This is a genomic window from Streptomyces sp. NPDC058470 (assembly GCF_042721055.1).
In the GTDB taxonomy this organism is placed as follows: domain Bacteria; phylum Actinomycetota; class Actinomycetes; order Streptomycetales; family Streptomycetaceae; genus Streptomyces.
In genome coordinates this window covers 1-54,911 of record NZ_JBHXMF010000046.1, presented here as the reverse complement: position 1 = coordinate 54,911, position 54,911 = coordinate 1, and the positions used below count along the sequence as shown (strand labels likewise).

The window sequence follows — 54,911 nt, the reverse complement described above, 5'->3', positions numbered from 1 at the left end:
CCGCGTCGTGGTGGCTCGTCGGCGCCGGGGCCCTTGTCCTCTTCAGCCCGCCGGGGCGGCTCGCGATCGCCGCGGGCGGTGCGCGGCTGCTGCTGCGGGGTGTGAAGGCGGGCCGTCATCCGCGCGGTGGCAGTGTGCATCTGCGGCTGTGGACGGCCGAGCGGCTGGTCGAGTTCAGTGGCGCGACCTCGCTGACCGGGTCCTGGCTGGAGCGGTACGCGCGTGCCCTGGGCGCCAGGATCGGCCCCGACGTGGATCTGCACTCGCTGCCGCCGGTGACCGGGATGCTCAAGCTGGGGCGGGGTGCCGCCGTCGAGTCCGAGGTGGACCTGTCGGGGCACTGGCTGGACGGTGACCGGCTGGAGATCGGCCCGGTCAAGGTGGGCGCGCACGCCGTGGTCGGCACGCGCAGCCTGCTCTTCCCCGGTGCGCGGGTGGGCAAGCGGGCCGAGGTGGCCCCCGGTTCCGCCGTGGCGGGGCACGTGCCGACCGGGCAGCGCTGGGCCGGAGCACCCGCCGTCAAGCTCGGCAGGGCGAAGCGGGCCTGGCCCAAGGAGCGGCCGGCGCGTGGCACGTACTGGCGCGTGATGTACGGCGCGACCGGCTTCGCGCTGACCGCACTGCCGCTGGTCGCGGGCCTTGCCGCGCTTCTCGTGGCCGATGTGTTCGTGAGCGCGGACGCCGGGCTCGGCGAGGCGCTGCGCGGCGCCGCGGTGGCCCTGGTACCGGCGACACTCGCCTTCGGACTCGCGTACGCGCTGCTGCTCCTGATCGCCGTACGGCTGCTCAGTCTGGGGATGCGCGCGGGCACGTATCCGACGCACAGCCGGATCGGCTGGCAGGCCTGGACGGTCACGCAGCTGATGGACCGCTCGCGGGACACGCTGTTCCCGCTGTACGCCGGACTGATCACGCCCGTGTGGCTGCGGCTGCTCGGCATGAAGATCGGGCGGGGCGCCGAGGTGTCCACCGTGCTGGCGCTGCCGAGTCTCACCACCGTCGGTGAGGGCGCCTTCCTCGCCGACGACACGCTCACCGCGCCGTATGAGCTCGGTGGTGGCTGGATGAAGATCGGGCGGGCCGAGATCGGGCGCCGGGCGTTCCTCGGCAACTCCGGGATGACCGCGCCGGGCCGCAGCGTGCCGGACGGCGGACTGGTCGGGGTGCTGTCGGCGACGCCGAAGAAGGCGAAGAAGGGCAGCTCCTATCTGGGGCTGCCGCCGATGAAGCTGCCGCGTGCCGCGCAGGGCGGCGATCAGAGCCGTACGTACGACCCGCCCGCGCATCTGCTGTGGGCGCGCGGTCTGGTGGAGCTGTGCCGGATCGTGCCGGTGTTCTGCTCGGCGGCCCTCGCCGTGCTGACCGTGGCCGCGCTGAGCGCGCTGGGCGCCTGGGCCTGGGCGTTCGCCGGGGTGGTCCTGCTCGGCGTGGGTGTGCTCGCCTGCGTGCTGTCCATCGTGGCCAAGTGGGTGCTGGTGGGGCGGCACCGGGCGGGCGAGCACCCGCTGTGGAGCAGCTTCGTGTGGCGCAACGAGCTGGCGGACACCTTCGTCGAGGTGGTGGCCGTGCCGTGGCTGGCCGGTTCCGTGCCGGGTACGCCGCTGATGACGGCGTGGCTGCGCGGGCTCGGTGCCCGGATCGGCAAGGGCGCCTGGGTGGAGAGCTACTGGCTGCCCGAGACGGACCTGGTGACGCTCGGCGACGCCTCCACGGTGAATCGGGGCTGCGTCCTGCAGACTCACCTCTTCCACGACCGGATCTTGCGGACGGATACTGTTGTCCTCCGTGAGGGCGCCACCCTGGGCCCGGGCGGAATCGTCCTGCCCGGCAGCACTGTCGGGGCCCGTTCCACACTGGGTCCCGCGTCGCTGGTGATGGCGGCGGAGTCCGTACCCGACGACACCCGCTGGCTGGGCAACCCGATTGAGTCATGGCGTTCATAGAAGAGATGGCCGGATCGGATACGAAGGGCGGTGTACCGGCATGTCGTACGAGCACAGGGCAGGGAGCAGACGCAGCAGTGAGCGTTCAGCAGACAGTGGGATCGGACCCGTACTTCCCGGCCAACGGTGATCCCCGCTACCGGGTGCACCGGTACGAACTCGCGCTGGACTACCGCCCCGGCCCGAACCGGCTCTCCGGCACCGCGCGGCTCAACGCCATAGCGGGCCGCTCCCCGCTCACCGAGTTCCAGCTGAACCTGGCCGACTTCCGGATCGGCCGGGTCCGGGTCGACGGCAAGGCGGCGCACTACACGCACCGCGGCGGCAGACTGCGCATCCGTCCCCCGAAGCCCGTCCGGGCCGGCGCGGCCTTCACCGTCGAGGTGCACTGGGCCGGCAATCCCAAGCCGGTGAACAGCCCCTGGGGCGGCATCGGTTGGGAGGAGCTGGAGGACGGGGCGCTGGTGGCGAGCCAGCCGATCGGCTCACCCTCCTGGTACCCGTGCAACGACCGCCCGGCCGACAAGGCCTCGTACCAGATCTCGGTCACCACGCCGTCCTCGTACTCCGTGGTGGCCGGCGGCCGACTGTTGACCCGTACGACGAGGGCTTCGACGACCACCTGGGTCTACGAGCAGTCGGCGCCGACGTCCAGCTATCTGGTCGGCCTGTCGATCGGGAAGTACCAGACGGTGCTGCTCGGCGACCCCGGCCTCGGCGGCGTGCCGCAGACCGGTCATCTGCCCGCGGACCTGCTCCCCGAGTTCTCCCGGGACTTCGCGCGGCAGCCGGCGATGATGGAGCTGTTCGAGACCCTCTTCGGGCTGTATCCGTTCGGCGAGTACGCCGTGGTGGTGACGGAGGAGGAGCTCGATGTCCCCGTCGAGGCACAGGGGTTGTCGCTGTTCGGCGCCAACCACGTGGACGGGAAGCGGGGTTCGGAGCGGCTGGTCGCGCACGAGCTGGCGCACCAGTGGTTCGGCAACAGCGTGTCCATCGCGGACTGGCGGCACATCTGGCTGAACGAGGGGTTCGCCAAGTACGCGGAGTGGCTGTGGTCGGAGCGCTCCGGGGGCCGCGGGGCGCATCAACTCGCCGCCGCCGCGCACCGGAAGCTGTCCTCGCTTCCGCAGGATCTGTGTCTGTCCGACCCGGGGCGCAAGCTGATGTTCGACGACCGGCTCTACGAGCGCGGTGGGCTCGTCCTGCACGCACTGCGCTGCGCGCTGGGCGACGACACCTTCTTCCGGATGCTGCGCGGCTGGGCCACCCAGCACCGGGGCGGCGCCGTCACGACGGCCCTCTTCACCGCGCATGTCACCCGCTTCGCGGCCGAACCCCTGGACGACCTGTTCGCGGCGTGGCTGTACAAGACGGCGCTCCCTCCGTTGCCCGCACCGGAGTCCCGGCTTCCGGCACGGCCCACGTATCCGCCGACCAACGCCGACTCGGCGTAGACGCAGAGAGTTTCGCGCAGCCATGACAGCCATGACAGCCACGCCCAGTCGTTCCTGCCCGTGCGGGCTGCCCCAGGCGTACGAGGGGTGCTGCGGGCGCTATCACTCCGGTGCCGCGGCCGCGCCGAGCGCCGAGGCGCTGATGCGGTCGCGGTACACCGCCTTCGTACGGCGGGACGAGAAGTATCTGCTGCGGACCTGGCACCCGCGCACACGGCCCTCTTCCGTCGACTTCGATCCCGGGATGCGGTGGACCGGGCTTGAGATCCTGGAGACGGGTGACGGGTCCGCTTTCCACTCGGTGGGGACCGTGACCTTCCGGGCCTCCTACCGAGGCGGCTCGCTGCATGAGCGCAGCCGTTTCGAACGGGTCGAGGGTGCGTGGGTGTACGTGGACGGCGACTTCGTCGGGTAGTCGAGGGTGGTTAGGGCGCGAGTACGTCCAGCTCCTGGAGCGCGCCGACCGTGATCTCGCGGGTGAGCGCCTCGGCGCGGGCGGCGTCGCCCTCGCGGACGGCCTCGGCGACCCGCACGTGCAGGGTGACGGCCGAGGGGTCGGGGTCCTCGAACATGACTTCGTGGTGGGTGCGGCCCGTCAGGACCTCGGCGACGACGTCGCCGAGCCGGGCGAACATCTCGTTGCCCGAGGCGTTGAGGATCACCCGGTGGAAGGCGACGTCGTGGACGAGATAGCCCTCCAGCCGGTGGCCGCGTGAGTTGGCGACCATGCCAAGGGCGCACTCGGTGAGCTCGGCGCACTGTGCGGCGGTGGCGTGCCTGGCGGCGAGGCCGGCGGCGATCGGTTCGACGGCGGAGCGCAGGACGGTGAGCGAACGCAGCTGGTGGGGGCGGTCGGAGCCGGCCAGCCGCCAGCGGATGACCTGAGGGTCGTACACGTTCCACTCGACCTTGGGGAGGACCGTCACGCCGACGCGGCGGCGGGACTCGACCAGGTGCATGGACTCCAGGACGCGCACCGCCTCGCGCATCACGGAACGCGAGACCTCGAAGCGCTGTGCGAGTTCGTCCGTGCGCAGGACGCTCCCGGGCGGGTACTCGCCCGCGGTGATCGCCGGCCCGAGGGTTCCCAGTACGTGTTCGTGCAGGCCCCGGCCCCGTGTGCTCATGGGGCCAGCGTACGAGCCCGGCGCTCGGAACAAAAAGTCAGACTTATATGTCACAGACCCTTGAATTTGTCGTACCTAATGGGTTTCAGTGTCGTCGGCATCGGATGCCTCAGGTTCTCCTCAGGTTCAGATGTCTCAGGTTCAGATGTCTCAGGTTCAGATGTCTCAGGTATCGACGAAGACGATGAGGACAGCGAGAGCACGATGGAGCTGACGCGTACCCCCCATGTCGTCGTGGTCATGGGCGTGGCAGGCACCGGGAAGACCACCATCGGTCCCCTGCTTGCGGCCCGGCTCGGCGTTCCGTACGCCGAGGGCGACGACTTCCACCCGCCGGCCAACATCGCCAGGATGACGGCCGGGACCCCGCTGACCGACGAGGACCGGTGGCCGTGGCTCGACGCCATCGGGCGCTGGGCTCAGGAGCGGGCGGGGCTCGGCGGGGTGGTCAGCAGTTCGGCGCTGAAGCGCGGCTACCGGGACCGGCTGCGGGCGGCCGCCCCGGAGGTGGTGTTCGTGCACCTCACCGGAGACCGTGCGCTCATCGAGGACCGGATGTCGCAGCGCCAGGGCCATTTCATGCCGGCGGCGCTCCTCGACTCCCAGTTCGCCACCCTCCAGCCGCTCCAGGCGGACGAGGCGGGCGTCGCCGTGGATGTCTCCGATGGCCCCGGGGAGATCACCGAGCGGGCCGTGGCCGCGCTCCGCGCCCTGCCTCAGCCCTCCCTCTGACCCCTCTTTTTTCTACCTTTCTCACGTAAGGGAACCACCGTGACCAGACTCAGCGTCGAGTCGCTGGCAGCGGACACCGTCGAGCCGATCACCTCGGCGGGCCATGCTCAGCTGGGCATCGCCGTGCTGGCGGGCATCGCCGTCATCGTCCTGCTCATCACCCAGTTCAAGCTGCACGCCTTCCTGGCCCTGACCATCGGCTCGCTCGCGCTCGGCGCGTTCGCCGGAGCACCGCTCGACAAGGCCATCGTCAGCTTCACGACCGGACTCGGCACCACCGTCGCCGGCGTAGGCGTCCTGATCGCCCTCGGCGCGATCCTCGGCAAGCTGCTCGCCGACTCCGGCGGCGCCGACCAGATCGTCGACACGATCCTCACCAAGGCCGGCGGCCGTGCGATGCCGTGGGCGATGGTCCTGATCGCCTCGGTGATCGGCCTGCCGCTGTTCTTCGAGGTCGGCATCGTGCTGCTGATCCCGGTCGTGCTGATGGTCGCCAAGCGCGGCAATTACTCCCTGATGCGCATCGGCATCCCGGCGCTGGCAGGCCTGTCCGTGATGCACGGTCTGATCCCGCCGCACCCCGGCCCGTTGGTCGCGATCGACGCGGTGGGCGCCAACCTCGGCCTCACCCTGGCTCTCGGCATCCTGGTCGCCATCCCCACGGTGATCATCGCGGGTCCGGTCTTCTCGAAGTACGCCGCCCGCTGGGTGGACGTCCCGGCTCCCGACCGCATGATCCCCGCCCGCGCCTCGGAGGACCTGGAGAAGCGCCCCGGCTTCGGCGCCACCATCGCCACCATGCTGCTCCCGGTGGTGCTGATGCTGGCCAAGGCTCTGGTGGACATCGTCGTGGACGACCCCACGCACAGGGTGCAGCGGGTCTTCGACGTCATCGGCTCGCCGTTGATCGCGCTGCTCGCGGCCGTGATCGTCGGCATGTTCACGCTGGGCCGCGCGGCCGGCTTCACCAAGGAACGGCTGTCGACGACCGTCGAGAAGTCCCTCGCCCCGATCGCGGGCATCCTGCTGATCGTCGGCGCGGGCGGCGGCTTCAAGCAGACGCTGATCGACTCCGGTGTCGGCCAGATGATCCTGGACATCTCCAAGGACTGGTCGATCCCCGCGCTGTTGCTGGCCTGGCTGATCGCCGTGGCGATCCGGCTCGCGACCGGTTCGGCGACCGTCGCCACCATCTCGGCGGCCGGCCTCGTCGCGCCCCTCGCGGCCGACATGTCCACCGCGCACGTCTCCCTCCTGGTGCTGGCGATCGGCGCGGGCTCGCTCTTCTTCAGCCATGTCAACGACGCGGGATTCTGGCTGGTCAAGGAGTACTTCGGGCTGAACGTCGGCCAGACCATCAAGACGTGGTCGGTCATGGAGACGATCATCTCGGTGGTTGCGGGCGGCCTCGTCCTGCTTCTGTCACTCGTGATCTAGCGGGGCCTACGGCGGGGCATTCAGCTCGTCACTCAGGGATACGGGTGTCAGTCATCCTCTGTTCGACATCGGCGGCCGTACGGCACTGGCCACCGGGTCCAGTCGCGGCGCCGGGTTCGCGCCGGAGCGAGGGCTGCCGGGCGGGACGGGTCGGCGTCAGGGCCGCCAAAGGCGGTGTTCCCGTTCCGCCCACTCGCGGCTGACGGAGCCGGTGCGCAGGCCGCGGCGGGCGTCGGGGTCGCCGAGGGCCATGCCGATGTGGCCCGCCAAGACGATGCCGATCGTGAGGGCGAGCCAGTCGTGGACGAAGGTCGCACTGGTGCGCCACATCAGCGGGGTGAGGTGGGTGAACCACATCAACAACCCCGTGCCGAGCATGACGAGGCTCGCACCGGCGATCCAGGCGGCGTAGGTCTTCTGACCGGCGTTGAACTTGGCGGCGGGACGGGACGAGGGGCGGGCATCGCGGCGCAGGACCGCGCGGAGCCACGTACGGTCGTGCGGCCCCCAGCGATTGAGGCGGCCCAGGTCCGCGCGGAAGGCGCGGGAAGCAAGGCCCGCCAGGACCGGCACCGGGAGCAGCAGGCCCGCCCACTCGTGGATACGGACCACCAGCTCGCGGCGGCCGACCAGCTCGGCGAACTGCGGCACGTACAAGCACGCCGCCGTCACCACGCACACGCCCATGAGCAGGGCCGTCACCCGGTGCACCCACCGCTCCGCGCGGCTGAAGCGCCGGACGCGGGAGGCCAGGGCCGGGGTCTCGTCAACTCGTAGGTGCATCGTCGCGTCCGTTCGAGCGGCCGACCCAGGCGTCCACGTCGTAGCCCCGGTCCTCCCAGTACCCGGGACGGACGTCCTCGGTGACCGTGATGCCGGAGAGCCACTTGGCGGACTTGTAGAAGTACATGGGGGCGACGTAGAGGCGGACCGGGCCGCCGTGGCTGTGGCCGAGGGCCTTGTCCTGCATGCGGTGGGCGACCAGGACGTCGGAGCGCCGGGCCTGTTCCAGGGTGAGGCTCTCCGTGTACATGCCGTCGAAGCAGGTGAAGCGGATCGCCCCGGCCGTGGAGCGCACTCCTGCGGCGTCCAGGAGGGCGGACAGGCGGACCCCCTCGAAGGGCGTGCCCGGCACCCGCCAGCCGGTGACGCACTGGACGTCGTGCACGAGCCGGGTCTGGGGCAGGGCCTTCAGATCGGCGAGGGTGTAAGAGGTCGGGTGGTCGACCAGGCCGTCGACGGTGAGGCGGTAGTCGGTGGCGTCCTTGTTCGGGACGGACGACGCCACCGAGTAGTAGCGGAAGCCGCCGCCGTTGGGGAGGAGGCCCGTCAGGCCGGTGGGGTCCTTGTCGGACGCGCCGGCGAGGAAGGATTCGAGGCCGCGCTGCAGTGTGGGTGCGGCGAGCACGCCCAGCGCGCCGAGTCCGAGCGTGCCGAGGAACACCCGGCGACCGACCGGCACGCCGCGCTCCTCGGGGTGTTCCGGCTCCCGCGCTTCGGGATGTTCAGAGTTCACCTATCGATTCGAGCACCCGCGACCCCCAAAGGGCCAGGGGCAACGGGTGCTCGTCAGAAATCGGTAACCACTTATTACGCACGGTTGCACAAACGCGCTGTCGAGCACACGCAGTACTCGCGACGCACGGGCCGCCGCCGGTCAGTTCACCGCCTTGGCCGCCGCCCGGCCCGCCGTACGCCCGGAGAACAGACAGCCGCCGAGGAACGTACCTTCGAGGGAGCGGTAGCCATGGACTCCGCCGCCGCCGAACCCGGCGGCCTCACCCGCCGCGTACACACCCTCCAGCGGTTCCCCGCCCTCGGTCAGCACGCGGGAGGAGAGGTCGGTCTCCAGGCCGCCGAGGGTCTTGCGGGTGAGGATGTTGAGGCGGACGGCGATCAGCGGGCCGGCCTTGGGGTCGAGGATGCGGTGCGGGGTCGCCGTACGGATCAGCTTGTCGCCGAGGTAGTTGCGGGCGCCGCGGATCGACATCACCTGGAGGTCCTTGGTGAAGGGGTTCGCGATCTCCCGGTCGCGCGCGACGATCTCGTTGCGCAGCGCGGCCTCGTCGATGAGCGGCTCCTTGGTGAGCGCGTTCATGCCGCGTACGAGCGCGCCCAGGTCCTTCTCGACGACGAAGTCCACGCCGTTGTCCATGAACGCCTTGACCGGACCGGGCACATCGGCGCGTGCCCGCCCGATCACGTCCCTGATGGACTTGCCGGTGAGGTCGGGGTTCTGTTCCGAGCCCGAGAGCGCGAACTCCTTGCCGATGATCTTCTGGTCGAGCACGAACCAGGTGTAGTCGTACCCGGTCTTCATGATGTGTTCGAGGGTGCCGAGGGTGTCGAAGCCGGGGAAGAGCGGCACCGGCAGCCGTTTGCCACGGGCGTCGAACCAGAGCGAGGACGGGCCGGGCAGGATGCGGATGCCGTGGTTCTCCCAGATCGGGTTCCAGTTCTGGATGCCCTCGGTGTAGTGCCACATGCGGTCGCGGTTGATGAGGTGGGCGCCCGTCTCCTCGGCGATGGCGAGCATCTTGCCGTCGACGTGCGCGGGTACCCCGGCGATCATCCGTTCCGGCGGACTGCCCAGCCGCTCCGGCCAGTTGGCGCGTACGAGGTCGTGGTCGCCGCCGATGCCGCCGGAGGTGACGATCACCGCCTGGGCCCTGAACTCGAAGGCGCCGCTGACAGTGCGGCTGCTCGGCTGGCCGCGCTCGATGCCGGACGGCTCCAGAATCTCGCCAGTGACCGTGTCGACGGCGCCCGCGCTGCGGGACAGACCGGTGACGCGGTGGCGGAACTTCAGCTGTACGAGACCACGGGCGACGCCGGCCCGCACGCGCCGCTCGAAGGGGGCGACCAGGCCGGGCCCCGTCCCCCAGGTGATGTGGAAGCGGGGCACCGAGTTCCCGTGCCCGTTGGCGTCATAACCGCCGCGCTCGGCCCAGCCGACCACCGGGAAGAAGCGGACGCCCTGCCCGTGCAGCCAGGAACGCTTCTCGCCGGCCGCGAAGTCGACATACGCCTCGGCCCACTTACGCGGCCAGTGGTCCTCCCTACGGTCGAAACCGGCCGTTCCCATCCAGTCCTGGAGGGCCAGCGCGTGGCTGTCCTTGATCCGCAGACGGCGCTGCTCGGGCGAGTTCACGAAGAAGAGCCCGCCGAAGGACCAGTGCGCCTGGCCGCCCAGGGACTGCTCCGGCTCCTGATCGAGGAGGATCACCTTGCGGCCTGCGTCGACGAGCTCCGCGGTCGCGGCGAGCCCCGCGAGGCCCGCTCCGATCACGATCACATCTGCGTCGTAGGCCATGGGGCCCGTCCTCTCGGCATTCCGACGGGTCGGACCGGTGGCGGCATGCAGTTCCCCATGAGGCTGGTCATGAAGTTCGTCACGAACCGATCGGCTTCGTCGCGGGTTGATGAGACATTGGTAGTACGGAATGCGGTGGTCGCCGATGGTGCTCGACCACTCGTTGTTACTGACCGGTCAGATCCTTCGGCAAGAAGAGTGACCGAGTCAACTGCCCGGATCCGGGTACTGTCGGGGCAGGCCCCGGCCCGTGGCACTAAGGTCGGCGCGATACGCACCCGTGGCCCGCACTGACTCCCGATGTATCGAGGTACACAGCGTGTCGGTTCTCGTTCTGGTCCTCTCTGTGAGCGCGGCCTGTTGCCTGGGCTTCGGGTTCGTGCTCCAGCAGAACGCCGCCTCGCAGGCCCCCCTGAGCGACTTCCTCTCCCCCCGCCTGCTGCTCGACCTCATCCGGGTGCCCCGGTGGCTGGGCGGCATCGGGCTCATGGCGTGCGGCATGATCCTCGGCGCAGTCGCCCTGGGCAAGGGCGAGATCTCCCTGGTGGAACCCCTCCTCGCGACGAACCTGCTCTTCGCGCTCGCCCTCTCCCGCCATCAGACCAAGCAGCCGCTGGGCCGACAGGGCTGGGCCGGGCTCCTACTGCTCGCGGGCGGGGTCAGCGCGTTCATCGTGGCCGGGCAGCCGGAGGGCGGAAACGCCGTCAGCGATCCCGTGCGGCACTGGCTGATCATCGGGATCATGGTCGGTCTCGCGCTCCTGCTCACCACCTACGCGAAGCGGTCCCTGCGCAGCTCCACGCCCGTGCTGCTCTCCCTGGCCGCGGGCCTGCTGTACGGCGTCCAGGACGCGCTCACCCGGATCAGCGGGCAGCGCTTCGGCGAGGGCGGCTGGTCCGAACTGATCACCGGCTGGCAACCGTACGGGGTTCTCGTCCTCGGTGTGACGGGCCTTGTGCTGGTGCAGAGCGCCTTCGAGACCGCGCCCCTGCGAATGTCATTGCCGGCCCTCACCGCGGCCCAGCCGCTGGCCGGGATCGTCTGCGGGGTCGGGTTCCTGGGGGACCGACTGCGCACGGATGCCGGGGCACTCGCCTGGGAGGCGGCGGGTCTCGCGGCCGTCGTGGTGGGGATCGTGCTGCTCGGGCTGCATCCTGCGATGCCGCGCGGGACGTCCAAGGCGAAGCCGACGCTGGATCTTCAGCCGCATTGAAGCCTCCGCATGGATGCCTCCGCATTCATGGCAGCCGGATTCCCGGCGCTGCCAGATTCACGCCTCATTCGGATTCACGCCTCATCCAGATTCACGCCTCATCCGGATTCCTCATCCGGATTGACAGCGGGCTGACCTGGGGCGGCCCGTCGGCGTGGCTCGGTCCTGCTTGGATGGGGGCATGAATGCCGCTGACGAAATCCTCGACATCGTGGACGAGAACGACCAGGTCATCGGGCAGTCCCCGCGCGGGGAGGTATACGCGCTCGGCCTGCGCCACCGGGCCGTGTTCATCCAGGCCCGGGACGCCGAGGGCCGGATCTTCGTCCACCGCCGGACACCCACGAAGCTCGTGTTCCCCTCGCTGTACGACATGTTCGTCGGCGGAGTCGTCGGCGCGGGCGAGACCTACGAGGACGCGGCCCTGCGGGAGGCCGAGGAGGAACTCGGCGTCTCCGGGCTCCCGCGTCCCGTTCCCCTCTTCAAGTTCCTGTACGACAACGGCGCCGGCCAGACCTGGTGGTCCTCCGTCTACGAGGTCCGCTGCGAGTTGCCGGTCGACCCGCAGGTCGAGGAGGTCGCCTGGTACGACTTCCTCCCCGAGGAAGAGGTGGAGCGGCACCTCGCCGACTGGACCTGGGTCCCGGACGGCCTGGTGGCGTACGAGCGGCTCAAGGGGCTCAAGGGCTACCGCGCGCAGGCCTGACCCACTCCCGACGCAGCCACACCAGCACCCGCTACGGACCCGCTCCCGGTGAGCGCGTCGGCCAGCGCCCGCACCTGGGCCGGGGTGCCGCCCAGGTCGAGGGGCAGGGTGCGCGGGCTGTACTGCCCGTCGCACACCCCGAGAGGGCTCGGCCCGACCGCGCCACCGCTCAGCGGGCTCTCGCCCTGCGTCGTCCACGTCGGGCCGTCCCAGAACGGGTGGTCGAGGAGCCGCTCGGCCACGCCTGGTGCCGCCCCCGCCGCCACCCCCACGGCGGTGAGCGCGCCGGATATCCGGGAGATCGCCTCGGCCACCGGCACATCCGCGTCACCGAACACGGGCAGCAGGAGGAGCAGCCGCAGCGCGGGGTCGCGTACGCCCTCGGCCCGCGCCGGGGCCGAGTCGGCGACGGCCACCAGCTCGGGCCAGGACAGCCCCGGGCCGCTGAAGTGACCCTCCAGCGATGCCAGGGGCGCGTCCCGGTCCCAGTCCGGGTGTGTGAGCAGGTAGTCCGTGCCGGGGTCGTCCGAGAAGTTGCGGTGGACGATCCAGAGCAGGTGCCCGCCGCTCAGGGGTATTCGGTAGGCCGGCCAGGCCTCGGGCGCGCTGTACAGCGCCTCGGTCGCTGCGTCGACGTCCGCCTCGTCGGCGCCGAAGAGCGCGGGCTCCTCCATGAACTCGTCCCAGGCCGGGAGAAAGTAGGCGGGCCAGAATCCGGCCAGCCCGAGCAGCTCCTCGGCGGGGGCGATGCCGTGGCCGGGCACGGCATACCGGGCCAGTGACATGGGAACGTCCATGCGCCGAACGGTAGCGAGCGGCACTGACAACGCTCCCGGTAGGGTCCAGGGCGTGATCCAAATCGTACGGAACGTCCAGCTGTGGTTCACGCCCCCGGACGCCGAAGCGGAGGGCAGCACGCCCGACTACCGCTTCTCCCTGGCGAACGAGCGGACCTTTCTGGCGTGGCTGCGCACCGCGCTGGCGCTGATCGGCGGCGGCTTCGCGGTGGATCAGTTCCTGCCGGGCCTGGGGTGGGGCTGGCGCGTCGGCCTCGCACTGGCCCTCCTGGCGGCGGGCGTGCTCTGCTCTCTGCGGGCCGTCAACCACTGGGTGCGGTGCGAGACGGCGATGCGGAAGGGCGAGGACCTGCCTGTGTCACGCTTTCCGGCCGTTCTGAGCATCGCGGTCGCGATCGTCGCCGTGGCCATGGTCGTCGTCGTACTCCTCGGCCGGGAATGATGACCATGCCCGCCCGGGAGGGGGAGCAGGGGCGTGACCCGGGCCTGCAACCGGAGCGCACGCGCCTCGCGTGGCGGCGTACGACCCTGTCCAGCACGGTGGCCACCGTGCTGGCGGTGAAGACGACACTGCACGGCGGCGGGTCGGTCACCGGGGTCGTGGTCTGTGCCCTGTGCTGCGCGCTCTGGCTGGGTTTTCTGGCCATCGCCCACCGCCGGATCCGGGTGCTCGCGGCGGTGTCCGGCTCGGACCGGCCGCCCGCACTGGCGCCCCGCCACGCGACAGCGGCGACGCTGTGCACGGTGGCACTGGCGGTGTGCGCCGCGGCGCTGGTGCTCTGAGTCCGAGAGGTCTCGTCCGCGCCTCAGCGAGATCGTCCCGTGTCTGATAGATCCCGCTCCTCGTCCGGGCGGCCTCCATCCGCGTCAGGGCGGTCGCCGTCCGGGTCCGAGAGGTCGCCGTCAGGGTCCGGGCGGTCGCCGTCCGGGTCCGGGCGGTCGCCGTCCGGGTCCGAGAGGTCTCAATCCGTCCAGTCGACGGTGACCACGATCTTCCCCCGCGTACGGCCCTCCGCGCTCAGACGTTGGGCTTCGGCTGCCCGGTCCAGGGGGAACGTCCGGGAGACATGGACCGAGATGACGCCCTGCTCGGCAAGGTCGGACAGGTGCTGGAGGTCGTCCGCGTCCGGGCGGACGAAGTAGTAACGGCCGCCGAAACCGACGACGTCCGGGTCGGCGAGCGACACCAGGCGGCCCTCCGGAGCGAGCAGGTCCGCCGAGAGCTTCATCGTGTCGCCGCCGATCGTGTCGAGAGCCGCGTCGACACCTTCCGGTGCGAGGGCCCGTACGCGCTCGGCGAGACCCTCGCCGTAGGTGACCGGCTCGCCGCCCAGGGACCGTACGAAATCGTGGTGGGACTCGCTCGCCGTGCCGATCACGCGGGCGCCGAGATGCCGGGCGAGCTGGACCGCGATCGAGCCGACGCCGCCCGCCGCCGCGTGGACGAGTACGGTCTCGCCGGCCCGCACATCGAGGACCTTGATCATCACCTGGTACGCGGTGAGCCCCACCAGGGGCAGGCCCGCCGCCTCCTCGAAGGAGAGGTTCAGCGGTTTGCGGGCGAGGGTGCGCACGGGGGCCGCCACGTACTCGGCGAAGGTGCCTCGGGAGAGAAAGTCCTCGCGGGCGTACCCGATGACCTCGTCGCCGACCTCGAACTCCGTGACCGACGCGCCGGGCTGGACCACCACACCGGAGACGTCCCAGCCGGGGATCACCGGGAAGACCGCGTCCAGGATCCCGTCGAGGTGGCCCTCGCGGCACTTCCCGTCGACCGGGTTCACGGACGCCGCGCGCACCTTCACCAGGACCGCGTCGGGACCGACCTTGGGGTCGCGTACCTCCCCGTACTCGAGGACGTCCGGCCCGCCGTACCGGCTGTAGCTGATGGCCTTCATGCCATCGACCCTCCGAGGTATGCAGGCGCCACGCAAGACGGAATGGGATGATTTGAGCCGCTTTTTGCCGCTAGCCTGAGCCATTGTTCCCCACGGCCCCACCCCCACCACCTCCGAAGGCGAGCACCATGACCACCCTCCACGCGGAGCACTCCGCACACGAGCACGCCCACGGCCCCACCTGCGGTCACACCGCGGTGCCGCACGGCGACCACGTCGACTACGCGCACGATGGGCATCTGCACCGCGAGCACTCCGGGCACTGGGACGAGTGCGAGCCGAGCGGCCACACCGCGCACGCCGAACACGGCCATCAGCACGGCGACGGCTGCGGGCACCCGGCGGTCGAGCACGGCGACCACGTCGACTACGTGCACGACGGACACCGGCACGCCGAGCACCAGGGGCACTGGGACGACCACTAGGACGGTTCGATCCCTGGGACTGTCCGGTCCACTGGGCGTCTCCCCCGCTTCCTTGGTTTCCTTGGTTTCCTTGGTTTCCTTGGCTCCCCCGCTTCCTTGGCTCCCTGGTTTCCTTGGCTGCGGGGGAGACGCCGATCACGTTTTGTTTCCGCGCTGGACGACATACCGACTGGTCGGCATCATGGTCATGTCCTGTTTCCCGCGCGTAGGAGCGACGATGTCCCCAGACCATCCGCCAGGTCTCGACCTCGACCGGCTGCGCGGCCTGCTCGACCGCGAGCGGCCCGGGCTGGTGAACGGCCCGATGACCGGCCGGCTGATCGAAGGCGGACGGTCGAACCTCACGTACACGGTCACGGACGGCGGGGCGAAGTGGGTCGTACGGCGGCCTCCGCTCGGGCATGTGCTGGCCACCGCGCACGACATGAAGCGTGAGCACCGGGTGATCAGCGCGCTGTACCCGACGGCGGTCCCGGTGCCGCGGCCTGTGCTGCTGTGCGAGGACGAGTCGGTGCTGGGATCACCGTTCTACGTCATGGAGTTCGTGGAGGGCACGCCGTACCGCACCGCGGAGCAGCTCGCCCCGCTCGGCCCGCAGCGCACCCGCGACGCGGTGCTCGGGCTGGTGAACACGCTGGTCGAGCTGCACGCAGTGGATCCGGCCGAGGTGGGACTCACGGACTTCGGGCGTCCGGAGGGTTTCCTCGAACGCCAACTGCGGCGCTGGGGCAAGCAGTTGGAAGCGTCCCGGAACCGCGAGCTGGCCGGGATCGACGAACTGCACGCGGCCCTGGGGCGCGCGCTCCCCGACTCCCCCGCACCGACCGTCGTGCACGGCGACTACCGGCTCGACAACGTACTGATCGGCGCCGACGACCGGATCAACGCGATCCTGGACTGGGAGATGTCCACGCTCGGCGATCCGCTGACGGATCTGGGGCTGCTGGTCATGTACAGCATCCCTCTCAAAACGGCCGACTCCCCCATCAGCACGACGGCTTCCGCTGTCGGGCACCCGGATCCGGCCGAGCTCGTCGAGCGATACGCCGCGCGCTCGGGGCGCGACGTGTCCGCCATCTCCTGGTACACGGCGTTCGCGTGGTTCAAGCTCGCCGTGATCCTGGAGGGCATCCACTACCGCTACACGCAGGGCCAGACGGTCGGCGCGGGATTCGACCGCATGGGCGAGCTGACCCCTGTCTTCATCGAGCACGGCCTGACCACCCTTCAGGAAGGCTGATCCGCCATGGACTTCGCATTCGACGCGCGCACCGAGGAGCTGCGCCATCAGCTGCTCGCCTTCATGGACGAGTACGTCTATCCGGCGGAGACCGTGGCGGAGGAGCAGCGCGCTCAGCTGGCGTCGCCGTGGGACACCCCGGCCGTGGTCGAGGAGTTGAAGGCCGAGGCGCGCAGCCAGGGACTGTGGAACCTCTTCCTGCCGGACTCGCGGTACGGCGCCGGACTCACCAACCTCCAGTACGCGCCGCTCGCCGAAATCACCGGCCGCAGCCCGCACTTGGCGCCCACCGCGCTGAACTGCGCCGCGCCCGACACGGGCAACATGGAGGTGCTCACGCAGTTCGGCGACGAGCAGCAGAGGAAACAGTGGCTGGAGCCGCTGCTCGCCGGTGAGATCCGTTCGGCGTTCGCGATGACCGAGCCCGAGGTGGCCTCGTCCGACGCCACGAACATCACCACCCGCATCGAGCGGTCCTCCGACGGCTCCGCCGAGTACGTCATCACGGGCCGCAAGTGGTACATCTCCGGGGCCATGAACCCGGACTGCAAGATCTTCATCGTGATGGGCAAGACGGATCCGGAGGGGTCCGACCTCCGCCGTCAGCAGTCCATGGTGCTCGTGCCGCGCGACACTCCCGGTGTCGAAATCCGGCGCGCCATGCAGGTGTACGGCTACGAGGACCACTCCCACGGCGGGCACGCGGAGGTCTCCTTCCATCAAGTCCGGGTCCCCGTGGGCAACTTGGTCGGCGAGGAGGGAAGCGGCTTCGCCATCGCGCAGGCGCGGCTCGGCCCAGGTCGGATCCACCACTGCATGCGGCTGATCGGGATGGCCGAGCGGGCGATCGAGCTGATGTGCCGCCGGGCGGTGGCCCGTACGGCCTTCGGCAAGCCGCTGGCCCAGCAGGGCGTGGTCCAGAACTGGATCGCCGACGCCCGGGTGGCCGTCGAGCAGCTGCGCCTGCTGGTCCTGAAGACCGCCTGGATGATGGACACGGTCGGCAACAAGGGCGCCCACACCGAGATCCAGGCCATCAAGATCGCCACTCCCCGTACGGTCGTCGACATTCTCGACAAGGCGGTCCAGCTGCACGGCGCGGGTGGCGTGAGCCAGGACTTCCCGCTGGCCGAACTGTGGGCCAGTGCGCGGACGTTGCAGCTCGCCGACGGTCCCGACGAGGTGCATCAGCGGTCGCTGGCGCGGCAGGAGATCAAGAAGCACCTGTGAGGCGGGCGAGGGCGGTGAAGGGCGATCACGGCACCGGGGCCGGTGAGGGTGCATGACGGGAGGGCCGGCGAGGGCGCCCATGCCCTCACCGGCCCTGTCCCCCGAGCGGTGTTGGTCAGTTTCGGGTGGTCGCGCTGAGCGTCCAGCCCTGTCGGCACTTCAGGCCGAACGTGCCCTTGTCGCAGCCCTCGACCTTGAAGCTGTAGGTCCCGCTGGTGTGCTTGCGGACCCACATTCCGCCGGAGGTGCCGCCGCGCAGGGTGACCTGCGTGCCGCCCGCGTCGGCGGCGCTGGTGTAGCGGACCAGGAAGACGCCGTAGTGGTACGGGTCCGTGGGGCCCCAGTTGAAGTACGCGTAGCCGTTGCGCTCCCAGGCGGCGACCACCATCTCCGGGCCCTGGCGGGGCGACAGGGTCACGTTCCCGCTGTCGAAGCACTGGCGCTTGCCGAGCTTCGTCCCGTTCGTCGACTTGACGATCAGCACCTCGCTCCGCGGGCAGCCGAGCATGCCGTTCACACCGCCCAGATCGCTCCAACGCTCGTAGATGTAACTGTTGCTGAGCTGGTATCCGCACGCCGTCGGCGGTCCTGCGGGAGCGGCCGTGGCGGCGGGCACCGCCGCCGTGCCGCCGAGCGCGAGTGCCGAGCCCACCGCGAGGCCCGTCAGACGCCGGTTCACTGAAAGCATCACTGTTCTCCCCCGTCAGCCTGGCCGACGGCTCTTCCGTCGTCCTCGCCGTCACCTTCGAACCGGCTCGGCGCCGATTGCAGCGCACAGTGGACCGCGCCCTCTACGGGGACCGGCACGACCCCGTCCGGGCGGTCTCCCCGATCGGTGAGCGGCTGGCCGGGGGTGGTGTCGGTGCCGTGCCCGAGGCGGTGGGTGAGGGGCTGCGTCTGCCGTTTGTGCGGCTGGCCGCGAAGTCCGGCGTGGCGAGCGGCAGTTGGGGAACACTGGGAAGACTCACGCATGTCGTGCCGTTGGAGTACGACGCCGCGCGGTCGGTGAGCTGGTGATCGGGCTGCGCCCCGGTGAGCAGCAGCCCGCACCGGCCGATCTGGCGGTGCTCGAACTGCTCGCGGTGCCGCTGGCCGCCGCCCTGCACGCCACCGATCTCTCCCGCCAGCTCCAGCTCTCCCGGGAGCGGATCGTGGCCGCGCGGGAGGAGGAGCGCCGCCGGATCCGCCGGGATCTGCACGACGGGCTCGGACCTACGCTCGCCGGAGCCGCCTTCCAGGCCGACGCCGTACGCAATCTGCTCGCGTTCGATCCGGAGCGGGCGGCGGGACTGCTCGTCGAGCTGCGGGCCGAGATCGGCGGGGCGGTCGGGGAGATCCGCCGCCTGTGGACGGACTGCGGCCGCCGGACCTCGACCAGCTGGGGCTCCTCGGCGCCCTGCGCGAACGCTCGGCACGGCTGTCCTTCTTCGGGCCGGGCGTGGCACGGCGCGTGCTCGGCCAGCTGAGCCGTCCGCTGCCACAGCCCGACCCGTGCCCGACGCTCACCCCGCGCGAACGGGACGTACTCACACTGATCGCCGCGGGGACACCCAACGCGACCGTGGCGGCCCGGCTCGGGCTGTCCCCGAAGACGGTCAGCAACCACATGTCCGCCGTGCTCGCGAAGCTGGGCGTGGCGGACCGCACGGAGGCGGTGGCCTGGGCCCGCGACGCGGGCTCGGGCCGGCCGTGGATCCGTGACCCCGCGGGGCCTCAGGGCGCCTCAGGGCCGCAGCGCGCGCAGCAGCAGGTCGGCCAGCTGGTCGGCGACCTGCTGCGGGGTGAGCGGGCCGTCGGGCCGGTACCACGTCGACAGGTGGTGCACGGAACCGAAGTGGTAGTCGACGACGAGGTCGGCGGGGGTGGCCGTGGAGAAGACGCCCTTCTTCTGGCCCTCTTCGACGAGCGCGCGGAAGCGCTCGTGGTACCGGCGGCGCTCGGCGCGTACCTGCTTGTGCTTCTCCGGGCTGAGGTGGTGCATGGAGCGGAAGAAGATCGATGCGTCGTCGAGGTTGTCGATGGTCGTGACGACCACGTCGGCCGCAGCGCCCCGCAGCCGCTCCTCGACGGGCGCGTCGGCGCCCGCAAAGGCGTCCAGTCGCTCCTGCTGAAGGCGCAGCACGCGCGCGTAGACCTCGTGCAGGAGGTCGTCCTTGGAGCCGAAGTAGTGGTAGAGCGCCCCCTTGGTGACGCCCGCCGCCTCGACGATCTCCTGCACGGAGGTCCGGTCGTAGCCCTGCTCGGCGAAGAGCCGGGTGGCGGCGGCCAGCAGCCGCTGCGGCACGGGCGTACTGTCACCGTTCGTCGTTCTGGGCACTGCCGCCACCTGCCTTCCTTGATGTTGTGGCTGTCCTACGGGCTCTTGTGCGATCGGGAACGCAGCTCCCGATGCAGGATCTTGCCACTCGCCGTCTTCGGCGGGTCGGGCAGGATCTCCACCCGCCGCGGAAATCCGTGAGCGGCCGGGCGCCCGTCCCTGCGGTCGGCCACGTGCGGCGGACCGCTGACCACGTACAGCCGGGCGTCGGTCACTGACCGGCCTCCCACTTCTGCTGGATGTGGTTCATGTTCGTCAGCCAGCGGTCGGGGTTCGCGGCCCGCACCTGGTAGTACTCGGCGACCTCGGGGTGCGGCAGGATCAGGAAGCGGTCCTCCTCCATCCCGGTGAAGAGTGCGTCGGCGACGTCCTCGGGCTCGATGGCGCTGGGCTGGAGCACCAGGGCGCCCGCGCTGCCGGTGGCAGCGAGCATGTCCGTGCGCACGCCCTGCGGACAGATCGCGTGGACCTTCAGGCCGCGGTGGCGGTACGTCAGCGACAGCCACTCGGCGAAGGCGTACGCACCGTGCTTGGTGACGGCGTACGGCGCGGCGCCGATCATGGTGAGCAGTCCGGCCGCCGAGACCGTGGAGACGAAACGGCCGCTGCCGCGCTCCAGCCAGGCCGGGAGCAGCTCGTGGGCCGCGCGTACGTGCGCCATGACGTTGACGTCCCAGGCGAGCGCCCAGACCTGTTCGGCGGCCGCCTCCGTCCCGCCCGAGCCGACGCCCGCGTTGGCGCAGTACACGTCGACCGTGCCGCCGAGGGCGTCCCTGGCCTCCGCCACGATCGTGGACGCGTCGCCCGGCACCGCGATGCCGCCGATCTCGTCGGCCACTGTCTTCGCCTTGGCGGCGTCCAGGTCGTTGACGACGACCCTGGCCCCCGCGGCGGCGAAGCGGCGGGCCAGCGCGGCTCCGATTCCGCCCCCCGCTCCAGTGACGATCACTCCGGCATCCTGCACGGCTTCCACCATCGGTCTCCTTCGAGGCGACGAGAATCGGCTCTGTCTCTGCACCAGACTAACCAGTCGGTATGTAGCGAGGAAAGGGCCGCTTCGGGGCGCGGACTGTGACATCTGCGGCTCCGCCGCACGGGCGCGACAAGCCAGGGGCTGCCTGCGGGCTACGAACTTCCGGCGGAAGCGCTTAGCGTGCCTGTGCCAACCTTCCGCGATCACGGAGGTCCCCCATCATGCGCCTGTCCCGACGAACCCTGCTCGCCGCCGGCACGGGCGCGGTGGGCCTGACCGCCACTCCGGCTGCCGCAGCGGGAGGGAGACAGCTGCGTACCGGCTTCGAACGCCTGGCAGCGGGCGGCTACGTCCCCCTCGACGGACAGCGCGTCGGCGTCGTCACCAACCCCACCGGCATCACCTGCGACGTGCGCCACATCGTCGACGTCATGCACGCCGACGACCGGGTGAACCTGATCGCCGTCTTCGGCCCCGAGCACGGCTTCCGCGGCACCGCGCAGGCGGGCGGCTCGGAGGGCCGTTACGACGACCCGGCGACCGGGCTGCCCGTCTACGACACGTATCTGAAGAGCGGTCAGCCGCTCGCCGACATCTTCACCGCTTCCGGCGTGGACACGATCGTCTTCGACATCCAGGACGTGGGCGCGCGTTTCTACACGTACATCTGGACGCTGTACGACTGCATGGACGCGGCCCGGCTGGCGGGCAAGCGCTTCGTGGTGCTCGACCGGCCGAACCCGGTGACCGGCCGGGCGGCCCAAGGTCCCGTCCTGCACAAGGAGTTCGCGACCTTCGTCGGACGAGAACCCATCGCGCAGGCGCACGGGATGACGGTCGCGGAGCTGGCACGGCTGTTCAACGGGGAGTTCCTGGCGACGCCGGTGCCGCTGGAGACCGTACTGATGTCGGGGTGGCGGCGCTCGGATTTCTATGACACCTCCGGTCTCCCCTGGGTGCCGCCGAGCCCCAACATGCCGACGGCCGACACCGCGCTGGTGTACTCGGGTACCTGCCTCTTCGAGGGGACGAACCTGTCGGAGGGGCGGGGCACGACCCGCCCGTTCGAGCTGCTCGGCGCGGAGGGCATCGACCGGAGCTGGGCCGAGGCGGTCGGGCAACTCGGGCTGGACGGCGTGCACTTCAGGGAGGCGTACTTCGCGCCCACCTTCTCCAAGTTCCAGGGCCGGACCATCGGCGGGGTGCAGGTCCACGTGCACGACCGGGCCGCGTACGACCCCGTGCGCACCGGTGTCGCGCTCCTGGTGACCGCTAAGAGGGTCTGGAGCGGCTTCGCTTGGCGTGCCGACCACTGGATCGACAAGCTGACCGGGTCCACGAGCGTCCGGACGATGATCGACGCGGGGGCTTCGGCCGACGAGGTCGTGGCCGCCTGGCAGGACGAGCTGGCGGCGTTCCGACGCGTACGCAAGGAGTATCTGGTGTATCGGTGAGGTGTGCAGCGCCTGGTGGTCAACGACTGTTGGCCACCGGCTGTTGGCAAACGAGCCGCTGGTCAAGGAATCGACTGGTCAAGGATCCACTCGTCAACGACTGTTGGCCAATGACCGTTGGCCAACGAGCGTGGGGGAACACTCGTTGGCCAACAGCCGTAGATACGGATAGCGGTAGCGGTAGCGCTACCACTACCCGTACCGGTATCGCACCGTCACCGGTGCGAGGTGTACTCCACCACCTGCTGGAAGGTCGGACGGTTCTGCCAGCTGATGCTGTAGTGCTTGATGCCGCCGAGCGGACGGTGGATGACCGAGTCGGCGCACCACTGGTTGCCCGCGGCGCAACTGGCGTCGCCGGGGTAGACCTGGGCGGCGGTCTTGCCGGCCGCCGTCTTGAGGGTGTTGATCAGGACGTCCCGGCAGCCGGTGAGGGTGCCGCCGCCGCAGTACTTCTGCGCCAGACCGCCCTGCACCGACTCACCGAGCACCGCTCGGATGTCCTTGTCGACGTAGCTCCACCATCCGTACTGGAAGGAGCTTCCCGCGTGCGAGCCGGTCGGGCCGTGTCCGGCCGAGGGCGCCTCGTCGATGGGGAGGTTGTTGGTGATGGCGGTGTACAGACCGGTGCCGAGGCCCGGTTTGAACTCGGCCTCCACCAGCAGTGGCCACCACGCGTCCAGGATGCGGATGGCGTCGGCATTGGCGTAGGTCTTCGAATTGAACGCGGTCTCCGTGCGTTTCGACCCCGCTGTCACCCAGGTGGAGAGCTGGCTGACGGCCGCCGCGGCCGCGGTGTCGGTGACCGGCTGGCTGTTGATGACCTTCAGCAGGTCCGGGAGCACGTCCTCCGCCCGTAGATCCGCGAGCGAGGCGTCCGCCATCGCCTTCACGAGCGAGGATCTGGTCACGCCTCCCGCGGTCACGAGTTTCTTCACGCGGTCGTCGATGAGGTTGCCTCGATGGACGGAGCCGTTGCCCCAGGGGGCTGTCGCGTAGTCCGCGGCCACCTTGTTGTTCCAGGAGACGTAGTAGTCCTGGTCGATGTCGTTGGGATGCGCCGACGCCGGAGTGTACGTGGCGGTGTTCGTCGCCCCGTTCCAGCCCTGCCAGTCGTAGGCAGCCTGCGCCCACACCGGGAACTCGGCGTCTACGCCGGCGGCGCGCACCGGGTTGTTACCGCTGTTGTAGTACGCGGTGTGGGTCGAGTCCGCGTAGAACCAGTTGAAGGTGTAGTTGATGTGCTGTGCCGCGGACTGGAAGGTCTCCGGGCTCTTGACGTAGTCCGGATCGTTGAACATCTGGAAGCCGATGATCGAGTCGGCCTCGTGCATGTAGGAGGAGCGCAGGGTGGTGTACGCGACCTTTTTGCCGCCGACCGTCGCCCGATGGGTCACCGGGCCGTACTTGGTGCGGTAGACCTGCATGCGGTATGAGCCCGCGGCAGTGGGGTCGGCGGTGGTCGGTACCCACGCGTTGGTGTGCTCGACCTTGTCCATGGCCGTGCAGGTGCCGTGGTAGAGGTAGTGGTAGTCGTCCTGGCACAGCTCGACGGCGTACGTGTCGATGATGTCCTGGCCGGAGGTCGTGGCACTCCAGGAGTAGTCCTGGCCGCGGCCGAGTTCGACGTAGAAGCTCAGCCCGGCGAACGAGGCGCCGCGCGCGCTGAGGCCCGGTCCCTGGATCTCCTGGAGCATCAGGAGCTGTGGCGCGAAGTAGCCGGTCTGGGGACCGAAGACGGCGATCGGGTGGCCGCTTGCCGTGTGATCACCGCTCACCACCAGGGCGTTGGACATGCCCTTCTTGGCCGAGGAGAGGGCCGTGGCGGCCGCCGTGGCCGAGGTGCTGCTCGCGGTCGCGGTGGCCGCGCTGCCGGTGCGGTCGAAGACCAGCGGCTCCTCGGTCAACGTGCCGGCGTCGGGCAGTGCCTGACCCTGCGCGACGGCGGGCTTGGCCGCGTACGGGAAGCTCTGGCCGTCATGGAGGGTGAGGGCTGCCTCGGGGTCGTTGCGCTCACGGAAGGACTCCCAGACCTTGGTGCCCTCCACCACGCCGTACTGGGACTGTGCGGCAAGCAGTGAGATGGCGTTGTTGACCTCGCCGCCGCCTCCGGAGCCGAACAGCGATCCGATGACGGAGGCCAGCGCGACCAGGTCGGTGAGCTTGAAGTGGTCGATGGTCCCGGCATTGGTGATGGAGTCCTTGTGGCCGGTCAGGACGTACTCGCCGGGGAAGTAGCGGCCGCTGTCGGAGGCGTCTATGTAGGCGTTGACGCCGGCGAGGTAGGCGTTGACGTCGGCGAGCGCCTGCTGGCCACGGGCGCCGTTGTTGGTGGTGACGCTGTCGATCTGAGCCTGCAGTTCGGCCTCGGTGTAGGGCGCCGTGCGCCAGAACTGCTGCTCAAGGCCCTGATTGGAGGGGTCACCGCCCGCGAAGGGGGTCAGCGTGCCGCGTCCGACGTGCCGGAAGACGTCCATCAGCCACAGCCGGTCCTGCGCGGCGGCGTATCCGGCGCCGTACTCGGTGCCGTAGCGCGTGGTGCCGGTGATGTGCGGAACGCCGGTCTTCTTGTCACGGACGATCGTGACGTCGGTGCGCCCGCCGGGGTTCGTCGTCGACTCGACCTGGTCGGCGGCGACACCGAACGAGGCGTCGTTGAAGAAGTCGTTGATCTTGGCGTCGGTGAGTCCGGTGTAGCCCGAGGCCAGGTTCGCGTAGGGGCCGAGCTGGTCCTCGGCGTGGGCCGGCTGGATACCGAGGACCTGGTTGAGCAGGACCTGGGCGAGGGTGGCGTTGCCGTTCTCACCGGGCGGCATGATGTCGGAACACTGATTGCCGCAGTAGTCGTTGGCCGCGGCCGCCGTACCCGCCGCCGACGCTTGGGTAAGGGGAGACAAAAGGCCGGCAATGAGAAGGCATACGGATGTCGCCTTCAGGAACTTGGGCAATCTGCGGGGAGTTCTCAGTCTGTCCAGGATGGTGCGTGCGGTGCGCCGTGGCATGACAGCTCCTCGCGATGGGGGGTGGGCCGGACGTTACCGCCGGTATCCCCGTGTTTGAAGATGAACATGCGTCACTTTTTGGGATCGGGTACTCCCCAGGGAGCGACGGCGCCACGGCTCTGCCCCGCCGAGGCAACTGACGGACGGACAACAGGCAGCTCACAGCGTTCGGAGGTAGGTCATAAGGGGTTCGGCAGATGACCTCCTGAAGGTCATCGGAAATCGGATGGAGCCGAATCGCTTGTCGATACGTCTATTCGGCGAAGTCCGCGCAACAACGCCGAAGTGACCGAAGTACAGGTGCAGGTGTGACGGAGGTGCAGGGCGATGGCCGGTTTCCGGAGTCTGGCGAGACAGGTGCGAGATCCGAGGAGTGATCTGGCACTGCGGCGCTACTCACTGCGCAAGTGCCTTGAAAGGTTCGCCCCTTACGGACATCGGGCGACCTGGGACCATCTGTCCTCGCGGGCCGGGTTCGGTCCCGAGGACCGCTCCCCCGATCCGGCGCGGCTCGTGGCCGCACTGGAGGAGCTGGAGGAAGCCCGTTCCGTCTGGCTCGCCTACGAGGTCGGGTTCGCGGAACGGCGCAAGAAGGAGAAGCACGACGGGTTGCGCAGGCCGGGCACCGTCGACGACTGGCACCGGCTGACCTGGGGCGGCTTCGGGGTCGCGTGGTGCGACGACCCACGGATCCACCCTCATGAATCGCTGGCCGAGGTGCTGCGCCGGCTGATCACCGCGTTGGAGCGCGAACCGGGTGCGGTGTGCCCGGTGTGCGTGGGCGAGCGCCTCGACTGGAAGTACGACCTGGCTCACGAACCCTCGTCCGGTCCTGTCTGCACGCGTTGCGGAATCGTGGTGCCGCGACCTGTTCTCACCCCGGAGGCGCTGGCGGAGGCCAGGCGCGGGCGGCGGCTCCTTATATCGGCGTGAGTACGCGACTGGGTTCCTGAGTGCGCCGCTGGGTGTGTGCGTACACCCTGGGTACGTGAGTGCACCCCGGGTACGTGCGGGCACCTCTGGGTGCGGGAACTCCGGGTGAGCTGTTCGGCGCGGGTTGCTTGCGGGTGAGCTGTTCGCCGTGAAGTGGCTGCGGGTGAGCCGTTCGCTGCGGATTTCCTGCGGGTGAGCAGTCCGACGCGGATTGTCTGCCGGTGAGCCCTCCGCCGCAGCGTGGGTGGCCGCAGGGTGAGCCGTTCGCTGCGGAGTGGCTGCGGCTGGGCGCCCAGCCGCACGATGCCGCATCCCTCCGCACGATGTCGCGTCCCCGGCGGGCGCGGCGCGCGAACCGGTGTTGTCAGTGCCGGCTGGCACTATCGAGGCATGGTGCAGGTCTGTGTGAACGGAACCCGGGGCGCCGGTGACGGTGCCGTCGTGCCGCTGTCGCCCGGCTCGATGGCCGCGTCCGCGGCGGAGGCTGTCGCGGCCGGCGCATCGGACATCCATGTCCATCCCAAGTCGCCCTGTGGGCACGACACGTTGTCACCGAGGGCCCTTACGCCGACGCTCGAAGCGATACGGGCACGGGTGGACGTCCCGGTCGGCGTGACCACCGGTGCCTGGGCCGAGCCGGATCCCGCGGCCCGCGTGGAGCGCGTGCGTTCCTGGACGCTGCTGCCCGATCACGCCTCGGTCAACTGGCATGAGCCGGGCGCCGAGGAGGTGGCGGCGGCGCTCCTCGACCGCGGAATCGGCGTGGAGGCGGGCATCTGGTCCGGCACGGACGGCGCCGAGCGGTTCGCGGCGTCCCCGCTGGGTCCACAGGTGCTGCGCGTCCTGGCCGAGGTGCTGGACACCTCCGCCGACACAGCGGAGGAGTCCGCCCACGCCCTGCTCTGCGACCTGGGCACGGCCCACGGCCGCCCCGTCCTGCTGCACGGCATGGAGGGCGGCACCTGGCCGGTGCTGCGCCTCGCGGGGAGGCTGGGCCTCGCCACCCGGATCGGCCTGGAGGACACATTGCTGCTGCCGAACGGCGAACGGGCCATATCCAACGGCCAGTTGGTGGCGGAAGGACTCGTCCAGCACCAGCACCAGCACGGGCGGGAACGGCGCACGTCGTAGAGCCGGGAAGGGCATCTGCGACATACGGGGCTCGGAGTGCGGCTCAGCCGCAGTCCTCCCGCTCCTTTCGCTGAGCGTCGGCCCGCTTGTCCGGTCCCTCGGCCGGGCGGGCGCGTTCCGCCATGAGGCGGGAGCCTGTCAGTCGGTCGCCGAAGACGTCGTCCGGGTTGGAGAGCACACAGGTCTCCAGGGACAGGCAGCCGCAGCTGATGCAGTCCGTCAGATGGTCCCGCAGACGGCCCAACTGATTGATGCGCTCCTCGAGTTCGGAGCGCCAGGCCTCCGAAAGGCGGGCCCAGTCCTCCTTCGTCGGGGTGCGCTCCTCGGGGAGTTCGGCGAGCGCCTCACGGATGGTGGCGAGCGGGATGCCGACCCGTTGCGCGGCGCGTACGAAGGCGACGCGGCGCAGCGCGTCCCGGTGATAGCGGCGTTGGTTGCCGGTGGTGCGGCGGCTGTTGATGAGGCCCTTGGACTCGTAGAAGTGCAGGGCGGAGACGGCGGCGCCACTGCGCGCCGAGAGCTGGCCGACGGTCAACTCGTGGATCTTCTCAGGGATCTGGGGCACCCCTCCAACCCTACCCACCTCGCCACACGTGAGGTCATTGACATCAGACCCGTACCAGACCATGCTAAGCAGTCGCTTAGACACTGAGACGCGGGAGGCCAGGGACATGGCAGAGCCGAGGATCTTCGAGTCCGCCGACGAGCTCAAGGCCGCGGTGGGCGAGCAGTTGGGCCACAGCGACTGGCTGGACATCGACCAGAAGCGGATCGATCTGTTCGCGGACGCCACGGGTGACCACCAGTGGATCCACGTGGACCCCGAGAAGGCCGCCGCGGGCCCCTTCGGCACGACCATCGCGCACGGCTATCTGACGCTCTCGCTGCTCCCCGCGCTGGTACCGCAGGTGATGCGCGTCGACGGCGTGAAGATGGGCGTCAACTACGGCACCAACAAGGTCCGTTTCCCCGCGCCCGTCCCGGTGGGCTCACGGCTGCGCGCCACCGCCGTCCTCACGGAGGTCACCGAGACGGGCGGCGGCGTCCAGGTCACGGCCTCGGTGACGATCGAGCGCGAGGGCGGCGACAAGCCGGTGTGTGTGGCGGAGTCGGTGTCGCGCTACTACTTCTGAGCCGGTTCCCAGGGGCCCAGGGGCCCAGGGGCGTGCAGTGGGCCAGGGGGTGACCCAGTGGCCGGGGCCCACACGGGCTACGGCTTCGCTCCCACCATCCGCAGTACGAGGTCGGCGTAGAGCGCGCCGACCTCGTCGGGGGTCCTGGGTCCGTTGACGTTGAACCAGCGCGCCACGTCGATGCAGAGCGAGAGCACGGCGAGCGTGGTGCCCGGCACGTCCGGGACGTCGAACTCGCCCGCCGCGACGCCGTCCTGGATGATGCCGCGGACGGCGGCGTCGGTCTGACGGCGCAGGGCCACGATCTCCGCGCGGGCCTCGGGACCGAGCGCGTCGAGCTCGTACTGCACGACGCGCGCGGTGGTGTGCTGCGCGGCATGCCACCGTACGAAGGAACGCACGGCATCCGCGAGCCGCTCGGCGGCGCTGCCGTCACGCTCCGCCGCGGTCCGCAGAATGTCGATCGCCCTGTCGTGCCCGATCCGGCTGATCCGGTGGAGCAGCTCTTCCTTGGTCTTGTAGTGGATGTACAGCGCGGCCGGGCTCATACCGGCGCGGCCCGCGATGTCCCGGGTCGTGGTCGCGTGGTATCCGCGCTCGGCAAAGGCCTCCACTGCGGCGACGAGCAGCCGCCGGGCCGCGTCCGGGGTGACCTCGGCCCACGGCTGCACCTCGGTGCCGGCCGTCCCCTCCGCCGTACTCATCGCTGGTTCGCCCCTTCCACTGGCAGGGTGACACCATACCCCCGAACCTGAGCGAGCGCTTAGACCGCCCGCTCAGCGCAGCACGAAACCCGTCAGAGCTTCTCGAAGGGGCTGTAGAGCCGACTCGCCGACTGCGCGTCCTGCTTGTCCCGGATCACCTTCGCCAGCGTGAAGGACGACGTCACCAGATAGAGGACGGCGATGCCCAGGAAGGAGCGCACCCAGGCGTTGGCGTCCAGCTTGAAGATGCCGATGGCGGTCGCGACGATGGCGACGGCGAAAGAGGCGACCGCCTGGCCGTAGAAGGCGGCGGTGGACTGCTGCTTGACCGGTGACTCACTCATGGGGTCCAGGATCGGCCGTGGCCCGTGGAACCGTATCCGCCCGGATACTCAGACACGTACTCAGCTTGTTCTTTAGCTGCCGGCTCACCCGAGCTCGGGTCCGCCGGACGTTTCGGCACCTCCGCCAGCACATGCCCTGCCCTGCCAGAGCGCCGAAACCCCACGGCCCCGGAGCCGTATTTCGATGTTGCCGTGCGGGTCGTGAAGGCCGGGTCGGGCCAGGTCTCGGGCTTGGCGGAGCGGAACTCTGGTCCGTGCTTGGCCGGCCGGCCTTGGGGTCGTAGATCCGCGGCGGCTTCGGCAGCCGCATGACGCGGTCCCCGCGGATGCGGCCGACCAGCTCGACCGGCAAGTCCCGCAGACCCCATGCGAGGCGGGTGACGCCGTATCCGGCGTCGGTCACGATCACGATGTCCGGGTGTCCCCCGCCTGCCACTGGTTCGCCTCGATCAGCCGTCCGACGACATCACGGAGCTGAGCGACGGTGATGGCGGTAGCGGCGTCGGCCGGACCGAGGCGGACCGCGTCCAGGATCTGCGTCCAGGACGTGGCGCCCATCTCCAGTACGGCGACAAAGGAATACGGCCAGCCGGGAATGAGCTGGGAGGCCGCCTTCGCCCGGCCGTAGACGGGTCACGTGCACAGTCACGTGCACCTTGGTCGGAGCACCTGATCAGACGAAGGCGGCCCTGGTGTCCGGCGAATACCCAGCAGGGCTACCCAGTTCGAGACGCTGTTCGAGGCCCGGTGATGAGCAAACTCACTCAGGCAGAGCCACGGTGAGATCCACCTCGACGAGTTGCCCGGGAAAGCCCAACTGGGCGACCCCCAGGAGCGTGCTGGCGGTTGTGAACGCCGGGCCGATGGCAGAGGCGGTGAGCCGACGCCACGCGGCTGCGAGCGCGTCCCTGTCGTCGCTCCGCACGTAGATCACCGACCGCACCACATGGTGCGGCTGGGCACTCACGGCTGTGAGGGCAGTGAACGCGTTGGCGGCCACCTGGTCGACCTGCGTCTCAAGGGAACCGGAACCGACGAGGTCGCCGTTTCGATCTAGCGGACACTGCCCCGCCAGATAGGCCGTACGGCCGGTCTCCACCACGGTGACGTGGTGGTAGCCAGGCGTTTCATGCAACTGCTCGGGGTTGATGCGGGTGATCTTCTCAGTCATGTACGCGAGTCTGACCAGGGTGCGGCCAGCACGCACCGCAATTTCTTCCATCGGCAGGCACTCCGCAACCACCCGAGGTCAAGAACAAGCTCAGAAAGCGGAGACCCCGGTCAGCGCCCGTCCGATGACCAGCTTCTGGATCTGGCTGGTGCCTTCATAGAGGGTCATCACGCGGGCGTCGCGCAGCAGCTTGCCCACCGGGTACTCGTCGATGTAGCCGTAGCCGCCGAAGACCTGGAGGGCGTTGTTCGCAGCGCGCACGGCGGCCTCGGACGCGAAGAGCTTGGCCTTGGAGGACTCGGTGGCGAACGGCAACCCACGGTCCACGAGATCGGCCACCTTCCAGGTCAACAGGCGCGCCGCGTCCACGTCCAGGGCAATATCGCTGAGCAACTCCTGTACCAACTGGTGATGGGCGATGGTCCTGCCGAACTGCTCCCGCTCGGTCGCGTACGTCACCGCCGCATCCAGTGCCGCCTGGGCTATGCCGACGCAGCCGGCGGCCACCGACATCCGCCCCTTGGCGAGCGCGGACATGGCGACGGCGAAGCCCTTGCCCTCCGGCGCGAGCATCGCCGAAGCGGGGACGCGTACGTCCTCCAGGACCAGCTCCGCCGTGGCCTGCCCGCGTAGCCCGAGCTTGCCGTGGATGGTGCGGCGGGACAGACCCGGCGTGTCGGTCGGTACGAGGAAGGCGGAGACGCCCTTGTGCCCCGGGGCGTCGGTCGACCGGGCGAAGAGGAGTACGACATCGGCCCAAGTGCCGTTCGTGATGAACATCTTGGTGCCGTTGATGACGTAGTGGTCGCCCTCGCGCGTGGCTTTCGTCGACAGACTGCCCGCGTCCGAGCCGGTGCCTGGCTCGGTGAGACCGAAGCATCCGACGTATTCACCCGAGGTCAGCCCCGGCAGCCACCGCCGCTTCTGCTCCTCGCTCCCCCGGTGCGCGATCGTCTTGGCGACGAGGCCCAGCGATACGGAGACGATCCCGCGCACGGAGGAGTCGCCGCGGCCCAGCTCCTCCGTCACCAGGCAGTACGCGAGGTGGTCGCCGCCGCTGCCGCCGTACTCCTCGTCGATCGTGAGCCCCAGGAAGCCGACCTCGCCGAGTTTCTTCACCAGCGACCGGTCGATGTCCTCCGCACGGTCCCACTCGATGACATGGGGGGCGATCTCGCGGTCCACGAATTCCTTCGCGAGCCGCTGGACGGCGGTCTGCTCCTCGCTGAGCTCCAGGTTCATGACGAGTCACCCCACTACACTTTAATTAGCACTGCTAGTTTTCAGGTCCAGCCCTACTATGTGCGCCATGGCCCGACCGCGCAAGCCCCTCCTCAGCAGAGACCGCATCGTCGACGCGGCACGGGCGTTGGTGGACGCCGAGGGCCTGGCCGCCGTCTCGACGCGGCGGCTCGCGGCCGAGCTGGGGGTGAGCGGTCCGTCCCTCTACAACCACTTCCCGACCAAGGACCAGATCCTGGAGGCGGTCGCCGACTCGGTCAGCGCGCAGGTCGACCTGTCGATGTTCGAGGACGGCCGCGACTGGCGTACGGCTCTGCAGGACTGGGCCATGTCCTACCGGGCGGCGTTGCGCGACCATCCGAACATCGTGCCGGTGCTGGCGCGGGGGCCTGGGCGGCGGCCCGCGGGACTTCGGGTCGCGGACGCCGTCTTCGGTGCGATGGTCGAGGCGGGGTGGCCGGCGTCCCAGGCCACGTCCATCGGTGCGCTGATGCGCTACTTCATCATGGGGTCCGCCATCGGCTCCTTCGCCGGCGGATTCGTGGACGACGTGGCGGCGTACGACCCCGCGGACTATCCCCACCTCGGGCAGGCGCATCTCCTCGCGGAGCAGCAGGAGAAGGTCGACGAGCGGGCGTTCGAGACGGGGTTGCGAGCCTTGTTGGATGGGTTGGCGGTGCGGTTTGAGGGGTTGAGGCGGGGGGAGTGAGGTGGGGTTTTCGCCCCCTCCGCCCCTGCCCGTCCCTTGTTCCTGGGGGCTGCCGCCCAGACCCCCGCATCGCGCTGAACGCGCTCGTCCTCAAACGCCGGACGGGCTGAAGATCTCCAGCGGCGGCCGGGGAAAGATCCAGCCCCTCCGGCGTTTGAGGAGCGGGGCCTGGGGCGGAGCCCCAGGAACATGGGACGGGCAGGGGCGGAGGGGGCGAATAGACCACCACCCACCACCTTTCGGCGGGCGCCGAAGTCTTCCCGGGGCATGCTGGACGGCATGACGAAGGCGAAGGACCCGGTGGGACCGGGGCTGGCGGCGTTGGCGGGGCTGATCGCCGATGAGACGCGGGCCGGCTTTCTGCTGGCGCTGCTCGACGGGCGGGCGTGGACCGCCGGTGAACTGGCCCGGCAGGCCGGAGTCGCCGCGTCGACCGCCAGCGAACATTTGGGCAAACTCGTCGCGGGCGGCCTGCTCACCGAGGAGAGGCAAGGACGGCACCGATACGTACGGCTGGCCGACACCGGCGTCGCTCAACTCGTCGAGGACCTCGCCGCCCAGGTCGCACCCACCGCCGCCGCGCGCCCCCGCACCCTGCGGCAGTCCGGCGCCGGATCCGCCATGGCCCGCGCCCGCACCTGCTACGACCACCTCGCCGGACGCCTCGGCATCACCCTCACCGACGCGCTGACCAGCCGCGGGCTCCTCCGCCAGGACACCGGCTTCGCTCTCACCGACGCCGGACTCCGCTGGTTCGACACGGCGGGAATCGACCTCGACCGCACCGGCCGGCGCCCACTCGCCCGTGCCTGCCTCGACTGGACCGAGCGCCGCCCCCACCTCGCGGGCACCGCCGGGGCGGCCCTCTGCCGTCATGCCCTGGACGCACGCTGGTGCGTACGGATCGGCTCGGAGCGGGCGGTCAAGGTCACCACCGAGGGCGAACGCGCCTTCACCGACCTCTTCGGTGTCGAGGCCACGGCGCTGCACTGAGCTCGATCGAACCAGGCGAACCAGATGAACCTGACTACCCAGGAGCCTGGACGCGGCGTCCGAAACCCGCCAGACCTTGCCTCCACAGCCCGTCTAGCCTCAGGAGCATGATGTCCACCCCGGCCCACTCCCCCACTCATTCCCCCGACCCCGCCCCCGCCCCCGCCCCCGCTCCCGCCCGGCGGACCGACCCACGCGCCGCGGCCGCCGCAACCGTCACCGTCGTGCTGTGGGCCTCGGCGTTCGTCTCGATCCGGAGTGCAGGGGCGGCGTACTCACCGGGCGCGCTCGCCCTCGGGAGGCTGCTGGCGGGAGCCGTCACGCTGGGGGTCATCTGCCTGATACGCAGGGCGAGTTGGCCACCGCGTGCGGCCTGGCGGGGCATCGCCGTGTCCGGGGTGCTCTGGTTCGGCGTCTACATGGTCGCCCTCAACTGGGGCGAGCAGCAGGTGGACGCGGGTACGGCGGCGCTGATCGTGAACATCGGACCGATCCTCATCGCCCTGCTCGGGGCCCGGCTGCTCGGCGACGCCATGCCGCCGAGGCTGCTCGCCGGGATGGCGGTGTCGTTCGCGGGGGCGGTGGCCGTGGGGCTGTCGATGTCCGGCGAGGGCGGTTCGTCCTCGGTCCTCGGGGTCGTCCTGTGTCTGGTCGCGGCGGTCACCTACGCGGCCGGTGTCGTCGCTCAGAAGCCGGTTCTCGGTGTGGCGAGTCCGCTCCAGGCCACGACGTTCGGCTGCCTGATCGGGGCGGTGGCGTGTCTGCCGTTTGCGGGACAGCTCGTCCATGATGCGGCGGACGCGCCTGTGTCCGCGACGCTCAACATGCTTTATCTGGGGGTGTTTCCTACCGCGCTCGCGTTCACGACGTGGGCGTACGCGCTGGCCCGTACGACGGCGAGTCGGATGGGGGCGACGACGTATGCGGTGCCCGCGCTCGTGGTGATGATGTCCTGGCTGTTCCTGGGCGAGGTCCCGGGGTTGTTGACGCTCGCCGGCGGGGTGTTGTGCCTGGCCGGGGTGGCGGTGTCGCGTTCCCGGCCGAGGGCCGGGGTGGCGGAGCGTGTGCCGGAACGTGGCTGAGGTGGGGACGGGTTTTCGCCCCCTCGGCCCCTACCCGTCCCGTACCTGGGGGCTCCGCCCCCCGACCCCCGCGTCGCGCTGAACACGCTCGTCCTCAAACGCCGGACAGGCTGAAAAGCCCTTCCCCGGGCGGGTAGGGAGTCGCTCAGATGTCGCTCTTGCGACGCACGGGGAGCCGGGGGCGCGAGGGCTCGCCGAGGGCCGCGGTGCCCGGCTTCGCGGGTGAGCGCAGCGCTATGCCCGAGGACACCAGCAGCAGCGCACCCAGCATCACGAACGGTGCGGCCACCCCCGCGACTCCGGCGATGAGACCCGCGGCGGCGGGTGCGGCGACCTGGCCGAGGCGGTTGCCGGTCAGGCGGAGGGCGAGGGCCGTGGAGCGGGCACTGTCGGGGGCGGCCTGGACCACGGTCGTCATCGAGAGCGGCTGACCGACGCCGAGGCAGAACCCGAGGGCCAGGAGCATCGCGGCCAGCGCCAAGACCGGCACCGGCAGCGCGATGCCCGCGCACAGCAGCCCCGCCGCCAGACAGGTCACGGTGAGCAGCGCGGTCCGGCCCAGCAGTCGCAGCATCGGCGTCATCACCAGTCGGCAGGCGATCGTGGCCGCGGCGCGCAGGCTCAGCAACAGGCCGACCACGGACGGCGCGATACCCCGGTGTTCACCGACGACCGGCAGATACGCCGTGAGAATGTCCGTCGCGGACAGCACGGCAAGGCTGATGAAGATGCCCGCGGGGACACCCCGGGTGCGCAGTATGCGGCGCACGGGGACGCGGTCGCCTTGTGCCGTACGGGACTTGGCCGCCGTACGGTGCTCGATGCGCCACAGCGAGGTGAACGAGACCGCCGCGACCCCGCCGGCGACGAGCAGGGCCAGGGCGGTGGTGCCCGCCATGTCTGAGCCGTCGATGAGAGCACCCGCGGCGATCGGTCCGACCAGTTGGCCGAGGGAGGCGCCGATGGTGAAGTGGCCGAAGTTGCGGTCCTGTTCGTGCGGTGCGGACTGGCGGGCGACGATCGACTGGGCGCCGATGACGAAGCAGAGGTGGCCCAGGCCCATCACTCCGCTCCACGCGGCCATCGCCGTGAGCGAGTCCGCCCTGCCGCTGAGTGCGCAGCCGCCCGCGATGAGAACCACGCCGACGGGCAACAGCGGGGCGCAACGGCCGTGGTCGGTACGGCGGCCCAGCGGCACCGCGGCGAAGAGAGGCAACAGGGCGTACACGCCCGCGATGACGCCGATCGCGCGCTCGTCGGCGCCCAGGGCGAGGGCCCGATAGGAGACGGCGGGCCGCGCCATCGACACCGCTCCCTGCGCGAAGCTGAAAGCGATGACGAGGCGCAGCAACCAGCCGCGGCTTCCACCGGGCCCCACAGCCACAGCGATCCTCCATTCGGTGACGAGCGACAGGCGTCCGTACGTGCACGTCTGTCAGGCATCCGTACGTGCGCGTCAGTCAGGCGTTCATGCATCCGCGCCTGTCAGACGTTCATGCAAGCGCGTCAGTCAGACGTCCGCGCGTCGCGTCTGAAGACGTCCGGGCGTCGGCGTCTGTCAGGCGTCCGGCCGTCGACGTCCGACAGACGTCCGCGCGTCGGCGTCCAACAGACGTCCGCGCATCGACGTCCGACAGACGTCAGATGATGCCGAACAGGATCCCCGCCGCGAGCACCACCAGCGAAGTGAGCGCCGCCCACTTCACCACGAACCTGGTGTGGTCGCCGAACTCGACCTTCGCCATGCCGACGAGGACGTAGACGGCGGGGACCAGCGGGCTCGACATGTGCAGCGGCTGGCCGACGAGGGAGGCGCGGGCGATCTCCAGGGTGGAGACGCCGTGGGCCTGGCCCGCCTCGGCGAGGACCGGGACGATGCCGAAGTAGAAACCGTCGTTCGACATGAAGTACGTGAGCGGAATGCTCAGGACGCCGGTGACGAAGGCCATGTGGGGGCCCATGCCGTCGGGGATGTTGGAGACCAGCCACTCGGCCATGTGGTCGACCATGCCGGTGCCCTGAAGGACTCCGGTGAAGACGGCGGCGGCGAAGACCATGCCGGAGACGTTGAGGACGTTCGCGGCGTGGGCGCCCAGGCGGGCCTTCTGGTCGGGCATGTGGGGGAAGTTGACGGTGAGCGTGAGGGCGGCGCCGAGCAGGAACAGCACCGGGATCGGCAGCAGTTCCATGATCATGGCGGTGAGCAGGGTGAGCGTGAGCAGGGCGTTGAACCAGTAGAGCTTGGGGCGCAGGGTGGCGCGGTTGGGGTCGAGGACCGCGAAGCCGTCGTCCTCCTCGGGACTCTCGGCGTCCGCGTCCGTGCCGGAGCCCGAACCGCCTGTGCCCACGGCCTTCTTCGCAAGGTCGACCGGGCCACTGCCGCCGGCACCGGACCCCGCGGCGACCAGAACCGTCTCGGCCTCCTGCGGCTCCAGTATCTCTTCCAGCGTCAGCAGGCCCAGCCGCGTACGCTCACGGCGACCGAGGACGTACGAGAGTACGAAGACACCCAGGAGGCCGACGGCGAGAGCCGGGATCATCGGTACGAAGATGTCGCTGGCGTCGACCTTGAGGGCGGTGGCGGCGCGGGCGGTCGGGCCTCCCCAGGGGAGGGTGTTCATCACGCCGTTGGCCATAGCGGCGACGCCGGTCATCACGACGAGGCTCATCTTGAGGCGCTTGTACAGCGGGTACATCGCCGAGACCGTGATCATGAAGGTGGTGGAGCCGTCGCCGTCGAGGGAGACGATCGCGGCGAGCACGGCCGTACCGACGACTATGCGCAGCGGATCGGCCTTGCAGAACTTCAGGATGCCGCGCACGATCGGGTCGAAGAGCCCGACGTCGATCATCACTCCGAAGTAGACGATCGCGAACATGAGCATCGCCGCGGTGGGGGCGAGGCTGGTGACGCCGTCGATGACGTAGTCACCGAGCTTGGCGCCCTTTCCGACGAACACGCAGAAGAGCGCCGGGATCAGCACGAGCGCCGCGATCGGCGACATCTTTTTCAGCATGATCAGGACCAGGAAGGTCGCGATCATGGTGAAGCCGAGGATGGTCAGCATGGGTGGATACCTAACGTTCGCCCTTGAACTCCCGCCTGGGACGGCGGTGCGTGTGACGTTAGGTCGGGGGCGCAAGTCTTAACAAGATGTTGACACGTGAGCAATAAGCGCAAAACTCCAGGTCACAGCTTCGCTCAGGGGACAGGGGTCAGCTCTACGGGTACGCCGTTGAGGACGGCGGTCCCGGAGAGGGGGTCGAGGAGGGTGCCGTCGAGGAGCTGGTTGACGTTGACTCCGGGGTTGAGTGCGGCGTGGCTCAGCCGGGTGCCGGGGCGGTCGTGTCCCCACCCGTGCGGCAGGCTCACCACCCCGCGCCGTACGGTGTCGGTGACTTCGGCGGGGGCGGTCACCTCTCCCCCGGCGCCCTTGACGCGGACCGTCGAGCCGTCGCCGATCCCGAGGTGTTCGGCGTCCTCGGGGTGGATGTGCAGGGTGCAGCGGTTGGTGCCGCCGGTGAGGGCTGGCAGGTTGTGCATCCAGCTGTTGTTGGACCGCAGGTGGCGGCGGCCGACGAGCACAAGGGCGGACGGGCGCTCACGTAGGGCTTCCCGCAGCCGGGGAAGATCGTCTGCAATCGGTGTCGGCAGCAGCTCGATCTTTCCGCTGCGGGTCTTGAGCGGCCCCGGCAGTCGCGACCGCAGGGGCCCGAGGTCGATGCCGTGCGGCTGCGCGAGCAGTTTCTCCAGGTTCAGCCCGTCAGGTCGTACGCCGAAACCGTCGCCGTAGGGACCGAGGCGCAGCATCATGTCGAGCCGTCGCTCGGGGCCGTTGTCGCCGGTGAGCTGTGCGGCGAGTTTCTGTGGGTCGCGGCCGTGCACCGGGGAGTGTGCCTCGGTGACCGACTTGCCGAGTGTGCTGCCGATGACCAACGCGTCCACGGCGGACGGGTCGGCGCCGTGCATGCCGGTCGCGGCCAGGGTCAGCCGCGCGAGGATCTCGGTCTCGGCCATGCGGCCCGGCTCCAGGGGGACGGCGGCGCGGGTGTAGCGGACCTGGTTGCGTACGGCGAGGGTGTTGAAGGCGAAGTCGTGGTGGGCGCTCTGCGAGGGCGGGGGCGGCGGGAGCACGACGTGTGCGTGGCGTGAGGTCTCGTTCAGGTACGGGTCGACGCTGACCATGAAGTCCAGCGAGCCGAGGGCCTTGTCGAGGCGGTCGCCGTCGGGTGCGGAGAGTACGGGGTTGGTGGCGACGGCGATGACCGCGCGGATCGGTTTCCGCTGCGCGGTGGCGGAGTCGCCCTGCTCGATGGTGCTCCCGCCCTGCGCGGTGGCGGAGTCGCCCCGCTCGATGGCGGTCCCACCCTGCTCCGTGGCGGTGTCGATCTCTTCGGCGAGGGCGGCGAGCGGCAACTCGCCCTTGGCCTCGGGGTATCGGCTCACCCGCGAGTGCCAGCGTCCGAGCGCGAAGCCGCGGCCGGGGCCGGCGGCCCGGGGTGTCCTGTCGGTGGCGGCCTGCGGGAAGAGGGCACCGCCTGGCCGGTCGAGGTTGCCGGTGAGGATGTTGATGATGTCGACGAGCCAGCTGGTCAGGGTGCCGTGCGGGACCGTGCAGCTGCCGATGCGGCCGTAGACGGCGGCGGTGGGTGCGGCGGCGAGTTCGCGGGCGAGCGCCCTGATCGTGTCGGCGGGCACATCACAGGCCTCGCTTGCCGCCTCGGGGGTGAAGTCCCGTACGGCGTGGGCGAGTTCGTCGATGTCCTGGACGTGCGGGGCGAGGTCGCCGAGCTCGACGAGCTTCTCCTCGAAGAGGACGTTCGCCACGGCGGCGAGCAGCAGCCCGTCGGTTCCCGGCCGGATCGGCACGTGCCGGTCGGCGAGTTCGGCCGTACGGGTCCGGCGCGGGTCGATGACGGTCAGGGTGCCGCCGCGTGCCCGCAGGGCCTTGAGTTTGCCGGGGAAGTCGGGGGCGGTGCACAGGCTCCCGTTGGATTCCACCGGGTTGGCGCCGATGAGCAGGAGGTGGTCGGTGTGGTCCAGGTCGGGCACCGGGATCGCGTTGGCGTCGCCGTACAGCAGGCCGCTCGACACGTGTTTGGGCATCTGGTCGACCGTGGAGGCGGTGAAGATGCTGTGGGTGCCGAGGGCGGTGAGCAGGACGGTCGGGTAGAGGGCACCGGCCATGGTGTGCACGTTCGGGTTGCCGAGCACGACGCCGACGGCGTGCGGCCCGTGCTGCTCGACGACGGACCGCAGCCCGGCGGCCACCGCGTCGAAGGCCTCCTCCCAGCTCGCTTCGCGCAGCTCGCCGTCCTTGCGTACGAGAGGGGTGCGCAGCCGGTCCGGGTCCCCGTCGGCCACCCCGAAGGAGGCGCCCTTCGGGCAGATGAACCCCTTGCTGAACACATCGTCGCGGTCGCCCCGGGCGCCGGTCACCCGGATGCCCTCGATGGTGAGCGTCAGCCCGCAGGTGGCTTCGCAGAGGGGGCAGATCCGCAGGGCGGTGCGGGAGTCGGGGGTGGTGCCGGTGGTGCGGGACACGGGGTCCTCCCGGAAGGCGGTGGCAGCGTTGGCACACGGACTGGGGCCGAGCATACCGACCGGTATGCATGGAGGAGAGGGTCCGCCGGGGGTCAGGTCGGAAATTCGCGAGCGGATCACCGCAGGCCGACCTCCGGTGCCGGTGCCTGAGCCGAGCACCCGGTCAAGTTCCGGCCCCTCAGTCCAGCACTCGCTCCAGATAGGCCCGCAGCAGCACACGGGTCTGCTCGATGATCCGTTCGTCGCCGTCCGGGGCGAGCCGGAAGGCCAGGTGGACGAGGGTGTCGGCGGACTCCACCGCAACCAGGAAGACGCGGCGGAGATCCTCGTCGGGGGTGCGGTCGAGGTAGCCGGCGAGGAGCTCGGTGAGGCGGTCGGCGACGCGGGTGTTGGGCTCGGCACGGGAGCCGACCGGGATCTGGTTGCCGAAGTCGACGAGGGAGAAGCCGGGCGCGGTGCGCTTCATGCCTATGTACTCGTCGAGCACGGCGTCCACGGCCGCACGCCAGCCGCTCGCGACCCGCCCCTCGCCGTCGGTCTCCTGAAGCCGGAGGGTGACGCGCTCGGCGTAGCGCTCCAGGTTGCGCTGGGCGAGCGCGTCGGCCATCGCGCGCTTGTTGCCGAAGAAGCGGTAGACGGAGCCGATGGGTACGCCGGCACGCTGGGCCACGGCCCGGGTGCTCAGGGCGTCGTAGCCGACCTCGTCGAGAAGGTCGGCGCAGGCGTCGAGGATTCGGGTCAGTCGTTCTGCGCTGCGGCGCTGCACGGGCGCTCGGCGCAGCGAGGTCGCATGGGGCACAGGCTTCATGATGCCTCTCCGCCGGGGTCCGGTGAACCTCCGGTATCGGTACGGGCGTGACTGCCGCTCGTACTCATAGAGGGTTCCGGCGCCTCGGTCACGTCCGTCGTCTGCCTGGCCTGCGACGACGTGATGTCCGCGGTGCTCTCGACCGGCTCTGCGTCGACGGCCCACAGGGTGTGATCGTCCGCGTAGAGGCGGGCGGTGATCTGGTGCGTGCCGCGCGGGACGAGCGCGCCGGGGAGGTGGTACTCGGCGGTGCGGAGCGTGGCGATACTGCGGCCGTCGAGGTAGAGGATGACGATCCCGCGTCCCGCGACGGCCACCGAGCGCGTGCCGGCGGGCGAGAAGCGGAAGCGCTTGAAGGTCAGCCGCACGTCCCAGCCGTTGTCGGATTCCGGCTGGACCTCGATCGCGACCTCGGGTGCGCCTTCGTCCTCGATCTCACGGTAGTGCCGTCCCGCCTCGTCGGTCTTCTCCAGCAGCTCACCCACCGGCGAGGCCGACACTCCGTCCGTCGGCTCGTGCGCAGCGCCGGACCCGCAGCCCGCCGGTCCGCCGAGCAGGGCACAGACCGCGAGCGCGGCGAGCAGTCCACGCTTCCACGACATGCCGGGGAGCGTAGAACATCGCACTGACACTCGGATCCCCCTGAGGTCGGGTTCCTGAGCCGCGGACCAAGCCCTGAGCTGTACGACCCGCCGAGCCGTACGGCTCTCCGGACCTACGACCCCGAGTCGGACGGCTCTCCGAGTCGGACGAGCCTGTGTCGTACGGCTCTCCAGGTCCGACGACCCCGTGTCGTACGGCCTCTTGCGCGCACCGGAATCCATTCCTATGGTGAAGCATAGGAATCGAGTCCGAGGGAGTGGTCATGAGCGGGGACGCGGCGATCCTGGGCGGGGACGCGAGGAAGGCGGCCGAGGGGCTTGCCCACCTCTCCGGATTCGGCAACGAACACAGCTCGGAGGCGGTCCCCGGCGCCCTGCCGATCGGCCGCAACACGCCGCAGCGAGCACCGCTCGGGCTGTACGCGGAGCAACTGAGCGGTTCCGCGTTCACCGAGCCGAGGGCGCACAACCGGCGCTCGTGGCTCTACCGGATCCGCCCGTCGGCCGCCCACCCGCCGTTCACGCGTACGGACAGCGGCGCGCTCCGCACGGCTCCCTTCACGGAGACGGTGCCCGACCCCAACCGGCTGCGCTGGGACCCGCTGCCCGAGCCCCCGGCCGGCACCGATTTCGTGACCGGCCTCTGGACTCTCGGCGGCAACGGCGACGCCACCCGGCGCACCGGCATGGCGGTGCACCTGTACTACGCCAACTCCTCGATGGAACGGGTGTTCAGCGACGCCGACGGCGAGCTGCTGATCGTGCCCGAGCACGGCGGGCTGCTGCTGCGCACCGAGTTCGGGCTGCTCCATGTGGAGCCCGGCCACGTCGCGCTCATCCCCCGTGGTGTCCGCTTCCGTGTGGAGTTGCTGGACGAGAGTGCCCGCGGCTATGTGTGCGAGAACTATGGGGCGCCCTTCCAGCTGCCCGACCTGGGCCCGATCGGCGCCAACGGGCTCGCCAACGCCCGGGACTTCCTCGCACCCGTCGCGGCTTACGAGGAGGTCGAGGGCCCGGTCGAGGTGGTGAACAAGTTCTGCGGCAACCTCTGGAGGGCGACGTACGACCACTCACCGCTGGACGTCGTCGCCTGGCACGGCAACCATCTGCCCTACGTCTACGACCTGCGCCGTTTCAATGTGATCGGCACCATCAGCTACGACCACCCGGACCCGTCGATCTTCACGGTGCTGACCTCGCCGACCGACACCCCGGGACTGGCCGGTGTGGACTTCGTGGTCTTCGCGCCGCGCTGGCTGGTGGGCGAGAACACCTTCCGGCCGCCGTACTTCCACCGGAACGTGATGAGCGAGTACATGGGGCTCATCGAGGGCGCGTACGACGCCAAGACAGCCGGAAAGGGTGGCTTCGTGCCGGGTGGCGGTTCGCTGCACAACATGATGTCGGCGCACGGCCCGGACCGGGACACCTTCGACCGGGCCAGCGCCGCCGAGCTCAGGCCGCACAAGGTCGACGACGGGCTTGCCTTCATGTTCGAGACCCGCTGGCCGGTGACCGCCACGGCACGGGCGGCACAGGCGGAGCACCTGCAACACGCGTACGACGACGTGTGGCAGGGCCTTCAGCGGAACTTCCGCCAAAACGGCTGACCGCCCCCGCCCGTTCCGCCGATCGCCGCCGCCCGTCGCACTGCCCGCCGTCGCCCGTCGCGCTCATCCCTCTCGCACGTTGCACTGAACGCCCACGACCGGTACGGATATCCCTCGTGACCTCCTTCGCCCCGGACTCGATCGTCCTGAACCGCAAGCTGCCGCTCTGGTATCAGGTGTCGCAGTCCCTGCGCGCCTCGATACTCGGCCGCACCACCCAGGACCCGCTGCGCCTGCCCACCGAGGAGCAGTTGGCGGAGCACTACGGGGTGAGCGTGCTGACCATGCGGCAGGCGCTCAAGGAGTTGGAGGACGAGGGGCTGATCACGCGGCACCGCCGGCGCGGCACGTTCATCGAGCCGAGCGCTCAACGCGGAGCGCCCGTACGGCTCCTCGGCTCGGTCGACACGATCGTGGCGCAGCAGTCGGGGATGACGACGGAGCTGCTGGACCACGGCACGGTGCCCGTGTCCGCCGAACTCGCCGAGTACTTCCCGGATCTGGCCGAGGTCGCCTCGTACCATCGGCTGCGCGGCGACGAGAGGACGGGCGAACCGACGAACCACGCGCGCAACTTCGTACGTCCCGAACTCGCGGCGCTGATCGATCCGGAGGACCTGGTGCGCTGGCCCATGACGAAAGTGCTGCGCGATGTGGTGGGCATCCGGATCAGCCGGATCACCGACACCGTGGAGGCCACGCTCGCGGACCCGGAGACGGCGCGACTGCTCCAGGTCCCGCTGCTCAGCCCGATCCTGCACTACACGGGTGTCATCCACGGGGAGGACGGCCGCGCCCTGGACGTGGCCCGTATCCACTACCGCGGCGACCGTTTCTCCTTCACGGTCACCTTCGACGCCCACTGACCACCTCGTGGGCCACGTCGTACGATGCCGAGCGTGACGCAGGACGACGACGCTCCGCTGCTCGCGGACCTCATGCCGTGGTCGGCCGCTCCGGCGAGGCTGGGCCGGGGGTGGCCGACGGCTCCCGACGCCGCGTCCCTGAAGGCTCGGTGGGACGCGCTGGTGAAGGCCCAAGGGCCGGAGCGCGAGGCGTTGTTCGGCGTCACCCGCTCGCGCACTCTGCATTCGGCGGTGGCGCAGTTGCCGGGTCAGGCGAGCGGGACCGGGCGGCTGGCGCGTGAGTCGGGGCCCTGTGCGGAGCCGGTCCCGGTGCTGGGCGGTCCCTTCGACGAGCAGTGGCTGATCCCGGACCACCGGCTGATCGACGCGGCGCGCCCCGAGTTGTGGCGGGTCGCCGACGAAAGGCAGTTGTTCGCGGTCGAGCAGACGGTGGTTCCCCAGTCGTCGGGACCGGTACTGCTGGTCGCCTCCGTCCTCCCCCTGACCGCCGGTCGCGGCGGCCGCGTCCGTCCCCTCTTCCGTCGCCCCGGCGCTCTGGAACCGAACCTGGCACCGGGCCTGTTGGAGCACCTCCGTAGCCGCCTCGGTCACTCCCCCGATCCCGTCGATGTCCTCGCCTGGACGGTGGCGGTCACCCGGGCGGGCCGTGCCGGGCTTGCCGTCCCCCTCACCGCCGACCCCGGACTCTGGTCGCACGGCGTCGAGTTGGGCCGCCGGATGCTGTGGCTGATGCGACGGGACGGCCAACGGCCCAAGCTCCCCGGGGGCCGTCGCCCCTACGTCCGCTCGCCGCTCCCGACCCTCCCGGTCGACGTGCGGTACGACCGCGCCGAGGAGGCCCTCCAGCTCGACGAGGGCCGGATCTCCCCCGTTCCGCCTGAGGCCTGGGACTTCGAGGTGGGCGGAGTCCGCGTACTGGAGCATTGGTTCGCGGCCCGGACGCAGCCGCCCGAGCCGGGCACCCTGGAGGCGATCCGACCCGCCACCTGGCCCCAGGCCTGGACGTCAGAGCTGCTCGAAATCGTCACCGTGCTGGCACTGCTGGCGGAACTGCGGCCTCAGCAGGCCGAGTTGAAGATGGAAGCCCCGATCACGGCGGCCGAACTGCACAAGGCGGGGGTACTCCCGGTGCCGGACACGGCCCGACGGCCGGCGTCGGTACTGGACCACCACGAGGAAGGCCCGGAGGGCCAGTTCGCGCTGATCTAGCCCTTCGTTACCGACCCTTCGGCTCGAACGCATCCAGGACCCGCCCCAGCGCCCGCTCCCACACCGCCTCCAGGTCGATCGGGCCGTTGTCCTCCGTGAACGCCGCCGCCATCCGCGGATACCCGCCCGTCGCGATCCGGCTGCCCAGATAGCCGATCCGGACCGCGTTCTCCTGCTCCTCGGACCAGGGCAGCGAGCGGGTCCGTTCGGCGGTGGCCAGTTCGTTGCCGACGTACGTCGTCACGACGCCGTTGAGCATCGCGATCAGCTCGAACTTCGTGCCGTAGGGGGCGTCGAGGGGGTCGAGGCAGGTCAGACAGTGTTCCAGGTAGCGCAGGGCGTTGGGGCTGAAGCCGTAGACCGGGGACATCAGGCGCGGCAGCCAGGGGTGGCGGTGCATGAGGGCGCGGGTCTGATGGGCGACCCGGAGCATGTCGGCACGCCAGTCGCCGGAGGGTTCCCAGAGGTCGTGTTCACCACTGATGGCGTCAACCATCAGCTCGTACAGGTCCTCCTTGCGGGGGACATAGTTGTAGAGCGACATGGTGCCGCAGCCCAGTTCGGCCGCGACGTGCCGCATGGAGACTCCGTCGAGCCCCTCCGCGTCCGCGATCCGCACCGCTGCGGTCGCGATGTCCGCGCGGCTGTGGGCCGGCCGCGGACCACGGCCCGCACGCTCGGGACGAGCCCAGATCACTTCGGGTACGGCACTGCGCCCTGACATCGGTCGATCACCTCGCAACCATCGTAGTTACGTACACCGTACGTAGTGCACTATGGTCTACCTATGACAACTACGTACGCTGTACCTAGTGAAGGTCTGGAGAAGCGTTTCGGGGAGGTCCATGCCGTCAGGGGGCTAGATCTCGCGGTGGCCGAGGGCACGGTCTGCGGAATTCTGGGGCCGAACGGAGCGGGCAAGACCACGGCCGTACGGCTGCTCACCACCCTGCTGCGCCCGGACGCGGGGTCCGCGCGTGTCGCAGGCCACGATCTCGTGCGGGAGCCGGGAGCCGTGCGCCGCTCGATCGGGGTCACCGGGCAGTACGCCTCGGTGGACGGTGACCTCACCGGGCGCGAGAACCTGCGGCTGTTCGCGCGGCTGCTCCGGGTGCGGGGGACTGCGGCGCGGGCGGCCGAACTCCTCGACCGCTTCGGGCTGACCGAGGCCGCCGACCGGGCCGCGTCCACGTACTCGGGCGGAATGCGCCGCCGCCTCGATCTGGCGGCGAGCCTGATCCGGCGCCCCGAGGTGCTCTTCCTGGACGAGCCCACCGCCGGGCTCGACCCCGCCAGCCGCAACCAGATCTGGGCGGCCGTGCGCACGCTCAAGGACGAGGGCACCACCGTGCTGCTGACCACGCAGTACCTGGAGGAGGCCGACCAACTCGCCGACGACATCGCGCTCGTGGACCGGGGCAGGGTCACACACACCGGCTCGCCCGCCGAACTCAAGGCGCTCATCGGCAGTTACGCGGAGGTGGTCGTCGCCCACGCGGAGGCGATGTCCGCAGCCGCGGCGGTCCTGGACCAACTGACCGGCAACACACCCTCGTTCGACCAGGAGCGGCACGCGGTCGGCGCGGTCACCACCGACACGACGCTGACGCTTCCCCGACTGGTCCGCGAACTCGACGCCGCCGGGGTGCCGTTGCTCGACGCAAGCCTGCGCCCGCCGACCCTCGACGACGTGTTCCTGCGCCTGACCCACGACAGGACAGACGGCATGACCGACTACAAGGAGCTTGTGACCTGAGTACGTTGGCGTACGACGGCACCGCGATCGTGGGCCGGAACCTGCAACGGATGAAGCACAGTCCCGGGCTCCTCATCCTCACCCAGACCATGCCGATCAACATGCTGCTGTTCTTCGGCTATGTCTTCGGCAGCGCACTCGCGACACCCGGCCAGGCCTACCGCGCCTTCCTGGTGCCGGGTCTGCTGGTCGCGACCGCCGCCAACGGGATCATGACCGGGATGTTCCAGGCCGCCCAGGACTCGCACCGGGGTGTGATGGACCGCTTCCGGACCCTGCCGATGAGCCGGGCCGCGGTACCGCTGGGCCAGGCCGCCGCCGACCTGGTCGTCACGGCCGTCGGCATGCTCCCGCTGATGCTGGTCGGGCTCGCGGTGGGCTGGCGGATCGAGGGGTCCGCTCTCGAAGCGGTCGGTGCCGTAGGCCTGTTGCTGCTGTTCCGGTTCGCGATGACCTGGGTCGGCATCCTGCTCGGGCTCGCCTCGCGGAGTGAGGAGGCGGCCGGGCAGCTCGGCGCCGCGACGTTCATGCTGCCGCTGCTGTCGAACGCCTACATTCCCACCGACAATCTGCCGGGCTGGTTGCGGACGATCGCCGAATGGAACCCGATCAGCGCGGTGGCCACGGCGATGCGGGACCTCTTCGGGAACGCGCCGGTGCCGACGGAGGGTGCCTGGCCGGTGACCCATCCCGTCGCGGGGTCGCTGGCCTGGTGCGCCCTGCTCATCGCGGTGTTCCTGCCGCTCGCCGTCCGCCGCTACACACACGGCGGACGGTGAACCACGGCCGGTCGGCGAACGCTATTTCTGCGGCGCGAGTTCGGGCCCCAGCGACGAGAACTTCTCCTGGGACACCACCCGTTTCGGGGGCCAGGTGATGTTCTCCGGAGGCCACTTCTGGCCGGTCTTCTTCAGGAACCAGGCCGGCGGCTCGTACATCGGCGGCTCATAACCGTCGGGGAGTGCCGTCTTCCACTCGACGTCCTTGGTGCGCTCCTTGAACTCGTCCTTGACGGCCTTGAGGCGCTCGGGCTGGGTGAGCAGGTCGACGGCGGTCGCCGCGAGATACCGGGCGGCGGCGATGACGGCGGCCTGGCCGGGGGCGGCGGCCGCGCAGGACGCGGTGGACCAGGTGTGCATCTTGGTGCCGATCGGGGCGAGCGCGGCGCCCATCGACACGGTCGGCACGTTCCAGCTGATGTCGGCGACGTCCGTGGAACCGCCGCCCAGGAACACCGGGTTGGGCGCGGTGAGTTCGGCGATCGCGGCGTGCATGCCCTGCTGGGGCAGACCGAGGGACTCCTGAAGCTCCTTCGCCAACGCATGGGCCTCGTCGGTGAACTCGGGCGGCCCGATCTGCTTCATGTTCGCGTGCAGCAGCTCGGCGAAGGACTTGGACGGCAACTGGTTCCAGCAGGCCGAGGTGACGCGGTGCCGGACCGAGGTCTGCGAGGCCTTCGCCGCCGCCTCCGAGACGGCGATCACCTTGTCGAGGAGTACCTGGACCCGGGCGGGACTGCCCTCCCGTACGTAGTAGCTGATCTCTGCGATCTCCGGGGTCACGTTCGGGATGTCGCCGCCATTGTTGATCACCCAGTGCAGGCGGCCGCTCGGCGCCAGGTTCTCCTCGCGCAGGAACTCCGACATCGTCGCCATCATCACGGCGGCGTCCAGGGCGCTCTTGTTGCCGAGCGGGGTGCCGCCGTGGCCCGCGACGCCGAGGAAGGTGAAGGTCACGGCGGTCATCGCGGTGGTGGTGCCCCAGCCGGTGGCGTTGGAGGTCGAGGGGTGCCAGTCGAGGAACGCGTCGAGGCCGTCGTACACACCCTGGGTGACCGCGTACGTCTTGCCGATCAGGGTCTCCTCGGCGGTGGAGCCGAAGAACTTCACGGTGACCGGCAGCTTGTGCTTCTTGGCCGCCTGCGCGACGGCAGCGGCGGCCGCCGCTGCCGCCGTGCCCAGGGCGCTGTGTCCGCAGCCGTGGCCCGGGCCGTAGCTGGGCGCGAACGGGTCGTGGATGTACTCGCGCGGGTCGTGGTGGCCGACGCCCTTGTTCTGCGAGAGGCCGGGCAGAGCGTCGTACTCGCCGCTGAAGCCGAGGACCGGGCCGCCGCTGCCGTACGAGAACCTGGCGGTGAACGCGGTCGGGAAGCCGGCGGTGCCGAACTTCACCTGGAATCCGGCCTTCTCGAGGAAGCCGGCCTCGGCGAGCGAGGAGTTCCACTCGCGCAGGCTGAGTTCGGCGTTGTCCCAGATCTCGGAGTTGAGACCGGTGATGGAGTCGGCGTGGGAGGTGATCCAGTCCAGGGCCGCCGTCTTGGCGTGACTGTCCTGGGCGAGGCCCTCCGGCGCCGTGTACTCGGCTTCCGAGGAGTCGGCGGACGCCGCCATCGCGGGGTCCGCCTCGGCCGTCATCACGGCCGTGGTGACACCGGCGGCGCCGAGCAGCTGCATGATGCGACGGCGGCTCAGCACCTGGCCGTTCGCGGTCAACGACTCGTGTTCGTGTTGATCGTGCAGGTCACACACGCGCATCCTCCGAGGGTGAGGTTGGGTGTATCGGCCAAACAAATCCTGTAAACGATCAGCCACCCTGAACCCATGAGGTTGCCCCGTCAACGTCCCGGGATGACAAAGGTGTTACGCGGGAGACATGATCCCCCGCATGCAGCCACTCCCCCTTGAGGGCATCACCGTCGTCGCCGTCGAGCAGGCCGTCTCGGCGCCCTTCGCGACCCGTCAGCTCGCCGACCTCGGCGCCCGCGTGATCAAGGTGGAGCGGGTCGACGGCGGGGACTTCGCCCGCGACTACGACACCGCGGCGGCCGGCCTCGCCTCGCACTTCGTGTGGTGCAACCGGGGCAAGGAGTCCGTCGCCCTCGACCTGAAGGACCCGCGCGGCCTCGATGTCGTACACCGGCTCGTCGCGGACGCGGACGTCTTCGTACAGAACCTCGCGCAGGGCGCGGCGGCGCGCCTCGGCCTGGACGCGGCCACGCTGTGCGCCGCGCATCCGCGGCTGGTCGCCGTGGACATCTCGGGGTACGGGGCGTCCGGGCCGTACGCCGACAAACGCGCGTACGACATGCTCGTGCAGTGCGAGGCGGGGCTCGTGTCGGTGACGGGGACGCCGGAGCAGCCGGTCAAGGCGGGGATTCCGGTGGCCGACATCGCGGCGGCCATGTACGCGTTCTCCGGGGTGCTCGCGGCGCTCGTGCGGCGCGGTACGACGGGGCGCGGGGGCCCGGTGGAGGTGTCCATGCTGGACGCGCTCGCGGAGTGGATGGGGCATCCGCTGCACCATGTGATGCACGGAGGAACTCCCCCGGCGCGGACAGGTCTCGCGCACGCCGTCATCGCGCCGTACGACGCGTATCCGACGGCGGACGGCGGCCGGGTACTGCTGTCGGTGCAGAACGACCGCGAGTGGCGGCGGCTTGCCCAACAGGTTCTTGGGCAGCCGGACTTGGCAGACGATCCGGCATACGCGACGAACGCGGCGCGGGTCGCCGACCGGGAGCGTACGGACGCACTGGTGGCGAAGGCGCTGAGCCCGCTCACCGCCGAAGAGGCGGTGGCCCGGCTGGAGAGCGCGGGCATCGCGTGTGCCCGCCTGCGGGACGTACGGGAGGTCGCGGACCATCCGCAGCTGGCGGCCAGGGACCGGTGGCGGGAAGTGGGTTCACCGGTGGGGCCGTTGCGCGCACTGCTGCCGCCGATCACGCTGCCGGGCGGCGCGGAGGCGCGCATGGGAGGGGTGCCCGAGCTGGGAGAGCACACCGGGGCGGTGCTGAGGGAGTTGGGGATGACGAAGGAGGACGTCGCGGAGTTGCTGCGGGACGGTGTGGCTCGGTAAGGGGGCGGGCCGGGCCCCTACCGCGAGGTGATGGGCTCAGACGAGCTGGTCCGGATCCGCGCATCGGGTGGAGCTGCGCGTCTCGCTGCCGCAGGGCGGAGAGGCGGCGGGCAAGCGGATGTTGACCGGTTTGAGGTTGACCGGTTTGAGCATGACCGGACCCGCGCCCGGTGATACACCGGGCGTCGCCGCCTGCCGTGGGGGTGACGGACGCGGAAAAGCGGCGCTGCGCCGGGTCGGTGGGACCGCCGGAGCGCGGGTCGGGAACGCCGGTGCCGCCGCCCTGCTCAGCGACCGCCGAACAGTGAACGGCTCAGCCGCTTCAGCGGCGCGAAGAGCGAGACCCGCCTCACTCGCGCAACCCTGCTGCTGCTCTCGTGCGCGGTGTCACGCGAGGTGAGCTCTCGCATCAGCGAGGTCGCCTCGGCTGTCTCACGCTGCGGGATCGGAGGACCGCCCAGCACCGCGAGATGGCGGTCGAGGCGCGAACTGGTCGCGCTGCTCCCGCACGTGATCGCAGGGACGCGTGCCCTGCTGCGCACTGTTATCTGTTCCATGTCACTCCCCACCCGTACGAGTCCACCCGGCCCGGGCAGGCTAACCCTATCGCCCCCTCGTGGCACTCGTGTATCGCAGGCGCAGGATTCACCTTCCCTATAAGGGGGTTGACGATTACTCTCCGAATCCAACCGATTCCAGGGCGAGTTGGACAACTGGGGCGGTAGTGGGCTGCACCGAGCCACCTTCGGGCTCTACGGTGACAGCGAGTGACGTCGCGGTCGTATTCAGTCCGTCGGCGACCAGGGGCGTGTCGCCGTCGAAGAGCCCCAGGGAGCGCGGATTCTCATCGGGGCGCATGAGCCACAGCTCGTGCACGCGCCCCCCGGCGGGGGTGCCGTACCCGCTCAGTGTCACGACGGCGCTCCGCTCCGACGCGGAGGCGACCACACCGATACCGCGTCCCTGGGCGTCCCGGTCGCCTGCCGCGCGGGCGTCCGGGGCCGCGAGGACGTGGGCGATCTCACGTGCCTGGGCGCGCTCCTGGTCCAGTTGGTCCTGGGTCCGCGTCGCCTGCACGGCGAAGAGCGAGGCCACGACGAGGGCCGCCGCGGCCGTGGTGGTGGCGAGCGGGGCGAGAAGCGGGCGGAAGCGGGGGGCACGCCCGCGTGCGGTCGGATGCGCCGTCTGATGGGGGGCACGCGCGCGTGGCGCGTGCTGGGGCGACGGCTCCTGCGGCGTGGTCCGTACGGCGGTCAGCACGCGGTCGCGCAGCGCGGCCGGCGCCGGAGCAGCGGTGGACCAGGCGAGGCGCACCGCGTCCTCGGTGAGCGCCCGGACCTCTGCGTTGCAGAGCGGGCAGTCGCGCAGGTGGCGTTCGAAGCGGCGGCGCTCGTCGCGTTCGAGGGCGTCCAGCGCGTAGGGGGCGGCGAGGGAGTGCAGATCGCGCCGCAGCAACCGGTCGAGGAGGCTCATCCGGCATCTCCCTCTCGTACACACGGACCTCCGTGCGGTCGTACATCGGAATCAGGGCCGGGCAGGCGGTCGAGCAGGGGGTCGGGGACACTCATGCGACACCTCCCAGGCAGTCACGCAGCCGCGTCAGTCCGTCGCGCATACGGGTCTTGACCGTGCCGAGCGGCAGAGAGAGCCGTTCGGCCACTTCACGGTAGGTGTAGCCGTCGTAGTACGCGAGGGTGACGGACTGGCGTTGCAGAGCGGTGAGCCGGTCGAGGCAGCGGCGGACCCACTCGCGTTCGAGTCCGGCCTCGACCTCCTCGGCGACCTGGTCGAAGGCGGGATGGTGGGCGCGCTGTCCCTCGCGTTGCTCGCGCTCGGTGGCGGCGCGGGCGCTGCGGACCCGGTCGACGGCCCGGCGGTGCGCGAGGGTGAGCGCCCAGGAGAGGGCGCTGCCGCGCCGCGGGTCGAACCGCCCGGCGGAGCGCCAGAGTTCGAGCAGCACTTCCTGGGCCACCTCCTCCGACTGGGCGGGGTCGCGCACCACCCGGCGTACCAGTCCGAACACCGGCCCGGACACCAGTCCGTACAGCTCCTCGAATGCCTTCTGGTTGCCTCCGGCCACGAGCACCAGGAGTTCGTCCGCCTCCACCCGTTCCCCCTCTCCGGCCCGCAGGGGCCGTCCCGTCACTTACGTGTTCGCAGCGAGCACGCTCCCGGATGGGTTACGGATCAGCGAACCGAAAACGCGGGTCCGCCGCCAGGGAAACGGGTCTGTCGCGGAGTCAGGCTGCGACAGCCGGCCACAGAAACTGAGCCCGTCGCTGAAACAACCTGTGAAATCCGCCGTAAGAACGTTTGGGATTTGACCAATCCACCCCGGCGACCGCTCCGAATGGCGTGCGTCAGGCAATTGGGACGTGAGGACGGACGGCATGACACCTATCTTCAGGAGTGGCGCGGGGCGCAGGAGTCTCGCGACCCTCGTCTGTGGTGCGCTGGCCGCCGGGGGGCTCGCAGCCGCCGGCGTGACGCTATTGGTACCGGGGGCGGCCTCCGCCTCCAGCCACCGGGAGGCCCCGTTGATCTCGGGGGCTCCGCAGTACGACAACACGGACGTGTATGCGTTCGTGAGCCCGGACAAGCCCGATACGACGACCATCGTGGCGAACTGGATCCCCTTCGAGGAACCGGCCGGCGGACCGAACTTCTTCACGTTCGCCGAGGACGCCCAGTACGACATCCACATCGACAACAACGGTGACGCGCAGGGCGAGTTGCTCTACCGCTACACCTTCAAGACGCACGTCAAGAACGGCAACACCTTCCTCTACAACACGGGTGCGGTCGACAGCCTCGACGACCCCGACCTCAACATCACGCAGACGTACGACATCGATCTGCTGCAGCTGAAGGACCAGAAGGTGGTGTCGCAGACGAAGGTCGCGGACGATGTTCCGGTGGCGCCGTCGAACGTCGGCAAGGCGTCGATGCCGGACTACGGCAAGCTGCGTAACGAGGCGATCCACGAACTCGCGGGCGGTTCCACGACGTTCGCCGGTCAGGCGGACGACCCGTTCTTCCTGGATCTGCGGGTCTTCGACCTGCTGTACGGCGGCAACCTGACCGAGGTCGGGCGGGACACCCTCAGGGGCTACAACGTCAACTCGATAGCCCTGCAGGTGCCGAGTCACATGATCCAGGAGTCGGCCGAGCAGCCCGTCGTCGGCATCTGGTCCACCACCCAGCGCAAGGACGCGCACGGTGACTGGACGCAGGTCTCCCGGCTGGGCATGCCGCTGGTGAACGAGGTCGTCAACCCGATCAAGGACAAGGACAAGTTCAACGCGTCCTCGCCCTGGAACGACGGCGACTTCCTGACGAACGTGACCAACCCGGAGCTTCCCAAGCTCATCGAGGCGATCTACAAGATCCCGGCGCCGACGGAGCCGCGCAACGACCTCGTCGATGTGTTCCTGAAGGGCGTGGAGGGCCTGAACCAGCCGCCCAACGTCACCCCGGCGGAGGAGCTGCGGCTCAACACCTCGATCAAGCCGGTGGCTTCACCCAAGCGGCTCGGTGTGCTGGACGGCGACACCGCGGGCTTCCCGAACGGTCGCCGGCTCACCGATGACGTGCTCGACATCGCGTTGCAGGTCGTCGAGGGTGAACTGGTCGGCTCCAAGAACGACTTGGGCGACGCGGTCGACAAGAACGACAAGAAGTTCGGCCACACCTTCCCCTACCTGGCCAACCCGGCCGCTGGTTCCCGCGGAACACTCGCCAAGGGCACGACCAGCGGGACCGACGTGCGCAACCAGCTCGGTGACGCACTGCAGCCCACGAGTGCCTCCGGAGAGACCGACACCATGCTGATCGCGGCCTCCGCGGCGGCGGGCGCGGCCGGCTTCCTGTTGATCGGCACCGGCCTGCTGTGGTGGCGCCGGAGGGTGAACGACCGGGCCTACTGATCCGGCTCACGGATCGTGCGACCGGGCC

General features: G+C 70.1%; 54 protein-coding genes and 3 pseudogenes (1 of these 57 running past the window's edge). 30 read left to right on the top strand and 27 right to left on the bottom strand.

Features of this window, described 5'->3' with window-relative positions; translation table 11 throughout:
• The 3 genes from ACFWP7_RS29785 to ACFWP7_RS29775 all read left to right on the top strand — a co-directional run.
• A protein-coding gene (locus tag ACFWP7_RS29785; RefSeq protein WP_384387397.1) for a Pls/PosA family non-ribosomal peptide synthetase crosses the window boundary here: on the top strand, positions 1-1,943 show its 3' portion. It extends 1,933 nt beyond the left edge of the window; the window shows 1,943 of its 3,876 coding nt (coding positions 1,934-3,876); its start codon lies beyond the left edge, outside the window; it ends in the stop codon at positions 1,941-1,943.
• 77 nt (positions 1,944-2,020) lie between these two features.
• Positions 2,021-3,400 (top strand): M1 family metallopeptidase, encoded by a 1,380-nt coding sequence (locus tag ACFWP7_RS29780; RefSeq protein ID WP_384387394.1) that lies wholly within the window; start codon positions 2,021-2,023, stop codon positions 3,398-3,400.
• 31 nt (positions 3,401-3,431) lie between these two features.
• A complete protein-coding gene (locus tag ACFWP7_RS29775) occupies positions 3,432-3,815 on the top strand; it encodes a YchJ family protein (protein ID WP_384387391.1) in 384 nt (127 codons plus the stop codon).
• Positions 3,816-3,825: 10 nt separating this feature from the next.
• On the opposite strand, the gene ACFWP7_RS29770 is transcribed toward ACFWP7_RS29775, so the two are convergent.
• A complete protein-coding gene (locus ACFWP7_RS29770) occupies positions 3,826-4,527 on the bottom strand; it encodes a FadR/GntR family transcriptional regulator (protein ID WP_384387388.1) in 702 nt (233 codons plus the stop codon).
• Between the two features lie 204 nt (positions 4,528-4,731).
• On the opposite strand from ACFWP7_RS29770, the gene ACFWP7_RS29765 reads away from it, so the two are divergent.
• The 3 genes and pseudogenes from ACFWP7_RS29765 to ACFWP7_RS29755 form a co-directional block, all read left to right on the top strand.
• Positions 4,732-5,259: a gluconokinase gene (locus ACFWP7_RS29765; protein WP_384387385.1), complete on the top strand. Its 528-nt coding sequence runs from the start codon at positions 4,732-4,734 to the stop codon at positions 5,257-5,259.
• A 39-nt stretch (positions 5,260-5,298) separates the two neighbouring features.
• Positions 5,299-6,696 carry a gluconate:H+ symporter gene (locus tag ACFWP7_RS29760; protein ID WP_384387382.1) on the top strand — a complete coding sequence of 466 codons (1,398 nt, stop codon included), beginning with the start codon at positions 5,299-5,301 and terminating at the stop codon, positions 6,694-6,696.
• Between the two features lie 58 nt (positions 6,697-6,754).
• Positions 6,755-6,832: pseudogene (locus ACFWP7_RS29755) on the top strand (gluconate 5-dehydrogenase); the annotation flags it as partial.
• 20 nt (positions 6,833-6,852) lie between these two features.
• On the opposite strand, the gene ACFWP7_RS29750 reads toward ACFWP7_RS29755, so the two are convergent.
• From ACFWP7_RS29750 to ACFWP7_RS29740, 3 genes are all read right to left on the bottom strand, one after another.
• Positions 6,853-7,479, bottom strand: coding sequence for a cytochrome b/b6 domain-containing protein (locus ACFWP7_RS29750; RefSeq protein WP_384387380.1), 627 nt, complete (start codon positions 7,477-7,479; stop codon positions 6,853-6,855).
• Positions 7,463-8,212 carry a molybdopterin-dependent oxidoreductase gene (locus tag ACFWP7_RS29745; RefSeq protein WP_384387377.1) on the bottom strand — a complete coding sequence of 250 codons (750 nt, stop codon included), beginning with the start codon at positions 8,210-8,212 and terminating at the stop codon, positions 7,463-7,465. Before ACFWP7_RS29745 ends, ACFWP7_RS29750 begins: the two co-directional genes overlap by 17 nt.
• Before the next feature lie 141 nt (positions 8,213-8,353).
• The gene (locus ACFWP7_RS29740; protein WP_384387374.1) at positions 8,354-10,009 is read right to left on the bottom strand and encodes an FAD-binding dehydrogenase; all 1,656 of its coding nucleotides are present in this window, start codon (positions 10,007-10,009) and stop codon (positions 8,354-8,356) included.
• Positions 10,010-10,328: 319 nt separating this feature from the next.
• Here ACFWP7_RS29740 and ACFWP7_RS29735 point away from each other — a divergent pair, with 319 nt between their 5' ends.
• Both ACFWP7_RS29735 and ACFWP7_RS29730 read left to right on the top strand, forming a co-directional pair.
• Complete coding sequence (locus ACFWP7_RS29735) at positions 10,329-11,222, top strand: DMT family transporter (RefSeq protein WP_384387371.1); 894 nt, start codon at positions 10,329-10,331, stop codon at positions 11,220-11,222.
• 181 nt (positions 11,223-11,403) lie between these two features.
• The gene (locus ACFWP7_RS29730; RefSeq protein WP_384387368.1) at positions 11,404-11,928 is read left to right on the top strand and encodes an NUDIX hydrolase; all 525 of its coding nucleotides are present in this window, start codon (positions 11,404-11,406) and stop codon (positions 11,926-11,928) included.
• Here the strand turns inward: ACFWP7_RS29730 and ACFWP7_RS29725 are convergent.
• On the bottom strand, positions 11,910-12,725 hold the full coding sequence (locus ACFWP7_RS29725; protein ID WP_384387365.1) for a hypothetical protein: 816 nt from the start codon (positions 12,723-12,725) through the stop codon (positions 11,910-11,912). The two genes, ACFWP7_RS29730 and ACFWP7_RS29725, sit on opposite strands and share 19 nt — an antisense overlap.
• Before the next feature lie 52 nt (positions 12,726-12,777).
• Here ACFWP7_RS29725 and ACFWP7_RS29720 point away from each other — a divergent pair, with 52 nt between their 5' ends.
• Both ACFWP7_RS29720 and ACFWP7_RS29715 read left to right on the top strand, forming a co-directional pair.
• Positions 12,778-13,167 (top strand): YidH family protein, encoded by a 390-nt coding sequence (locus tag ACFWP7_RS29720; RefSeq protein WP_384387362.1) that lies wholly within the window; start codon positions 12,778-12,780, stop codon positions 13,165-13,167.
• A gap of 5 nt (positions 13,168-13,172) precedes the next feature.
• On the top strand, positions 13,173-13,508 hold the full coding sequence (locus ACFWP7_RS29715; RefSeq protein WP_384387360.1) for a DUF202 domain-containing protein: 336 nt from the start codon (positions 13,173-13,175) through the stop codon (positions 13,506-13,508).
• Between the two features lie 179 nt (positions 13,509-13,687).
• On the opposite strand, the gene ACFWP7_RS29710 is transcribed toward ACFWP7_RS29715, so the two are convergent.
• Positions 13,688-14,623 (bottom strand): NADP-dependent oxidoreductase, encoded by a 936-nt coding sequence (locus ACFWP7_RS29710; RefSeq protein WP_384387358.1) that lies wholly within the window; start codon positions 14,621-14,623, stop codon positions 13,688-13,690.
• Between the two features lie 128 nt (positions 14,624-14,751).
• Here ACFWP7_RS29710 and ACFWP7_RS29705 point away from each other — a divergent pair, with 128 nt between their 5' ends.
• The 3 genes from ACFWP7_RS29705 to ACFWP7_RS29695 all read left to right on the top strand — a co-directional run bounded on the left by ACFWP7_RS29705 (position 14,752) and on the right by ACFWP7_RS29695 (position 17,518).
• On the top strand, positions 14,752-15,048 hold the full coding sequence (locus tag ACFWP7_RS29705; RefSeq protein WP_384387355.1) for a hypothetical protein: 297 nt from the start codon (positions 14,752-14,754) through the stop codon (positions 15,046-15,048).
• Between the two features lie 217 nt (positions 15,049-15,265).
• Positions 15,266-16,288 (top strand): phosphotransferase family protein, encoded by a 1,023-nt coding sequence (locus ACFWP7_RS29700; protein WP_384387352.1) that lies wholly within the window; start codon positions 15,266-15,268, stop codon positions 16,286-16,288.
• 6 nt (positions 16,289-16,294) lie between these two features.
• Positions 16,295-17,518: an acyl-CoA dehydrogenase family protein gene (locus ACFWP7_RS29695; RefSeq protein WP_384387349.1), complete on the top strand. Its 1,224-nt coding sequence runs from the start codon at positions 16,295-16,297 to the stop codon at positions 17,516-17,518.
• A gap of 115 nt (positions 17,519-17,633) precedes the next feature.
• Here the strand turns inward: ACFWP7_RS29695 and ACFWP7_RS29690 are convergent, their stop codons facing one another.
• Entirely contained in the window at positions 17,634-18,206 is a 573-nt protein-coding gene (locus tag ACFWP7_RS29690) for a hypothetical protein (protein ID WP_384387346.1), read from the bottom strand.
• A 77-nt stretch (positions 18,207-18,283) separates the two neighbouring features.
• Between ACFWP7_RS29690 and ACFWP7_RS29685 the strand changes: the two genes are divergently transcribed.
• From ACFWP7_RS29685 to ACFWP7_RS29675, 3 genes and pseudogenes are all read left to right on the top strand, one after another.
• A complete protein-coding gene (locus ACFWP7_RS29685) occupies positions 18,284-18,535 on the top strand; it encodes a hypothetical protein (protein ID WP_384387344.1) in 252 nt (83 codons plus the stop codon).
• A complete protein-coding gene (locus tag ACFWP7_RS29680; protein ID WP_384387341.1) occupies positions 18,532-18,984 on the top strand; it encodes a histidine kinase in 453 nt (150 codons plus the stop codon). The genes ACFWP7_RS29685 and ACFWP7_RS29680 overlap by 4 nt, the downstream gene beginning before the upstream one ends.
• A pseudogene (locus ACFWP7_RS29675) lies at positions 18,957-19,172 on the top strand (response regulator transcription factor); the annotation flags it as partial. The gene ACFWP7_RS29680 and the pseudogene ACFWP7_RS29675, both read left to right, overlap by 28 nt.
• Before the next feature lie 69 nt (positions 19,173-19,241).
• On the opposite strand, the gene ACFWP7_RS29670 reads toward ACFWP7_RS29675, so the two are convergent.
• From ACFWP7_RS29670 to ACFWP7_RS29660, 3 genes are read right to left on the bottom strand one after another with little or no spacing between them, the layout of a single operon-like run.
• Positions 19,242-19,835 (bottom strand): TetR/AcrR family transcriptional regulator, encoded by a 594-nt coding sequence (locus tag ACFWP7_RS29670; RefSeq protein ID WP_384387338.1) that lies wholly within the window; start codon positions 19,833-19,835, stop codon positions 19,242-19,244.
• Between the two features lie 35 nt (positions 19,836-19,870).
• A complete protein-coding gene (locus ACFWP7_RS29665) occupies positions 19,871-20,050 on the bottom strand; it encodes a hypothetical protein (protein WP_384387450.1) in 180 nt (59 codons plus the stop codon).
• Positions 20,047-20,811, bottom strand: a complete 765-nt coding sequence (locus ACFWP7_RS29660) for an SDR family oxidoreductase (protein WP_384387335.1) — start codon at positions 20,809-20,811, stop codon at positions 20,047-20,049. The genes ACFWP7_RS29665 and ACFWP7_RS29660 overlap by 4 nt, the downstream gene beginning before the upstream one ends.
• Before the next feature lie 218 nt (positions 20,812-21,029).
• Here ACFWP7_RS29660 and ACFWP7_RS29655 point away from each other — a divergent pair, with 218 nt between their 5' ends.
• Positions 21,030-22,262, top strand: coding sequence for an exo-beta-N-acetylmuramidase NamZ domain-containing protein (locus tag ACFWP7_RS29655; protein ID WP_384387332.1), 1,233 nt, complete (start codon positions 21,030-21,032; stop codon positions 22,260-22,262).
• A gap of 215 nt (positions 22,263-22,477) precedes the next feature.
• Here ACFWP7_RS29655 and ACFWP7_RS29650 read toward each other — a convergent pair whose 3' ends face one another.
• On the bottom strand, positions 22,478-25,264 hold the full coding sequence (locus ACFWP7_RS29650) for a penicillin acylase family protein (protein ID WP_384387329.1): 2,787 nt from the start codon (positions 25,262-25,264) through the stop codon (positions 22,478-22,480).
• A 327-nt stretch (positions 25,265-25,591) separates the two neighbouring features.
• Between ACFWP7_RS29650 and ACFWP7_RS29645 the strand changes: the two genes are divergently transcribed.
• Both ACFWP7_RS29645 and ACFWP7_RS29640 read left to right on the top strand, forming a co-directional pair.
• Positions 25,592-26,197: a hypothetical protein gene (locus tag ACFWP7_RS29645; protein WP_384387326.1), complete on the top strand. Its 606-nt coding sequence runs from the start codon at positions 25,592-25,594 to the stop codon at positions 26,195-26,197.
• A 390-nt stretch (positions 26,198-26,587) separates the two neighbouring features.
• On the top strand, positions 26,588-27,328 hold the full coding sequence (locus ACFWP7_RS29640) for a 3-keto-5-aminohexanoate cleavage protein (RefSeq protein WP_384387323.1): 741 nt from the start codon (positions 26,588-26,590) through the stop codon (positions 27,326-27,328).
• Between the two features lie 43 nt (positions 27,329-27,371).
• Here the strand turns inward: ACFWP7_RS29640 and soxR are convergent, their stop codons facing one another.
• Positions 27,372-27,893, bottom strand: coding sequence for a redox-sensitive transcriptional activator SoxR (soxR, locus tag ACFWP7_RS29635; protein WP_384387320.1), 522 nt, complete (start codon positions 27,891-27,893; stop codon positions 27,372-27,374).
• Between the two features lie 106 nt (positions 27,894-27,999).
• Here soxR and ACFWP7_RS29630 point away from each other — a divergent pair, with 106 nt between their 5' ends.
• Positions 28,000-28,461: a MaoC family dehydratase gene (locus ACFWP7_RS29630; RefSeq protein WP_384387317.1), complete on the top strand. Its 462-nt coding sequence runs from the start codon at positions 28,000-28,002 to the stop codon at positions 28,459-28,461.
• A gap of 77 nt (positions 28,462-28,538) precedes the next feature.
• Here ACFWP7_RS29630 and ACFWP7_RS29625 read toward each other — a convergent pair whose 3' ends face one another.
• From ACFWP7_RS29625 to ACFWP7_RS29605, 5 genes and pseudogenes are all read right to left on the bottom strand, one after another.
• Entirely contained in the window at positions 28,539-29,165 is a 627-nt protein-coding gene (locus ACFWP7_RS29625; protein WP_384387314.1) for a TetR/AcrR family transcriptional regulator, read from the bottom strand.
• A gap of 92 nt (positions 29,166-29,257) precedes the next feature.
• Positions 29,258-29,509: a YiaA/YiaB family inner membrane protein gene (locus tag ACFWP7_RS29620; protein ID WP_384387311.1), complete on the bottom strand. Its 252-nt coding sequence runs from the start codon at positions 29,507-29,509 to the stop codon at positions 29,258-29,260.
• Positions 29,510-29,682: 173 nt separating this feature from the next.
• Positions 29,683-30,139: pseudogene (locus tag ACFWP7_RS29615) on the bottom strand (transposase); the annotation flags it as partial.
• 130 nt (positions 30,140-30,269) lie between these two features.
• Positions 30,270-30,680, bottom strand: a complete 411-nt coding sequence (locus ACFWP7_RS29610) for a RidA family protein (RefSeq protein WP_384387308.1) — start codon at positions 30,678-30,680, stop codon at positions 30,270-30,272.
• Positions 30,681-30,770: 90 nt separating this feature from the next.
• Entirely contained in the window at positions 30,771-31,922 is a 1,152-nt protein-coding gene (locus tag ACFWP7_RS29605; RefSeq protein ID WP_384387305.1) for an acyl-CoA dehydrogenase family protein, read from the bottom strand.
• A 67-nt stretch (positions 31,923-31,989) separates the two neighbouring features.
• Here ACFWP7_RS29605 and ACFWP7_RS29600 point away from each other — a divergent pair, with 67 nt between their 5' ends.
• The 3 genes from ACFWP7_RS29600 (at position 31,990) to ACFWP7_RS29590 (ending at position 34,706) form a co-directional block, all read left to right on the top strand.
• Positions 31,990-32,631: a TetR/AcrR family transcriptional regulator gene (locus ACFWP7_RS29600; RefSeq protein ID WP_384387302.1), complete on the top strand. Its 642-nt coding sequence runs from the start codon at positions 31,990-31,992 to the stop codon at positions 32,629-32,631.
• Positions 32,632-32,910: 279 nt separating this feature from the next.
• Positions 32,911-33,624: an ArsR/SmtB family transcription factor gene (locus tag ACFWP7_RS29595; RefSeq protein WP_384387299.1), complete on the top strand. Its 714-nt coding sequence runs from the start codon at positions 32,911-32,913 to the stop codon at positions 33,622-33,624.
• Positions 33,625-33,731: 107 nt separating this feature from the next.
• Positions 33,732-34,706, top strand: a complete 975-nt coding sequence (locus ACFWP7_RS29590) for a DMT family transporter (protein ID WP_384387296.1) — start codon at positions 33,732-33,734, stop codon at positions 34,704-34,706.
• A gap of 145 nt (positions 34,707-34,851) precedes the next feature.
• Here ACFWP7_RS29590 and ACFWP7_RS29585 read toward each other — a convergent pair whose 3' ends face one another.
• The 5 genes from ACFWP7_RS29585 to ACFWP7_RS29565 form a co-directional block, all read right to left on the bottom strand.
• Positions 34,852-36,084 (bottom strand): MFS transporter, encoded by a 1,233-nt coding sequence (locus ACFWP7_RS29585; RefSeq protein WP_384387447.1) that lies wholly within the window; start codon positions 36,082-36,084, stop codon positions 34,852-34,854.
• A 262-nt stretch (positions 36,085-36,346) separates the two neighbouring features.
• Positions 36,347-37,774, bottom strand: a complete 1,428-nt coding sequence (locus tag ACFWP7_RS29580) for a CitMHS family transporter (RefSeq protein WP_384387293.1) — start codon at positions 37,772-37,774, stop codon at positions 36,347-36,349.
• 134 nt (positions 37,775-37,908) lie between these two features.
• Positions 37,909-40,251: a molybdopterin oxidoreductase family protein gene (locus ACFWP7_RS29575; protein WP_384387291.1), complete on the bottom strand. Its 2,343-nt coding sequence runs from the start codon at positions 40,249-40,251 to the stop codon at positions 37,909-37,911.
• 178 nt (positions 40,252-40,429) lie between these two features.
• Positions 40,430-41,059, bottom strand: a complete 630-nt coding sequence (locus ACFWP7_RS29570) for a TetR family transcriptional regulator (protein WP_384387288.1) — start codon at positions 41,057-41,059, stop codon at positions 40,430-40,432.
• Positions 41,056-41,661 (bottom strand): hypothetical protein, encoded by a 606-nt coding sequence (locus ACFWP7_RS29565; protein WP_384387285.1) that lies wholly within the window; start codon positions 41,659-41,661, stop codon positions 41,056-41,058. The genes ACFWP7_RS29570 and ACFWP7_RS29565 overlap by 4 nt, the downstream gene beginning before the upstream one ends.
• 263 nt (positions 41,662-41,924) lie before the next feature.
• Here ACFWP7_RS29565 and hmgA point away from each other — a divergent pair, with 263 nt between their 5' ends.
• The 3 genes from hmgA to ACFWP7_RS29550 all read left to right on the top strand — a co-directional run bounded on the left by hmgA (position 41,925) and on the right by ACFWP7_RS29550 (position 45,346).
• Positions 41,925-43,271, top strand: a complete 1,347-nt coding sequence (hmgA, locus tag ACFWP7_RS29560; protein ID WP_384387282.1) for a homogentisate 1,2-dioxygenase — start codon at positions 41,925-41,927, stop codon at positions 43,269-43,271.
• A 116-nt stretch (positions 43,272-43,387) separates the two neighbouring features.
• The gene (locus tag ACFWP7_RS29555) at positions 43,388-44,137 is read left to right on the top strand and encodes a GntR family transcriptional regulator (protein ID WP_384387279.1); all 750 of its coding nucleotides are present in this window, start codon (positions 43,388-43,390) and stop codon (positions 44,135-44,137) included.
• Between the two features lie 24 nt (positions 44,138-44,161).
• The gene (locus ACFWP7_RS29550; protein WP_384387276.1) at positions 44,162-45,346 is read left to right on the top strand and encodes a type ISP restriction/modification enzyme; all 1,185 of its coding nucleotides are present in this window, start codon (positions 44,162-44,164) and stop codon (positions 45,344-45,346) included.
• Positions 45,347-45,353: 7 nt separating this feature from the next.
• On the opposite strand, the gene ACFWP7_RS29545 is transcribed toward ACFWP7_RS29550, so the two are convergent.
• Positions 45,354-46,070: a TetR/AcrR family transcriptional regulator gene (locus tag ACFWP7_RS29545; RefSeq protein ID WP_384387273.1), complete on the bottom strand. Its 717-nt coding sequence runs from the start codon at positions 46,068-46,070 to the stop codon at positions 45,354-45,356.
• Between the two features lie 63 nt (positions 46,071-46,133).
• Here ACFWP7_RS29545 and ACFWP7_RS29540 point away from each other — a divergent pair, with 63 nt between their 5' ends.
• Positions 46,134-47,102, top strand: coding sequence for an ATP-binding cassette domain-containing protein (locus ACFWP7_RS29540; RefSeq protein WP_384387271.1), 969 nt, complete (start codon positions 46,134-46,136; stop codon positions 47,100-47,102).
• Positions 47,099-47,881, top strand: coding sequence for an ABC transporter permease (locus ACFWP7_RS29535; protein ID WP_384387444.1), 783 nt, complete (start codon positions 47,099-47,101; stop codon positions 47,879-47,881). Before ACFWP7_RS29540 ends, ACFWP7_RS29535 begins: the two co-directional genes overlap by 4 nt.
• 21 nt (positions 47,882-47,902) lie before the next feature.
• Here ACFWP7_RS29535 and ACFWP7_RS29530 read toward each other — a convergent pair whose 3' ends face one another.
• On the bottom strand, positions 47,903-49,636 hold the full coding sequence (locus ACFWP7_RS29530; RefSeq protein ID WP_384387269.1) for an amidohydrolase: 1,734 nt from the start codon (positions 49,634-49,636) through the stop codon (positions 47,903-47,905).
• 118 nt (positions 49,637-49,754) lie between these two features.
• Between ACFWP7_RS29530 and ACFWP7_RS29525 the strand changes: the two genes are divergently transcribed.
• The gene (locus ACFWP7_RS29525) at positions 49,755-50,957 is read left to right on the top strand and encodes a CaiB/BaiF CoA transferase family protein (protein ID WP_384387266.1); all 1,203 of its coding nucleotides are present in this window, start codon (positions 49,755-49,757) and stop codon (positions 50,955-50,957) included.
• A gap of 287 nt (positions 50,958-51,244) precedes the next feature.
• Here ACFWP7_RS29525 and ACFWP7_RS29520 read toward each other — a convergent pair whose 3' ends face one another.
• The 3 genes from ACFWP7_RS29520 to ACFWP7_RS29510 all read right to left on the bottom strand — a co-directional run bounded on the left by ACFWP7_RS29520 (position 51,245) and on the right by ACFWP7_RS29510 (position 53,064).
• Positions 51,245-51,514, bottom strand: coding sequence for a hypothetical protein (locus tag ACFWP7_RS29520; RefSeq protein ID WP_384387264.1), 270 nt, complete (start codon positions 51,512-51,514; stop codon positions 51,245-51,247).
• Positions 51,515-51,629: 115 nt separating this feature from the next.
• Positions 51,630-52,430, bottom strand: a complete 801-nt coding sequence (locus ACFWP7_RS29515; protein ID WP_384387261.1) for an anti-sigma factor domain-containing protein — start codon at positions 52,428-52,430, stop codon at positions 51,630-51,632.
• A 91-nt stretch (positions 52,431-52,521) separates the two neighbouring features.
• Entirely contained in the window at positions 52,522-53,064 is a 543-nt protein-coding gene (locus ACFWP7_RS29510) for a sigma-70 family RNA polymerase sigma factor (protein ID WP_384387442.1), read from the bottom strand.
• 283 nt (positions 53,065-53,347) lie between these two features.
• Here ACFWP7_RS29510 and ACFWP7_RS29505 point away from each other — a divergent pair, with 283 nt between their 5' ends.
• Positions 53,348-54,883 (top strand): DUF4331 domain-containing protein, encoded by a 1,536-nt coding sequence (locus ACFWP7_RS29505; RefSeq protein WP_384387259.1) that lies wholly within the window; start codon positions 53,348-53,350, stop codon positions 54,881-54,883.
• Positions 54,884-54,911: the final 28 nt, after the last annotated feature.

Excerpts from the sequence above, each read along its gene's own strand:
- ACFWP7_RS29775 (WP_384387391.1), top strand. The coding sequence starts at position 3,432 with ATGACAGCCACGCCCAGTCGTTCCTGCCCGTGCGGGCTGCCCCAGGCG.
- ACFWP7_RS29770 (WP_384387388.1), bottom strand. The coding sequence starts at position 4,527 with ATGAGCACACGGGGCCGGGGCCTGCACGAACACGTACTGGGAACCCTC.
- ACFWP7_RS29765 (WP_384387385.1), top strand. The coding sequence starts at position 4,732 with ATGGAGCTGACGCGTACCCCCCATGTCGTCGTGGTCATGGGCGTGGCA.
- ACFWP7_RS29750 (WP_384387380.1), bottom strand. The coding sequence starts at position 7,479 with ATGCACCTACGAGTTGACGAGACCCCGGCCCTGGCCTCCCGCGTCCGG.
- ACFWP7_RS29740 (WP_384387374.1), bottom strand. The coding sequence starts at position 10,009 with ATGGCCTACGACGCAGATGTGATCGTGATCGGAGCGGGCCTCGCGGGG.
- ACFWP7_RS29730 (WP_384387368.1), top strand. The coding sequence starts at position 11,404 with ATGAATGCCGCTGACGAAATCCTCGACATCGTGGACGAGAACGACCAG.
- ACFWP7_RS29725 (WP_384387365.1), bottom strand. The coding sequence starts at position 12,725 with ATGGACGTTCCCATGTCACTGGCCCGGTATGCCGTGCCCGGCCACGGC.
- ACFWP7_RS29715 (WP_384387360.1), top strand. The coding sequence starts at position 13,173 with ATGCCCGCCCGGGAGGGGGAGCAGGGGCGTGACCCGGGCCTGCAACCG.
- ACFWP7_RS29710 (WP_384387358.1), bottom strand. The coding sequence starts at position 14,623 with ATGAAGGCCATCAGCTACAGCCGGTACGGCGGGCCGGACGTCCTCGAG.
- ACFWP7_RS29705 (WP_384387355.1), top strand. The coding sequence starts at position 14,752 with ATGACCACCCTCCACGCGGAGCACTCCGCACACGAGCACGCCCACGGC.
- ACFWP7_RS29700 (WP_384387352.1), top strand. The coding sequence starts at position 15,266 with ATGTCCCCAGACCATCCGCCAGGTCTCGACCTCGACCGGCTGCGCGGC.
- ACFWP7_RS29695 (WP_384387349.1), top strand. The coding sequence starts at position 16,295 with ATGGACTTCGCATTCGACGCGCGCACCGAGGAGCTGCGCCATCAGCTG.
- ACFWP7_RS29690 (WP_384387346.1), bottom strand. The coding sequence starts at position 18,206 with ATGCTTTCAGTGAACCGGCGTCTGACGGGCCTCGCGGTGGGCTCGGCA.
- ACFWP7_RS29660 (WP_384387335.1), bottom strand. The coding sequence starts at position 20,811 with ATGGTGGAAGCCGTGCAGGATGCCGGAGTGATCGTCACTGGAGCGGGG.
- ACFWP7_RS29655 (WP_384387332.1), top strand. The coding sequence starts at position 21,030 with ATGCGCCTGTCCCGACGAACCCTGCTCGCCGCCGGCACGGGCGCGGTG.
- ACFWP7_RS29650 (WP_384387329.1), bottom strand. The coding sequence starts at position 25,264 with ATGCCACGGCGCACCGCACGCACCATCCTGGACAGACTGAGAACTCCC.
- ACFWP7_RS29645 (WP_384387326.1), top strand. The coding sequence starts at position 25,592 with ATGGCCGGTTTCCGGAGTCTGGCGAGACAGGTGCGAGATCCGAGGAGT.
- ACFWP7_RS29640 (WP_384387323.1), top strand. The coding sequence starts at position 26,588 with ATGGTGCAGGTCTGTGTGAACGGAACCCGGGGCGCCGGTGACGGTGCC.
- ACFWP7_RS29630 (WP_384387317.1), top strand. The coding sequence starts at position 28,000 with ATGGCAGAGCCGAGGATCTTCGAGTCCGCCGACGAGCTCAAGGCCGCG.
- ACFWP7_RS29625 (WP_384387314.1), bottom strand. The coding sequence starts at position 29,165 with ATGAGTACGGCGGAGGGGACGGCCGGCACCGAGGTGCAGCCGTGGGCC.
- ACFWP7_RS29620 (WP_384387311.1), bottom strand. The coding sequence starts at position 29,509 with ATGAGTGAGTCACCGGTCAAGCAGCAGTCCACCGCCGCCTTCTACGGC.
- ACFWP7_RS29610 (WP_384387308.1), bottom strand. The coding sequence starts at position 30,680 with ATGACTGAGAAGATCACCCGCATCAACCCCGAGCAGTTGCATGAAACG.
- ACFWP7_RS29605 (WP_384387305.1), bottom strand. The coding sequence starts at position 31,922 with ATGAACCTGGAGCTCAGCGAGGAGCAGACCGCCGTCCAGCGGCTCGCG.
- ACFWP7_RS29600 (WP_384387302.1), top strand. The coding sequence starts at position 31,990 with ATGGCCCGACCGCGCAAGCCCCTCCTCAGCAGAGACCGCATCGTCGAC.
- ACFWP7_RS29595 (WP_384387299.1), top strand. The coding sequence starts at position 32,911 with ATGACGAAGGCGAAGGACCCGGTGGGACCGGGGCTGGCGGCGTTGGCG.
- ACFWP7_RS29590 (WP_384387296.1), top strand. The coding sequence starts at position 33,732 with ATGATGTCCACCCCGGCCCACTCCCCCACTCATTCCCCCGACCCCGCC.
- ACFWP7_RS29580 (WP_384387293.1), bottom strand. The coding sequence starts at position 37,774 with ATGCTGACCATCCTCGGCTTCACCATGATCGCGACCTTCCTGGTCCTG.
- ACFWP7_RS29570 (WP_384387288.1), bottom strand. The coding sequence starts at position 41,059 with ATGAAGCCTGTGCCCCATGCGACCTCGCTGCGCCGAGCGCCCGTGCAG.
- ACFWP7_RS29565 (WP_384387285.1), bottom strand. The coding sequence starts at position 41,661 with ATGTCGTGGAAGCGTGGACTGCTCGCCGCGCTCGCGGTCTGTGCCCTG.
- hmgA (WP_384387282.1), top strand. The coding sequence starts at position 41,925 with ATGAGCGGGGACGCGGCGATCCTGGGCGGGGACGCGAGGAAGGCGGCC.
- ACFWP7_RS29550 (WP_384387276.1), top strand. The coding sequence starts at position 44,162 with ATGCCGAGCGTGACGCAGGACGACGACGCTCCGCTGCTCGCGGACCTC.
- ACFWP7_RS29545 (WP_384387273.1), bottom strand. The coding sequence starts at position 46,070 with ATGTCAGGGCGCAGTGCCGTACCCGAAGTGATCTGGGCTCGTCCCGAG.
- ACFWP7_RS29540 (WP_384387271.1), top strand. The coding sequence starts at position 46,134 with ATGACAACTACGTACGCTGTACCTAGTGAAGGTCTGGAGAAGCGTTTC.
- ACFWP7_RS29530 (WP_384387269.1), bottom strand. The coding sequence starts at position 49,636 with ATGCGCGTGTGTGACCTGCACGATCAACACGAACACGAGTCGTTGACC.
- ACFWP7_RS29525 (WP_384387266.1), top strand. The coding sequence starts at position 49,755 with ATGATCCCCCGCATGCAGCCACTCCCCCTTGAGGGCATCACCGTCGTC.
- ACFWP7_RS29520 (WP_384387264.1), bottom strand. The coding sequence starts at position 51,514 with ATGGAACAGATAACAGTGCGCAGCAGGGCACGCGTCCCTGCGATCACG.
- ACFWP7_RS29515 (WP_384387261.1), bottom strand. The coding sequence starts at position 52,430 with ATGAGCCTCCTCGACCGGTTGCTGCGGCGCGATCTGCACTCCCTCGCC.
- ACFWP7_RS29505 (WP_384387259.1), top strand. The coding sequence starts at position 53,348 with ATGACACCTATCTTCAGGAGTGGCGCGGGGCGCAGGAGTCTCGCGACC.